General features: G+C 74.4%; 45 protein-coding genes (1 of these 45 cut by a window edge). 21 read left to right on the forward strand and 24 right to left on the reverse strand.

Features of this window, described 5'->3' with window-relative positions; all coding sequences use genetic code 11:
- The first annotated feature begins 12 nt into the window (after nt 1-12).
- Nucleotides 13-951 (forward strand): Rieske 2Fe-2S domain-containing protein, encoded by a 939-nt coding sequence (locus CXR44_RS06605; RefSeq protein ID WP_180903207.1) that lies wholly within the window; start codon nt 13-15, stop codon nt 949-951.
- 93 nt (nt 952-1,044) lie between these two features.
- On the forward strand, nt 1,045-3,222 hold the full coding sequence (locus CXR44_RS06610) for an MMPL family transporter (protein ID WP_101783972.1): 2,178 nt from the start codon (nt 1,045-1,047) through the stop codon (nt 3,220-3,222).
- Nucleotides 3,223-3,308: 86 nt separating this feature from the next.
- On the opposite strand, the gene CXR44_RS06615 is transcribed toward CXR44_RS06610, so the two are convergent.
- Nucleotides 3,309-3,923, reverse strand: a complete 615-nt coding sequence (locus tag CXR44_RS06615) for a TetR/AcrR family transcriptional regulator (protein ID WP_101783973.1) — start codon at nt 3,921-3,923, stop codon at nt 3,309-3,311.
- A 79-nt stretch (nt 3,924-4,002) separates the two neighbouring features.
- On the opposite strand from CXR44_RS06615, the gene CXR44_RS06620 reads away from it, so the two are divergent.
- From CXR44_RS06620 to paaE, 8 genes are all read left to right on the forward strand, one after another.
- Nucleotides 4,003-4,746 carry an enoyl-CoA hydratase/isomerase family protein gene (locus CXR44_RS06620; protein ID WP_101783974.1) on the forward strand — a complete coding sequence of 248 codons (744 nt, stop codon included), beginning with the start codon at nt 4,003-4,005 and terminating at the stop codon, nt 4,744-4,746.
- 49 nt (nt 4,747-4,795) lie between these two features.
- A complete protein-coding gene (locus CXR44_RS06625; protein ID WP_281260249.1) occupies nt 4,796-5,638 on the forward strand; it encodes a 3-hydroxyacyl-CoA dehydrogenase family protein in 843 nt (280 codons plus the stop codon).
- 31 nt (nt 5,639-5,669) lie between these two features.
- Nucleotides 5,670-7,703: a phenylacetic acid degradation bifunctional protein PaaZ gene (gene paaZ / locus CXR44_RS06630; protein WP_101783975.1), complete on the forward strand. Its 2,034-nt coding sequence runs from the start codon at nt 5,670-5,672 to the stop codon at nt 7,701-7,703.
- Between the two features lie 93 nt (nt 7,704-7,796).
- Nucleotides 7,797-8,759 carry a 1,2-phenylacetyl-CoA epoxidase subunit PaaA gene (gene paaA, locus CXR44_RS06635; protein ID WP_101783976.1) on the forward strand — a complete coding sequence of 321 codons (963 nt, stop codon included), beginning with the start codon at nt 7,797-7,799 and terminating at the stop codon, nt 8,757-8,759.
- Nucleotides 8,756-9,136: a 1,2-phenylacetyl-CoA epoxidase subunit PaaB gene (gene paaB, locus CXR44_RS06640; RefSeq protein WP_219601687.1), complete on the forward strand. Its 381-nt coding sequence runs from the start codon at nt 8,756-8,758 to the stop codon at nt 9,134-9,136. The genes paaA and paaB overlap by 4 nt, the downstream gene beginning before the upstream one ends.
- A 7-nt stretch (nt 9,137-9,143) precedes the next feature.
- Nucleotides 9,144-10,061, forward strand: a complete 918-nt coding sequence (gene paaC / locus CXR44_RS06645; RefSeq protein ID WP_101783977.1) for a 1,2-phenylacetyl-CoA epoxidase subunit PaaC — start codon at nt 9,144-9,146, stop codon at nt 10,059-10,061.
- Complete coding sequence (gene paaD, locus CXR44_RS06650; RefSeq protein ID WP_101783978.1) at nt 10,055-10,621, forward strand: 1,2-phenylacetyl-CoA epoxidase subunit PaaD; 567 nt, start codon at nt 10,055-10,057, stop codon at nt 10,619-10,621. The genes paaC and paaD overlap by 7 nt, the downstream gene beginning before the upstream one ends.
- On the forward strand, nt 10,618-11,700 hold the full coding sequence (gene paaE / locus CXR44_RS06655; RefSeq protein ID WP_101784220.1) for a 1,2-phenylacetyl-CoA epoxidase subunit PaaE: 1,083 nt from the start codon (nt 10,618-10,620) through the stop codon (nt 11,698-11,700). The genes paaD and paaE overlap by 4 nt, the downstream gene beginning before the upstream one ends.
- Nucleotides 11,701-11,779: 79 nt before the next feature.
- Here the strand turns inward: paaE and CXR44_RS06660 are convergent, their stop codons facing one another.
- Nucleotides 11,780-12,943: an MFS transporter gene (locus CXR44_RS06660; protein ID WP_180903208.1), complete on the reverse strand. Its 1,164-nt coding sequence runs from the start codon at nt 12,941-12,943 to the stop codon at nt 11,780-11,782.
- Nucleotides 12,944-13,034: 91 nt separating this feature from the next.
- On the opposite strand from CXR44_RS06660, the gene CXR44_RS06665 reads away from it, so the two are divergent.
- Nucleotides 13,035-14,282, forward strand: a complete 1,248-nt coding sequence (locus CXR44_RS06665; protein WP_101783979.1) for an FAD-dependent oxidoreductase — start codon at nt 13,035-13,037, stop codon at nt 14,280-14,282.
- 19 nt (nt 14,283-14,301) lie between these two features.
- Here the strand turns inward: CXR44_RS06665 and CXR44_RS06670 are convergent, their stop codons facing one another.
- From CXR44_RS06670 to CXR44_RS39300, 9 genes are all read right to left on the reverse strand, one after another.
- Nucleotides 14,302-15,645, reverse strand: coding sequence for a glutamine synthetase family protein (locus CXR44_RS06670; RefSeq protein WP_101783980.1), 1,344 nt, complete (start codon nt 15,643-15,645; stop codon nt 14,302-14,304).
- Nucleotides 15,642-17,468 (reverse strand): IucA/IucC family protein, encoded by a 1,827-nt coding sequence (locus CXR44_RS06675; protein ID WP_101783981.1) that lies wholly within the window; start codon nt 17,466-17,468, stop codon nt 15,642-15,644. The genes CXR44_RS06670 and CXR44_RS06675 overlap by 4 nt, the downstream gene beginning before the upstream one ends.
- The gene (locus CXR44_RS06680; RefSeq protein ID WP_101783982.1) at nt 17,468-18,718 is read right to left on the reverse strand and encodes a hypothetical protein; all 1,251 of its coding nucleotides are present in this window, start codon (nt 18,716-18,718) and stop codon (nt 17,468-17,470) included. Before CXR44_RS06680 ends, CXR44_RS06675 begins: the two co-directional genes overlap by 1 nt.
- On the reverse strand, nt 18,715-20,088 hold the full coding sequence (locus CXR44_RS06685; RefSeq protein WP_101783983.1) for a lysine N(6)-hydroxylase/L-ornithine N(5)-oxygenase family protein: 1,374 nt from the start codon (nt 20,086-20,088) through the stop codon (nt 18,715-18,717). Before CXR44_RS06685 ends, CXR44_RS06680 begins: the two co-directional genes overlap by 4 nt.
- A complete protein-coding gene (locus CXR44_RS06690; RefSeq protein ID WP_101783984.1) occupies nt 20,085-21,920 on the reverse strand; it encodes an IucA/IucC family protein in 1,836 nt (611 codons plus the stop codon). The genes CXR44_RS06685 and CXR44_RS06690 overlap by 4 nt, the downstream gene beginning before the upstream one ends.
- Nucleotides 21,917-23,506, reverse strand: a complete 1,590-nt coding sequence (locus CXR44_RS06695) for a pyridoxal phosphate-dependent decarboxylase family protein (protein WP_281260250.1) — start codon at nt 23,504-23,506, stop codon at nt 21,917-21,919. The genes CXR44_RS06690 and CXR44_RS06695 overlap by 4 nt, the downstream gene beginning before the upstream one ends.
- 38 nt (nt 23,507-23,544) lie before the next feature.
- The gene (locus CXR44_RS06700) at nt 23,545-24,927 is read right to left on the reverse strand and encodes a diaminobutyrate--2-oxoglutarate transaminase (RefSeq protein ID WP_101783986.1); all 1,383 of its coding nucleotides are present in this window, start codon (nt 24,925-24,927) and stop codon (nt 23,545-23,547) included.
- Nucleotides 24,928-25,015: 88 nt separating this feature from the next.
- Complete coding sequence (locus CXR44_RS06705) at nt 25,016-26,257, reverse strand: alanine racemase (RefSeq protein WP_101783987.1); 1,242 nt, start codon at nt 26,255-26,257, stop codon at nt 25,016-25,018.
- Nucleotides 26,258-26,502: 245 nt separating this feature from the next.
- Nucleotides 26,503-28,176, reverse strand: coding sequence for a hypothetical protein (locus tag CXR44_RS39300; protein ID WP_219601688.1), 1,674 nt, complete (start codon nt 28,174-28,176; stop codon nt 26,503-26,505).
- A gap of 139 nt (nt 28,177-28,315) precedes the next feature.
- Here CXR44_RS39300 and CXR44_RS06715 point away from each other — a divergent pair, with 139 nt between their 5' ends.
- The 3 genes from CXR44_RS06715 to CXR44_RS06720 all read left to right on the forward strand — a co-directional run bounded on the left by CXR44_RS06715 (nt 28,316) and on the right by CXR44_RS06720 (nt 33,283).
- Complete coding sequence (locus CXR44_RS06715) at nt 28,316-28,888, forward strand: NUDIX hydrolase (RefSeq protein ID WP_101783988.1); 573 nt, start codon at nt 28,316-28,318, stop codon at nt 28,886-28,888.
- Between the two features lie 472 nt (nt 28,889-29,360).
- Nucleotides 29,361-29,651 (forward strand): hypothetical protein, encoded by a 291-nt coding sequence (locus tag CXR44_RS38800; RefSeq protein WP_144069879.1) that lies wholly within the window; start codon nt 29,361-29,363, stop codon nt 29,649-29,651.
- Nucleotides 29,652-29,755: 104 nt separating this feature from the next.
- Entirely contained in the window at nt 29,756-33,283 is a 3,528-nt protein-coding gene (locus tag CXR44_RS06720; RefSeq protein WP_101783989.1) for a BTAD domain-containing putative transcriptional regulator, read from the forward strand.
- 293 nt (nt 33,284-33,576) lie between these two features.
- On the opposite strand, the gene CXR44_RS06725 is transcribed toward CXR44_RS06720, so the two are convergent.
- A complete protein-coding gene (locus CXR44_RS06725; RefSeq protein WP_101783990.1) occupies nt 33,577-34,488 on the reverse strand; it encodes a prenyltransferase/squalene oxidase repeat-containing protein in 912 nt (303 codons plus the stop codon).
- Nucleotides 34,489-34,594: 106 nt separating this feature from the next.
- Here CXR44_RS06725 and CXR44_RS06730 point away from each other — a divergent pair, with 106 nt between their 5' ends.
- A complete protein-coding gene (locus tag CXR44_RS06730; protein ID WP_101783991.1) occupies nt 34,595-35,509 on the forward strand; it encodes an SDR family oxidoreductase in 915 nt (304 codons plus the stop codon).
- Between the two features lie 7 nt (nt 35,510-35,516).
- Here CXR44_RS06730 and recD2 read toward each other — a convergent pair whose 3' ends face one another.
- Nucleotides 35,517-37,643 carry an SF1B family DNA helicase RecD2 gene (gene recD2, locus CXR44_RS06735; RefSeq protein WP_101783992.1) on the reverse strand — a complete coding sequence of 709 codons (2,127 nt, stop codon included), beginning with the start codon at nt 37,641-37,643 and terminating at the stop codon, nt 35,517-35,519.
- A gap of 119 nt (nt 37,644-37,762) precedes the next feature.
- Nucleotides 37,763-39,286, reverse strand: coding sequence for a golvesin C-terminal-like domain-containing protein (locus tag CXR44_RS41630; protein WP_101783993.1), 1,524 nt, complete (start codon nt 39,284-39,286; stop codon nt 37,763-37,765).
- Nucleotides 39,287-39,491: 205 nt separating this feature from the next.
- Between CXR44_RS41630 and CXR44_RS06745 the strand changes: the two genes are divergently transcribed.
- On the forward strand, nt 39,492-41,474 hold the full coding sequence (locus CXR44_RS06745) for a family 10 glycosylhydrolase (RefSeq protein WP_101783994.1): 1,983 nt from the start codon (nt 39,492-39,494) through the stop codon (nt 41,472-41,474).
- A gap of 23 nt (nt 41,475-41,497) precedes the next feature.
- Here CXR44_RS06745 and CXR44_RS06750 read toward each other — a convergent pair whose 3' ends face one another.
- Entirely contained in the window at nt 41,498-42,289 is a 792-nt protein-coding gene (locus tag CXR44_RS06750; protein WP_101783995.1) for an alpha/beta hydrolase, read from the reverse strand.
- A gap of 178 nt (nt 42,290-42,467) precedes the next feature.
- Here CXR44_RS06750 and CXR44_RS06755 point away from each other — a divergent pair, with 178 nt between their 5' ends.
- Nucleotides 42,468-44,156 (forward strand): alpha-amylase family protein, encoded by a 1,689-nt coding sequence (locus tag CXR44_RS06755; RefSeq protein WP_101783996.1) that lies wholly within the window; start codon nt 42,468-42,470, stop codon nt 44,154-44,156.
- A 59-nt stretch (nt 44,157-44,215) separates the two neighbouring features.
- Here CXR44_RS06755 and CXR44_RS06760 read toward each other — a convergent pair whose 3' ends face one another.
- From CXR44_RS06760 to xylA, 3 genes are read right to left on the reverse strand one after another with little or no spacing between them, the layout of a single operon-like run.
- Nucleotides 44,216-45,325: a Gfo/Idh/MocA family protein gene (locus tag CXR44_RS06760; RefSeq protein ID WP_101783997.1), complete on the reverse strand. Its 1,110-nt coding sequence runs from the start codon at nt 45,323-45,325 to the stop codon at nt 44,216-44,218.
- Nucleotides 45,322-46,065 carry a sugar phosphate isomerase/epimerase family protein gene (locus CXR44_RS06765; protein ID WP_101783998.1) on the reverse strand — a complete coding sequence of 248 codons (744 nt, stop codon included), beginning with the start codon at nt 46,063-46,065 and terminating at the stop codon, nt 45,322-45,324. Before CXR44_RS06765 ends, CXR44_RS06760 begins: the two co-directional genes overlap by 4 nt.
- On the reverse strand, nt 46,065-47,225 hold the full coding sequence (gene xylA / locus CXR44_RS06770; protein ID WP_101783999.1) for a xylose isomerase: 1,161 nt from the start codon (nt 47,223-47,225) through the stop codon (nt 46,065-46,067). The genes CXR44_RS06765 and xylA overlap by 1 nt, the downstream gene beginning before the upstream one ends.
- Before the next feature lie 92 nt (nt 47,226-47,317).
- On the opposite strand from xylA, the gene CXR44_RS06775 reads away from it, so the two are divergent.
- Nucleotides 47,318-48,502 (forward strand): ROK family transcriptional regulator, encoded by a 1,185-nt coding sequence (locus tag CXR44_RS06775; protein WP_101784000.1) that lies wholly within the window; start codon nt 47,318-47,320, stop codon nt 48,500-48,502.
- Between the two features lie 81 nt (nt 48,503-48,583).
- Here CXR44_RS06775 and CXR44_RS06780 read toward each other — a convergent pair whose 3' ends face one another.
- Nucleotides 48,584-49,489 (reverse strand): arginase family protein, encoded by a 906-nt coding sequence (locus CXR44_RS06780; RefSeq protein WP_101784001.1) that lies wholly within the window; start codon nt 49,487-49,489, stop codon nt 48,584-48,586.
- Between the two features lie 29 nt (nt 49,490-49,518).
- Here CXR44_RS06780 and CXR44_RS06785 point away from each other — a divergent pair, with 29 nt between their 5' ends.
- Nucleotides 49,519-50,049: a CGNR zinc finger domain-containing protein gene (locus tag CXR44_RS06785; RefSeq protein WP_101784002.1), complete on the forward strand. Its 531-nt coding sequence runs from the start codon at nt 49,519-49,521 to the stop codon at nt 50,047-50,049.
- A 113-nt stretch (nt 50,050-50,162) separates the two neighbouring features.
- On the opposite strand, the gene CXR44_RS39305 is transcribed toward CXR44_RS06785, so the two are convergent.
- The 5 genes from CXR44_RS39305 to efeU form a co-directional block, all read right to left on the reverse strand.
- Entirely contained in the window at nt 50,163-50,978 is an 816-nt protein-coding gene (locus tag CXR44_RS39305) for a hypothetical protein (RefSeq protein ID WP_180903210.1), read from the reverse strand.
- Nucleotides 50,975-51,298, reverse strand: coding sequence for a hypothetical protein (locus tag CXR44_RS39310; protein ID WP_180903211.1), 324 nt, complete (start codon nt 51,296-51,298; stop codon nt 50,975-50,977). The genes CXR44_RS39305 and CXR44_RS39310 overlap by 4 nt, the downstream gene beginning before the upstream one ends.
- Before the next feature lie 171 nt (nt 51,299-51,469).
- Complete coding sequence (efeB, locus tag CXR44_RS06795; RefSeq protein WP_101784222.1) at nt 51,470-52,705, reverse strand: iron uptake transporter deferrochelatase/peroxidase subunit; 1,236 nt, start codon at nt 52,703-52,705, stop codon at nt 51,470-51,472.
- 66 nt (nt 52,706-52,771) lie between these two features.
- Entirely contained in the window at nt 52,772-53,920 is a 1,149-nt protein-coding gene (efeO, locus tag CXR44_RS06800; protein ID WP_101784003.1) for an iron uptake system protein EfeO, read from the reverse strand.
- Between the two features lie 53 nt (nt 53,921-53,973).
- Nucleotides 53,974-54,831 (reverse strand): iron uptake transporter permease EfeU, encoded by an 858-nt coding sequence (efeU, locus tag CXR44_RS06805; RefSeq protein WP_219601689.1) that lies wholly within the window; start codon nt 54,829-54,831, stop codon nt 53,974-53,976.
- Nucleotides 54,832-55,115: 284 nt separating this feature from the next.
- Between efeU and CXR44_RS06810 the strand changes: the two genes are divergently transcribed.
- Together CXR44_RS06810 and CXR44_RS40675 are read left to right on the forward strand one after the other, a co-directional pair.
- Nucleotides 55,116-57,578 (forward strand): lantibiotic dehydratase, encoded by a 2,463-nt coding sequence (locus CXR44_RS06810; protein ID WP_180903212.1) that lies wholly within the window; start codon nt 55,116-55,118, stop codon nt 57,576-57,578.
- 89 nt (nt 57,579-57,667) lie between these two features.
- Nucleotides 57,668-57,671, forward strand: partial view of an ATP-binding protein gene (locus tag CXR44_RS40675; RefSeq protein ID WP_245898898.1) — the start only. It continues 1,478 nt past the right edge of the window; the window shows 4 of its 1,482 coding nt (coding positions 1-4); its start codon is at nt 57,668-57,670; its stop codon lies off the right edge, out of view.

Raw genomic sequence — 57,671 nt, forward strand, 5'->3', positions numbered from 1 at the left:
GGGGATTCCCCCATGCGGTCGCCGCTCCGGGCACTGCTGCCGCTGCGCGCGTTCCTCGGCGGCACCTTCGTGTACGCCGGCGTCTCCAAGCTCTTCGACCCGCACTACCTGGACGACTCCTCGCCGCTCGGCGTCAGGGCCCAGATGGCGCAGGCCGCCGAGACCTCCCCGATCGGCCCGCTGGTGTCGCTGGTGGCCGACCACTCGGCCGTCGCGGGCCTGGCGATCGCCTTCGGGGAGGTCGCGGTCGGCCTCGGCGTCCTCCTCGGGCTGTTCACCAGGCTCGCCGCCCTCGGCGGCGTCCTCCTGTCGGTCAGCTTCTTCCTGACGGTGAGCTGGACGACCCGGCCGTACTACTACGGGGCCGACCTCGTCTTCGCCTTCGCGTGGACGCCGCTGCTGACGATGGGCGACGGCGGGGTGCTGTCCCTGACCGCCTGGCTGCGTGCGAGGGTGCGTCACCGGCTCGGTCTGCCGGTGCGCGGCACGCCGGACGAGGGCGTGGCCGTACAGGAGCAGGTCGAGCGGCGCACCGTGCTGCGGGGCGGCGTGATCGCGGCGGCGACGACCGCCGTCGGGGTGGCCGCGGGGAGCGCGCTGGCACTCGCGCGGCGCCCCACGGTCGCGCCGGGGGACCCGGCGGGCTCAGGGGCGGCGAGGGGGCCGGTGATCGCCGCAGCCGCCGACGTCGCCGTCGGGTCGTCGAAGAGCTTCACCGCGCCGAATGGGGCACCTGCCTGTCTGCTGCGCCCGGCCCCGGACCGGTTCGTGGCGTTCAACGCCACCTGCACCCATCAGGGTTGCCCGGTCTCCTACGTCGGGTCCGGGTTCCGTTGCCCCTGCCACGGCTCCACCTTCGACGAGCACGGACAGGTGACCAAGGGGCCGGCGCGCGCGCCGCTGATCGAGATCCCGGTCAGGGTCGTCGACGGCCAGGTCACGATCGCCTGACCCGGGCGCGCCACGAGATCAGACGCGGGGAGCGGGCCGGCCGCCGGCGAGTCGCCCGCGCCCCTGCGATGTTCAACGTCTTGAGGAGAAGAATTGAGAACCGACACCTCCCCTACCGATGGAGCGCTGGCCAGGCTGGCCCGGTTCTGTTACCGGCGCCGTCGTCTGGTGCTGCTGATCTGGGTCGTCGGCGTGGTCGCCGTGGCGCTGGCCGGCTTCGGGTACGGCGCCGCCCCCGACAACGACTTCACCGGCGGAGGCTCCGAATCCGCCAGGGCGCAGCAGTTGATCGAGCGGCATTTCCCCGAGCAGCAAGGGGACACGCTGACCCTCGCGATCAAGGCGGAGAAGGGGATCGATGACCCTGCCGCCCGGCGCAAGATCGAGAAGGTCCTCGCCGAGATCGACGGCTCACCGGTCACCGGACCGGTGATCTCGCCGTACCAGGACAGGAACCTGGTGACGGAGAATCGTCGCATCGCCCGGACGACCATCCCGCTGAGCGCCAAGGAGGTGGACAAGACCGAGGTCAAGCCGCTGGTGGACCTGGTCAAGGAGGCCTCCGACGGCACCGTCACGCTGGGACTGGGCGGGTACATGGCGGAGAAGGCCGAGACGCCCCCGCAGGGTGCCGCCGAGGGCGTGGGCATCCTGGCGGCGGCGGTGATCCTGTTCATCGCCTTCGGGTCGCTGGCGGCGATGGGGCTGCCGATCGTGACCGCCCTCCTGGCGATCGTGGGCGGCCTCGCGCTGATGAAGCTGGTCGGGTACGTGGTTCCCGCGCCGGAATTCACGCTGGTCTTCGGCGCGATGATCGGGCTCGGCGTCGGCATCGACTACGCGCTGTTCATCGTGACCCGTTACAAGGACAGCCTGCAGGACGGCGACGATCCCGAGAGCGCCACGGTCAAGGCCATCACCACCGCCGGTCACGCGGTGCTGTTCGCCGGCGTCACCGTCGTGATCGCGATGCTGGGCCTGATGGTCATGGGACAGCGGCTGATGACCGGGGTGGCCGTCGCCACGTCGGTGATCGTGCTGGTGACCATGATCGCCGCGGTGACCCTGCTGCCGGCGTTCCTGGGCTTCACCGGCTACAAGATCAACTCGCTGCGCCTGCCGCGTCGCACGTCCCGCCGGGAGCGGCCCGGCGGCGCCCCCTCCCCGCAGCGCCCCGTCCTCGCCGAGCGCTGGGCGGGCGTGGTCCAGCGCAGGCCGGTGATCGCCGCGACGCTGGCCGGCGTGGCTCTGCTGGTGCTGGCCATCCCCACGCTGTCCATGCGGCTGAGCCAGCCCGACGCCAGCATCCAGCCCCACGACAGGAGCAGCTACACCTCGTACGCCATCCTCTCCGAAGGCTTCGGCCCCGGTTACGGCGCGCCTCTGATCTTCACCACCCGCCTGGACTCCGCCGGCGTCGACCTGGGTCCCGTCGTCCAGGCGGTCCGCGACACCGACGGCATCGCCCAGGCCACCCCGCCCCGGGTCAGCGCGGACGGGCAGGCCGCGACCTTCATCGCCTTCCCCACGACCGGGTACCAGGACGAGGCGACCGCGAAACTGGTGCACAGGCTGCGCGACAGCGTGCTGCCTGACGCGCCCGGCGGCCGTTCGGTCCTCGTCGGCGGCCCGAACGCCGCCACCATCGACCTCGCCGAGGAATCCGGCTCACGCCTGCCCCTGATGATCGCGGTCGTCATCGCGATCTCCATGGTGCTGCTGATCGCGCTGGTCCGGTCGGTGACGATCGCCCTGCAGGCCGCCGTGATGAACCTGCTGTCCATCGGCGCCGCCTACGGCGTGATCGTCGCGGTGGTCCAGTGGGGATGGTTCGGCCCCGCCCTCGGCTTCCCCGCCGCCATGCCGGTCACGACCTGGGTCCCGATGATGATGTTCCCGGTCCTGTTCGGCCTGTCGATGGACTACCAGGTCTTCCTGATCTCACGGGTCCGCGAGGAGTACGAGCGGACCGGCGACACCCGCGCGGCCGTCGCCAGGGGGCTGGCGCGGACGGCCAAGGTCATCACGGCCGCGGCCGCCATCATGATCGCCGTCTTCACCACCTCGCTGCTCGGCCCCGACATCGCGGTCAAACAGGGAGGCCTGGGCATGGCCGTCGCCGTGCTCATCGACGCCACCATCGTCCGGATGGTCCTCCTCCCCGCGGTGATGGAACTGTGCGGCAAGGCCAACTGGTGGATGCCCACCCGCCGGGGCTCCAAGCGGACCCCGGCCGCACCGGCCGAGCTCGGAGAACAGGTGGGGGTCTGACCCCTCACTGAGCCGGAGTGCGGGAAACCCTCGGACGGGTCCCGCACTCTTCGGCTCGGCTCCGCAAGACGTGTCGCCGCCTCCGCTCAGTCGCCGGCGGGCTGGCGCAGGCCGTCGAACGCGATCTTGCAGACGGCGTCGGCGAGGGCGTCGGCGCCCATGCCGCCGCGCGGCCTGTACCACTCCGTCAGGGAGTTGACCAGGCCGAACAGCAGTCGGGCGGTCACCGCCGGGTCCACGTCGGGGCGGATGTCGCCCTCCGCCTCCGCCTGCAGCACCAGCTCCGTCACCAGCCGGTCGAACTCGCGCCGCCGGGCCAGGGCCGCCCGCTCGGCCTTGGTGTTGCCACGCACGCGCAGCAGCAGGGTGACGAACGGGAGCCGGTCGACCAGCACGTGCACGCTCCGCCGTACCAGGAGCTCCAGGCGGTCCACGGCCCGGCCGCTCATGGCGGTGGTCTCGGCGGCCACCTCGAACAGCCCGTCGAGCGCCCGGTCCACCGCGATGCGCAGCAACTCGTCCTTGCTCGCCACGTGGTGGTAGATCGCCGACTTGGTGATGCCGAGCTTGCGTGACAGGTCCTCCATGCTGGTGGCCTCGTAGCCACGCTCGTTGAACACCTTGACCGCGACGGACAGCAGCGACTCCAGGTCGTAGCCGGGGCGTCCGCGCCGGGCGGGAGTGGTTCGGGTGGGTGGCACGGTACGAGTATCCCAGCCGGCCTCACAGGCCGGCGCCGGCCTTGAAAACTGACCGAATGGACGGTTAATAATAGGGGTGATGAGCGAGTTCGAGACGCTGCTCGTGGACGAGCGGCCGGACCGGTTGGCCGTGACGCTCAACCGTCCCCAGGCGCGCAACGCGATCAATCTGGCGATGGTCCGCGAGCTGCACGAGGTGTGCGCGGAGCTCGAACGCCGGCCCCGGCCGCTGCTGCTCACCGGGGCCGGAGACGTCTTCGCCGCCGGAGCCGACATCGCCGAGCTGCTCGAGCGCGGTCGCGACGAGGCGCTGCAGGGCATCAACAGCCGGCTGTTCGACCGGATCGCCCGGCTGCCGCTGCCGACCGTGGCGGCCGTGGCCGGCTACGCGCTCGGCGGCGGCGCGGAGCTGGCCTACGCCTGCGACATCCGGCTGGCGACGCCCGAGGCCGTCTTCGGCAACCCCGAGCCCGCGCTCGGCATCATGGCGGCGGCCGGCGCCTGCTGGCGGCTCGCCGAGCTGGTGGGCCGGTCGGTGGCCAAGCAGGTGCTGCTCGGCGGCAGGCGGCTGACGGCCGCCGAGGCCGAGCGGTTCGGGCTGGTCGCCGAGGTGGTCCCCGGGCCGGAGCTGGCCGCCCGCGCCCACGCCCTGCTCGATCGGATGGCGAAGTCGTCGCCGGCGGCGCTGCGGCTGACCAAGCTCGTGCTGGACGCCCCGGGAGCGCATCCGGTGGCCGACGACCTGGCGCAGGCCGTGCTGCTGGAGAGCGCGGACAAGCGCGAGCGGATGACCGCGTTCCTGGAGCGGAGGCGATCCTCGTGAACGGCGGAGCGGAGGGGGTCCTCGTGACGGCTGGGCAGGGGAGGTCCTCGTGACTGTGGCAGGCGTCATCGGCGGCGGCCGGATGGGGGCCGGCATCGCCCAGGTGCTCGCCGCGGCCGGGGCGGTCGTGACGGTGGTGGAGAGCGACGCCGGCGCCGCCGGGCGGGCCCGCGAGCGGGTGGCCGCCGGGCTGCGCAAGGCCGCCGAACGCGGCGCGCTCGCCGACGACCCGGCCAAGGTGCTCGACCGGGTCGCCTTCGTCGCCCGCGTGTCCGCGCTGCCCGCCGACGCCGAGCTGGTCGTGGAGGCGGTGCCCGAGGCGGCCGAGCTGAAGGCACGGGTGCTCGCCGAGGCGGAGGACGTCGTGGCCGACACGGCCGTGCTGGCCAGCAACACCAGCTCCCTGCCGATCGGTGAGCTGGGCGCGGCGCTGCGCGTGCCCGCCCGGTTCGTCGGCATGCACTTCTTCAACCCCGTTCCCGCCTCGCTGCTGGTCGAGATCGTCGTCGGGCCGCAGACCTCCGGGGCGACGCGTGACAGCGCGCTCGGCTGGGTCGCCCGGCTGGGCAAGACCCCGGTGGTGGTCAAGGACTCGCCCGGGTTCGCCACCAGCCGCCTCGGCGTGCTGCTCGGGCTGGAGGCGATCCGCATGCTGGAGGAGGGGGTGGCCGACGCCGAGTCGATCGACCGGGCGATGGAGCTCGGCTACCGGCACCCGATGGGGCCGCTGCGCTCCACCGACCTGGTCGGCCTCGACGTGCGGCTGGCCATCGCCGAGCACCTGCACCGCACGCTCGGCGAGCGCTTCGCCCCGCCGCGGCTGCTGCGCGACAAGGTGGCCCGCGGGGAGCTGGGCCGCAAGAGCGGCCAGGGCTTCTACGCCTGGCCCTGACCGAACACACCTGGCGACATGGAGGTCTGTCATGGCACCGCTGCGGAGTTATGTGGCCGGCTCGTGGCACGTCCCGCGGGACGAGGGCGCGCTGCTGCTGGACGCGGTCACGGGGCAGGAGGTCGCCCGGATCTCCACGGCCGGCCTCGACTTCGGGGCCGCGCTGGCGTACGGGCGCCGGGTCGGCGGGCCCGCCCTGCGCGAGCTGACGTTCCACCAGCGCGCCGCCCTGCTCAAGGCGCTCGCCTCGCACCTGCGTGAGCATCGCGAGGAGCTGTACGAGCTGTCGGCGCGGACGGGGGCGACGCTCGGCGACGCCAGGTTCGACGTGGACGGCGGCATCGGCGTGCTGTTCTCCTACTCCGGCAAGGGCCGGCGTGAGCTGCCGAACTCCACGGTCCACGTCGACGGCGCCGTCGAGCCGCTCGGCAAGGGCGGTTCGTTCGCCGGCCTGCACCTCTACACGCCGATGCGCGGCGTGGCCGTGCAGATCAACGCGTTCAACTTCCCGGTCTGGGGGCCGCTGGAGAAGTTCGCGCCGGCGTTCGTGGCCGGGGTGCCGTCACTGGTCAAGCCGGCGAGCCAGACCGCCTACCTGACCGAACGGCTGGTCGAGCTGATCGTCGCGTCGGGCATCCTCCCGGAGGGGTCGCTGCAGCTCGCCTGCGCCGGGCCGGGCGACCTGCTCGACCACCTCACCGAGCAGGACCTGGTGTTCTTCACCGGTTCGGCGGCCACGGCGCAGAAGCTGCGCGTCCACCCGTCGATCACCGGCCGCTCGGTCCGCTTCAACGCCGAGGCCGACTCGCTCAACTGCTCCGTCCTCGGGCCGGACGCCACGCCGGGCGGCGAGGTGTTCGAGCTGTTCGTCAAGCAGCTCGTGACCGAGATGACGGTCAAGGCGGGGCAGAAGTGCACCGCGATCCGCCGCGCGTTCGTGCCCGCCCACCTCATGGACGCCGTCGCCGAGGCGGCCGCCGCCCGCCTGGCCCGGGTGACGGTGGGCAACCCCGCCAACCCCGACGTGCGCATGGGCGCGCTGGCCAGCCTCGGGCAGCGCGAGGAGGTCCGTCGCTCGCTCAAGGCGCTCATGCAGGCGGGCACGACCGTGTACGGCGACGCCGAGCGGGTCGAGGTGGTGGACGCCGACCCCGAGCGGGGCGCGTTCGTCTCGCCGGTCCTGCTGCGGGTGGACGACGCCGGGCTGGCCGAGCCGCACGAGGTGGAGGCGTTCGGGCCGGTCAGCTCGCTGCTGCCGTACACCTCCGCCGCCGAGGTGGTCGAGCTGGCCGCCCGTGGCCAGGGCAGCCTGGTCGGCTCGGTGGTGACCGGCGACCCCGACTTCGCCCGCGAGGTGGTGCTCGGCGCCGCCCCCTGGCACGGCCGCCTGCTCGTGCTCGACCCGGAGGCCGCCAAGGAGTCGACCGGGCACGGCTCGCCGCTGCCGATGCTGGTGCACGGCGGCCCCGGCCGCGCCGGCGGGGGCGAGGAGCTCGGCGGGGTCCGGGGCGTGCTGCACCACATGCGGCGCACCGCCGTCCAGGGCAGCCCCGACATGCTGGCGAAGGTCGCCGGGCGGTGGGTGCCGGGGGCGGGCAGGTCCGTCACGGACGTGCACCCGTTCCGAAAGCACCTGGAGGACCTGCGGCCGGGCGACACGGTGGTCGCCGGGCCGCGGCCGGTCAGCCTGGCCGACGTGGAGCACTTCGCGGAGTTCACCGGCGACACCTTCTACGCCCACATGGACGAGGAGGCGGCTCGGGCCAACCCGTTCTTCGACGGCCGGGTGGCCCACGGCTACCTCGTCGTGTCGCTGGCGGCCGGCCTGTTCGTGCAGCCCGATCCCGGTCCGGTGCTCGCCAACTACGGCCTGGAGAACCTCCGTTTCCTCACCCCGGTCTACCCCGGCGACGAGCTGACCGTCACGCTCACCGCCAAGCAGATCGACCCGCGCGAGGGGGCCGAGTACGGCGAGGTTCGCTGGGACGCCGACGTGACCAAGCAGGACGGCTCCTCGGTGGCCCGCTACGACGTGCTGACGCTCGTCGCCAAGCGGGCCACCTGACGGCCGCCGGCGTCCACCCGGACTTGCCTGGGCGGGCGCTCGCGGCGCACACTAATACTGAACGAATGGTCGGTAGGGAAACGGTGATGCCACGTGAGCGCGGCCGACGAGACCAGCCGGCTCGAAGAGCACTTCGACCGGACCATCGCCCGGGAGCAGCGGATCGAGCCGCGTGACTGGATGCCCGACGGCTACCGCCGGACGCTGGTCCGCCAGATCTCCCAGCACGCCCACTCCGAGATCATCGGGATGCAGCCCGAGGGCGAGTGGATCACCCGTGCGCCGTCCCTGCGGCGCAAGGCCATCCTGCTGGCCAAGGTGCAGGACGAGGCGGGGCACGGCCTGTACCTGTACTCCGCGGCGGAGACCCTCGGCGCCGACCGCGACGAGCTGACGGCGATGCTCATCGACGGCAGGCAGAAATACTCCTCGATCTTCAACTATCCGACGCTGAGCTTCGCCGACGTGGGCGTGATCGGCTGGCTCGTGGACGGCGCGGCCATCTGCAACCAGGTGCCGCTGTGCCGCAGCTCGTACGGCCCGTACGCGCGGGCGATGATCCGCATCTGCAAGGAGGAGTCGTTCCACCAGCGGCAGGGCTACGAGCTGCTGATGACGATGATGCGGGGCACGCCCGAGCAGCGGGCCATGGTGCAGGACGCGGTGGACCGCTGGTGGTGGCCGTCGCTGATGATGTTCGGGCCGCCCGACCACGACTCGCCCAACACCGCCCGGTCCATGGCGTGGAAGGTCAAACGGCACACCAACGACGAGCTGCGGCAGCGGTTCGTGGACATGACGGTGCCGCAGGCCGAGGCCCTCGGCGTCCGGCTGCCCGACCCCGACCTGCGCTGGAACGCCGAGCGCGGCCACTACGACTTCGGTGAGGTGGACTGGGCGGAGTTCAGGCGGGTGATCGGCGGAGACGGCCCGTGCAACGCCCGGCGGATCGCGGTCCGGCGGGCGGCGCACGACGACGGCGCCTGGGTGCGCGAGGCCGCCGCGGCGCACGCCGCGAGGCAGGCGGACCGGGCGGGCAGAGGAGCGGCGGCATGAGCGGCGAGTTGACCGGCGGGACGAGCGGCGGGACGAGCGGCGAGTTGAGCGGCGGGACGAGCGGCGGGGCGACCGGCGCGTTGAGCGGCGGGGTGCGGGCGTCGTGGCCGCTGTACGAGGTGTTCGTCCGCGGCAAGCGCGGGCTCAACCACGTGCACGTCGGCTCGCTGCGGGCGCCCGACGACGAGACGGCGCTGCGCCACGCCCGCGACCTCTACACCCGCCGCAACGAGGGCGTGAGCATCTGGGTGACGCGCTCCGACCACATCACCGCCTCCAGCCCCGACGAGAAGGACCCGTTCTTCGCGCCGAGCGGCGACAAGGTCTACCGCCACCCCACCTTCTACGAGATTCCCGACGACGTCCCGCACATGTGAGGCCGCGATGTCCCACGACAACCCCTACGAGGCGCTCGGCGGCGACGGCGACGCCCGCTGGGCGTTCGGCACCGGGTTCACCGACCCGCTGGCCGGCGTCGACACCACCGCGCCCGCCGGGGTGGACGGCGGCGACCTGGCCGCGTACTGCCTCATGCTCGGCGACGACGCCCTCGTGATGTCGCACCGGCTGCAGGAGTGGTGCACCCGCGCGCCCGAGCTGGAGGAGGAGGTGGCGCTCGCGAACATCGCCCTCGACCTGCTCGGCCAGGCGCGGCTGCTGCTCGCCAGGGCGGGGCAGGCGGACGGCGGCGGGCGGAGCGAGGACGATCTCGCCTTCCTGCGCGACGCGCCGGACTTCCGCAACGTCCGGCTCGTGGAGGCGGCGAACGGCGACTTCGCCCGGTCCATGGCCAGGCTGCTCGTCTTCGCCGTGTGGCGGCTCGCCCTGCTCGACCGGCTGGCCGGCTCGCGCGACCCGGTGCTGGCGGCGGTGGCGGCCAAGGGCGTCAAGGAGGTCGCCTACCATCGCGACTACGCGGCCGGCTGGGTGGTGCGGCTCGGCGACGGCACCGCCTACTCGCGCGAACGGATGAAGGAGGGGCTGGCGGCGGTCTGGCCGCTGGTGGCCGAGCTGTTCGTGCCGCACGAGGTGGAGCTGCGGCTGGCGCGGGCCGGGGTGGCGGTGGACCCGTCGCAGCTGCGCGCCGAGTTCGACGCCGTCCTCGACCAGGTGCTCGACGCGGCCCGCCTCACCCGCCCGGACGCCGCGCGTCCCGGCGAGGCGGACGCCGCGCAGGAGGGCCCGGCGGACGCCGCGCCCGCCGGAGCGGGCGGGCGGGACGGGCGCCACGGCACGGAGCTGGACGAGGTGCTGTCCGTGATGCAGAGCGTGGCACGGGCGCTCCCGGGGGCGACATGGTGACGAGGCCCGAGGCCGGGCGTGCGGTGGCGCGTGAGGCCGGGCGTGCGGTGGCGCGTGAGGCCGGGCGTGCGGTGGCGCGTGAGGTCGCCGAGCGGGTGACCGACCCCGAGCTGCCACTGCTGACCCTGGCCGACCTCGGCATCCTGCGCGAGGTCGACACGGACGGCGACGGGCGGGTGGTCGTCACCGTCACGCCCACCTACAGCGGGTGCCCGGCGATGGCCGCCATCCGCGCCGACCTCACGGCGAGCCTGCGCGCGGCCGGGTTCGCCGACGTGGAGGTCCGTACGCGCCTGTCGCCGCCGTGGACGACCGACTGGATCACCGAGGCCGGGCGCCGGAAGCTCGCCGAGGCCGGCATCGCGCCGCCCGGCCCCGCGCCGGCCCGCGCGGCCGGACCCGTGCCGCTGACGCTGGACCCGCCGCGCCGCCGGGTGCGCTGCCCGCGCTGCGGCTCGGCCGAGACCGAGGAGCTGTCCCGGTTCGGCGCGACCGCGTGCAAGGCGCTGTGGCGCTGCCGGGCCTGCGCGGAGCCGTTCGAGCACGTCAAGGAGATCTGACCGTGACCATCGCCCAGCAGGAGGATCAGGTCCGCGTGGGCTTCGCGCCGCTGCGGGTGGCCCGGGTGGACCGGCTCTGCGACGACGCCGCGGCCGTCACCTTCGACGTGCCCGCCGAGCTGGCGGACCGCTACGCCTTCCGGCCCGGCCAGTGGCTCACGGTGCGGCGGACGGTGGACGGGCGGGAGGAGCGCAGGTCGTACTCGATCTGCGCCCGCGCCGGGGCGCGCCCGCGGATCGGCGTGCGGGAGATCCCGGACGGGCTGTTCTCCACGTGGCTGGTGCGCGAGCTGGCGGCGGGCGACGAGGTGGAGGTGCTGCCGCCCGCCGGCGCGTTCACCCCCGACCTGAGCCGGCCGGGCCATCACGTGCTGGTCGCCGCCGGGTCCGGCATCACGCCGGTCATGTCCATCGCGGCCTCCGTGCTGGACGACCCCGCGAGCCGGGTGACGCTCCTGTACGGCAACCGGACGGCCGGCAGCGTGATGTTCGCCGACGAGCTGGCCGACCTGAAGGACGCGCATCCCGCCCGGTTCGAGCTGTACCACGTGCTGTCGCGGGAGCCGCGCGAGGCCGAGCTGTTCACCGGCCGGCTGGACGAGGAGCGGCTGCGCCTGCTGCTTCCCGCGCTCACGCCCGTCGCGGAGGTGGACCACTGGTGGCTGTGCGGCCCGTTCGGCATGGTCACCGCGGCCCGGCAGGTGCTGGCCGGCCTCGGCGTGCCGGCGGACCGGGTGCACCACGAGCTGTTCTACGTCGACGAGCCGCCGCCCGCCCTGGTCCGCCGCACCGGCCCGGCCACCGGCAGCGAGGTGACCGTGATGCTGGACGGCCGGGTGACGACGGCGAAGGTGCCCGAGGGCGTCTCCGTCCTGGAGGGCGCCCAGCGGGTGCGGCCGGACCTGCCGTTCGCGTGCAAGGGCGGCGTGTGCGGGACGTGCCGCGCCCACGTCGTGGACGGCGAGGTGGACATGCGGCGCAACTTCGCCCTCGAACCGGCCGAGGTGGCCGCGGGCTTCGTCCTCACCTGCCAGTCCTATCCCGTCTCGGAGACCGTCACGATCGACTACGACGTCTGACCCGGGCGGGGACGGCCGCGCCGGGCGGATCATGCCCGGGTCGGCAGGGGCGAGGAGGTCGTCGAGCACCCAGGACGCGCTAGGAATCCCGGCGCCGGCGTGCCGCCGCCAGGACGAGCAGCGGGCCCGCGGCGAGCGGGACGGCCAGGGCGGCGAAGCCCAGCCCGAGGGTGGACAGGGTCGCGACGCCGCCGACCAGGAGCGGGCCGCCGGCGTCACCCAGCTCGCGGCCCAGTTCGGCCGAGCCCATGGTCTGGCCCAGGCGGGCCGGTGGGGTGGTGGCGGCGAGGGCGGCGAAGCCGAGCGGGGTGACCAGGCCGGTGCCGGCGCCGATCAGCACCGCGGCCGTCAGGACGCCGGGCAGCCCCGGCAGCGCCGCGCAGGCCAGTCCGGCGGCGGTGGTCAGCAGTCCCGCGACCAACCCGGTCCGTACGGTCAGCCGTCCGCGGTCCAGGGCCCGGCCCGCGAGCGGCTGCGCCACGGCTGCGCAGGCGGCGAGGACGGAGACGGCGGCACCGGTGGCGACGGGGCCGAGTCCGGCGGCGGCCCCCGACACGGGCAGGAATCCGACCCCGACCGACAGCGCCGCGGTGGCCCCCGCCAGCGTCGCGGTCGGGCCGAGGAACGAGGCCGCGGACAGCCGCCGGGCCAGGTCCACGACGGTCTGCCGGTCGCGGGGCAGCGGCGGCACGCGCGGGACGGCCAGCGCGGCCCAGGCCGCGACGGCGGCGCCGAGGACCGCCATGACCGCGAAGAGCAGGCGCAGCCCGCCGGCCCAGGCCACGACGCCGCCGAGCAGCGGGCCGAGGGTGTAGCCGAGTGACTTCCAGAATCCGTAGCGGCCGAACGCGCGCCCGTGCCCGTCGGCCGGGCTGAGCCGGGCGACCAGGGCGGCGGCGGAGGGGGAGAAGGCGGAGGCCGCGGCGCCCTGGCCGAGCCGGGCCGCCCACAGCCACGCCGGTTCGCCGCCCACGGCGTACAGGGCCGAGGCTGCGGCGAAGGCGACCAGCCCGCCGAGCAGCACCGGACGCGCTCCGATCCGGTCGGCCAGGCCGCCGAACAGCGGCTTGAGCACGATCTCCGCGCCGTCGTACAGCGCCAGCAGGCCGCCCAGCACCAGCATCGACGTCACCGCGTCGGGGCTGTGACCGCCCAGGTTGGCCGCGATGCCGTGCGCGCCGAACGCCGTCGTGAACCCGGCCGCGTACAGCGGCCACCTGGCTCGGGGGGAGGCGATCGTCACAGTCACGCAATCTAGCGGAGGGGCGCTTGACGGGAGGTCGCGGGCGAGGGATGCTGAGATTATTCAACAGGTGATGAAAAAGGTGAGGCCGATGACCGAACACACGACGTGCGCCGTCGTGGGCGGCGGGCCGGCGGGGATGGTGCTGGGCCTGCTGCTGGCCCGGGCCGGCGTCGAGGTGACCGTGCTGGAGAAGCACGGCGACTTCCTGCGCGACTTCCGCGGTGACACCGTGCATCCGTCCACGCTGCAGCTGCTCGACGAGCTCGGCCTCGGGGAGCGGTTCGCCGCGTTGCCGCAGAGCCGGCTCCACGAGGCGGCCTTCCCCACCGAGGGCGGCGGGCGGGTCGTGGTGGCCGACTTCCGCAGGCTGCGCACCGCGCACCCGTACATCGCGATGGTGCCGCAGTGGGACCTGCTCAACCTGCTCGCCGACGCCGGGCGGGCCGAGCCGCGCTTCCACCTGCGGATGGACACCGAGGTCACCCACCTCGTGGGCGAGGGCGGGCGGGTGACGGGAGTCCGCTACCGCCACCCCGACGGCACGACCGGCGAGCTGCGGGCGGACCTCGTCGTCGGCTGCGACGGCCGCTGGTCGGTCGTCCGACGGCGGGCGGGCCTGCGCCCCAAGGAGTACCCGGTGCCCATGGACGCCTGGTGGCTGCGGCTGCCGCGCGAACCCGAGGAGCAGGCCGGAGCGCTCATGCCCGGCATGAGCCGCGGGCACTTCGCGGCCGTCATCCCGCGGGAGGGCTACTTCCAGATCGCCTACCTGGCGGCAAAGGGCCTCGACGACCGGCTGCGGGCCGAGGGGGTGGAGGCGTTCCGCGAGCGGATCGCGGCGGTGCTGCCGCAGTTCGCCGGCCGGCTCGGCGCGATCCGGTCGATGGACGACGTCAAGCACCTCGACGTCCGGCTCAACCTGCTGCCGCGCTGGCACGTCAACGGAGCGCTGTGCATCGGCGACGCCGCGCACGCCATGTCGCCGATCGGCGGTGTCGGGATCAACCTCGCCGTGCAGGACGCCGTCGCCACCGCGCGGCTGCTCGCCGGGCCGCTGCTGCGCGGGCACGTCACGTCCGCGGATCTGGCCCGGGTGCGCCGCAGGCGGCTGCTGCCGACCGTGCTCGTCCAGGCCATCCAGCGGGTGATGCACCGGGCGCTGGTACGGCCGACGATCGAGGGCCGGCGCGAGGGGCCGCCCAGGGCGGCCGCGGTCGTGACCCGGCGGGTGCCGGGCGTCCGGTCGGTCACGGCGTACCTGATCGGGATCGGGCTCCGGCCCGAGCGGGCGCCCGCCTTCGCCCGCCGGTCCGGCAGGACACCCGTCCCCAGCTGACGCGCCCGCACGGGTTCGGTCACAGGCGTTCGAAGCCGCGGACCCGCTCCCAGTCGGTGACCGCCGTCTCGAACGCCTCCAGCTCCGCCCGCGCCGCCTGCGCGTAGTGGCGCACCACCGCGTCGCCGAACACCTTGGCCGCCAGCTCGCCGCCCTCCCACAGCCGCAGCGCCTCGGACAGCGTCGCCGGCAGCCGGGGCACCGACGGGTCGGCCAGGGCGTTGGCCTCGTGGGGGGCGGGCAGCGGCAGCCGGTTCTCGATCCCGTGCAGGCCGGCGGCGACCATGGCCGCCACGGCAAGGTAGGGGTTGGCGTCGCCGCCCGGCACCCGGTGCTCGATGCGCAGCGACGCGCCCGAGCCGACCACCCGGATCGGGCAGGTGCGGTTGTCCCTGCCCCAGGTGATGCCGGTGGGGGCGAACGCGCCGGGCCGCAGGCGCTTGTAGGAGTTGACGTTCGGGGCCATCAGCAGCGTCAGCTCGGGCAGGCAGGCGAGCTGGCCGGCCACGAAGTGGCGCATCAGCTCCGACATGCCGTCGCCGGTCGTCTCGTCGGCGAACACCGCCGTGCCGTCGGTGCCGCGCAGCGACAGATGGACGTGACACGAGTTGCCCTCACCCTCGTCGAACTTGGGCATGAAGGTGAGCGCCACCCCTTCCTGGGCGGCGATCTGCTTGGCGCCGTTCTTGAACAGGACGTGTTTGTCGCAGGTGGCCATCGCCTCGTCGTAGCGGAAGACGATCTCGTACTGGCCGGCGTGGCACTCACCGCGGGCCGTCTCCATCGGCAGCCCGGCCCGCACCATCTCGCGGCGGATCCGGCGCACGACGGGCTCGATGTCGGCCAGCCCCTGCAGCGAGTAGTCCACGTTGTAGCGGGTGGCGGTCTCCAGCCCGTGGTAGCGGCGCTCCCAGGCGTCGCGGTAGCTGTCGCGGAAGACCAGGAACTCCAGCTCGGTGCCGGCGAACGCGGCCAGCCCGCGTTCGGCGAGCCGGTCGAGCTGGGTGCGCAGGATGTGGCGCGGGGCCACCTCCACGGGTTCGCCGCCGGGCCAGACGGCGTCGGCGAGGACGAGCGCGGTGCCCGGGTCCCAGGGCAGCGGGCGCAGCGTCGCCGGGTCGGGCCGCAGCACGAAGTCGCCGAAGCCGGAGTTCCAGGCGTCGATGGCGTACCCGGGGCCGGTGCCCATCTCCACGTCGGACGCCAGCAGGTAGACGCACGCGCCGAAGCCCTGCCGCGCCACCTCCTCCAGGAAGTACGGCACCGACAGGCGGCTGCCCTGCAGGCGGCCCTGCACGTCGGGGACGCTGACGATGACCTCCTCCGCCCGGTGGCGCAGCTCCTCGTAGCCGAGCGGCGTCATCGGCCCTCCTCCTTCGGCGCGGCGGCGACCAGGGCGGACGCGGAGGCCAGCGGGTTGGGGACGGTGCCGTGGACGACGTCGAAGCCCTCGTCCCGTTCGCTCCGGTCGTGGAACCCGCCGCCGAGAAGCTGCTCCCGGTTCAGCGCCACCCGGTCGAAGGCGGGCGCGAACAGGCCGAACGCCTCCGCCCGGCCGGCCAGGCCGGGGAAGCGGGCGTGGTAGCGGTCGATCTCGGCGCGTACCAGCCCCCAGAACTCCGCCTCCGGCACGCCGAGGTGCCGCTCGGCCAGCGGCGCGAAGAACCGGAAGTGACCGGCGAAGACGGCGCTGAGCAGCGAGTGCGCCAGGTCGCGCGCGGGCCAGCGCAGCAGCACCCCGCGGGCCCGCTCCGACAGGCTCGCGTACTCGGGCAGGTCCTCCGGCAGCAGGTTGACGTCCTCGGCGAAGTCCTTGACCGCGACGCCGACGGGCGCCTCGGCGGCGTCGAAGAGGATCACGGTGTTCTCGCCGTGCGGGCAGTACGCCACGCCGTACCGGTAGAGGTAGTGCAGCAGCCCCGGCAGCAACGCCGACAGGAAGCGGGCCAGCCAGGCGCGCGGCGCGAGCCCGGACCGCTCGACCAGCTCGGCCACGAGAGCCCGGCCGTCGGCCCCGACCTTCAGCAGGGCCGCCATGGTGCGCGCCCGCTCACCCTCCCCGAGCAGCGCGGCCACCGGTTCGCGCCACACCGCGCCGAGCAGCTCGTGGTAGCGGTACGGCGCGTCGCGCACGCCGTCGTAGAGCGGGTGGCGCACGGCGACGGCGGCCACCTCGCCGAGCGGGTGGAAGCGCAGCTCGTCGCGCAGGTACGGGTCGGCGGCGCGGACGGCGTGCAGCCAGGCGGTCACGTCGGGCGCGGCCCTGGTCGGCTCGGTGGACAGCCCCCGCCACACCAGCGTGTTGCGGATGAGCAGCGGCACCTTGACGTTGCGCCGCTCCGGACGGTCGAGGTTGGCCAGCGTGCGGATCGACTGCAGCGGCCGGTAACGGTCGGGGCCCTCGCCGAGCAGCACGATCCGGCCGTCGGCCAGGTAGGGCGCGAACAGCGTCTCGACGGCCTCGTCCCAGTGGAAGGGGTGCACGGGCAGCCAGGCGAACCCGTCCGGGTCCAGGCCGGTGGCGGCGCAGGCGTCCTCCAGAGCGACGGCGAACTGCTTGCGCGTCCCGTCGTCCAGCTCCTCGGCCAGCAGCGTCGCCGCGTCCAGCCCGGGGACGCCGGAATGGTCGGCGAGCGAGCCGTGCACCGCCGCCCACAGCAGCCGCACCTCGCCGCGCGCCTCCGGCGCGTAGCGGGCGGAGTCGGAGCCGGAGAAGCCGAGCCGGCCCTTGTTCAGCAGCATGCACGGGTGGCCGTCCTGGTACGCCTCCAGGTCGAGGTGGTCCAGGTCGGCGAGCCGGGCGGCGGGCAGGGCGCGGGAGATCAGCTCGGCCTCGGCCCGGCGGGTGGCGGTCAGCTCGCGCAGCACCTCGGCCGTGGTGGGGCCGTCCCAGCCGAGCACCCCGCGGGCGTCCAGCAGCAGCCGCTCGGGCCCCGCCTCCTCGCCGCCGGCCGGCTCGGGCAGCCTGCGCAGCGTGCCGTCCACCAGGCGCCAGGTGCCGAACGTGCCGCGGGCGGCCCGGAACGTCCAGCACGCCTCGCCCAGCTCCAGCCGGTAGGCGTCGGGACGGCCGGAGCCGGGGTCGGGCTCGGGCACGAGGAGCTCCTCGTAGGCGAACTCCTCGACGGCCTTGACGAGCAGCCGACGGCCCGCCTGCTGCCAGGCGTCACGGTCAGGGGGGTTCATCAGATCTCCTTGGAGTACGTCAGTGCGGGCTGGACGGGAACGGCGCCGGCGCGGCGCGCCGACAGGGCCACGGCGAACACCTGGACGGCCGCCGCGACGGCGATCGGCAGGGCCAGGTCGTGGGAGGCGGCCGTCGCGGCGACCAGCGGCGCGGCGAGCAGCCCGGCCGAGCGGACCGTCTCGACGGCGGTGAACGCCGGCCCGGCCGTGCCGGTGGCGCGGAACGCCCACAGCTCCACCGCGACCTGGGCCAGCCCCAGCCCCACGCCGAACAGCAGCCGCCCGCCGGCCAGCCCCGCCACGGACGACGACAGCGCCTGCCAGGCGAGCCCCGCCGCCCCGGCCGCCAGGGCCGCCGGCAGCAGCCGGTCGCCCAGCAGCCCGTGGCAGCGGCGCACCACGGGCAGCACGGCCAGCGCGGCCACGCTCGGCAGGAAGAACAGCACCGCCGACCCGGCGGGCCCGACGCCCAGCCCGTCGGCGAACCCGGTGAAGAACGGCCGCGCCACGTTCACCGAGAAGTCGAACGCCACCCCGATCAGCGCGGCCTGGGCGAGCACCGCGAACCTGACACCCCTGCGGGGCGCCTCCACGGCGGCCGGCGCCGGGCGGGGCGCCGCGCGCCGCCCGAGGACGCGGAAGGTCAGCACGGCCAGCGCCACGTCCAGGACGGCGAACGCCGAGATCCCCACGCGCGGCTCGGGCAGCGCCAGCACCCCGGCGCCCACGGCCGTCGCCACCACCGTCGACAGGTGGAACACCACGACGATCGAGCAGATCCCGGCCAGCCTGGCCCGCTCCCCGTCCCGCTCCCCGCCCGGGCGGCCGTCGCCGTCGTGCTCGGCGACGAACGCCGGGTAGGCCAGCAGCAGCGCGCTGTTGGTCGCCACCACGGCCCCCGACAGCGCGGTGTAGGCGGCATGGCTTGGGGCCAGGCCGAGCAGCAGGTCGAACACGGCCGAGCCGCACAGCCCGGCCAGCACCAGTCGGTGCAGCGGCCACCGCCGCGCCGCCAGGCCCCACAGCGGCAGCGCGGCCAGGCCGACGATCCGGCAGATCCACAGGTAGCCGCCGGTCGCACCCGGGTCGGTGATGCCGTACAGCCGCTCGAAGAGCTGCGGCAGGAACGGCGTCAGCGCCGTCTCGGCCACCAGGTGCAGCCCGATCACCGAGATCAGCACCACCTTGGCGTGCCGGGCCGGCCGCCCGGCCTCCGCCGTGACCTCGCCGGTGGTGACGTCCGTGGTCACCGCAGCGAGCCCTCGGCGGCCTCCGCAGGGACGGCCCGCTGCTGCTTCCCGGGCACGCGCGGCGCGCCGAACGTCGTCCACGCCGCCCGCTCCGGCACCGGCAGCACCGGGCGGCCCGCCACCGTGTTGAGGATGGTCGCCGCCCGCCACGCGCCCAGCGTCAGGTCGGGCGCGCCGACGCCGTGCGTGTGCAGCTCGGCGTTCTGGACGTACAGCGACCCGGACACGCGCGGGTCCAGCGCCACCCGGTAGGAGCCGTCCACCTGGTAGCGGCCCCGCCCGTCCCAGTCGACCAGGTCGGCCAGCGGCTCCAGGAACGCGGGCCGGGCGGCGGCGTAGCCGGTGGCCAGCACCACGGCCGAGGTGCGCACCTGGAAGAACGCCTCCTGCTCCCGATGCCGGCAGGTCAGCGCGTAGCCGGCGCTGCCCGCGCTGGCCGAGACCACCTCCACGCCGGGGTGCAGCGCGGCGCGTGGCTCGGCGCCGCCGATGGTCCGCTCGTACAGCTCGTCGTGGATGTCGCCGAGCGTCTCGGCGCTGACGCCCTTGTAGAGCTGCCACTGCTCGCGGACCAGCCGCTCGCGCCGGTCCGCGGGCAGGCCGCGGAAGTAGCCGATGTAGTCGGGGGTGAAGTGCTCCAGGCCGAGCTTGGAGTACTCCATCGGGGCGAAGGCGGGGGTGCGGGCCAGCCAGCGCACGTACGGTCCGCCCCGCCCGTCGCCGTCCTGGCGGCGCAGCAGGTCGAGCACCACCTCGGCGCCCGACTGGCCGGCCCCGACCACGGTCACGTCGTCGGCGGCGGCCAGCCGGTCGCGGGGGGGGCGGTAGTCGGCGCTGTGCAGCACCCGGCCTGCGTTCTCCTCGGTGAGGAGGGGCAGCAGCGGCTCCGGCACGACGGGCGCCGTGCCGACCCCCAGCACCACCTGCCCGGCCAGCACCCGGGTGACCGCCCCGGCGGCCGAGCGGTACGTGACCGCGAACGCCTGCGCCGTCTCGTCCCACTCCAGCGCCGTCACCTCGGCGTCGAACCGGCACGACGGCAGCCGCTCGGCGACCCACCGGCAGTAGTGGTCGTACTCGCGGCGGGGGATGTGGAACCGCTCGGAGAAGAAGAACGGGAACATCCGGTCGTGGCTGCGGATGTAGTTGAGGTACGACCAGGGGCTCGTCGGGTCGGCCATCGTCACCAGGTCGGCCAGGAACGGCACCTGGAGCACCGTCCCCTCCAGCAGCAGCCCCGGATGCCAGGAGAAGGCCGGTCTCGCGTCCAGGAAGAGGGAGCGCAGCCCCGGGACGCCGTCCGACAGCGCGGCCAGGGACAGGTTGAAGGGACCTATGCCGACGCCGACCAGGTCATAGCGGGCGGTCACCGCTCCACCTCCGTGAGTGGGTTGGGAAGCTCGATGTAGACGGACTGGGTGTGGACGTCGCCGACGAGCTCGTCGCGGCCGTCCACGCAGGTCAGGTAGTTGCCCTTGCAGGGCAGGGCGGGGGCGTCCAGGAGCAGGCCGAGCAGCCCCTTGGCGCCGGGTTCGGCGGCGCGCAGCCGCTCCAGCGCGGCCCGCAGCACGCGCAGCAGGTGGCCCTCGTCGGCCAGGCCCAGCGCGCCGAACGCGCCGACCAGGCCGAGCAGGTTGTTGACGCCGAGGTAGTAGGCGACCCGCTCGTCCACGAACGCGTCGTCGAAGACGAGGTCCAGGCCGCCGGTCAGGCCGGGCAGCAGCCGCTCCAGCTCGGCGGCGCGGGAGGCGGCCACGTAGTAGCCCTGGCTGTCGCGGTACCACCCGGCGCTCGGCAGGCCGTCGCCGTCCAGCGCGACCAGGGTGTTCTGGTGGTGGGGCTCCAGCGCGACGCCGTACCTGGCGTGCAGCCGGATCAGGGGGACGGCGAGGACGTCGAGGTAGCGGGTCAGCCAGAGGGCCGCGGCCTCGGCGGGCGGCAGCCCGCGCGCCCGGACCGTCCGGTCCAGCGCGGCGGACAGCAGCGCCCGGTGCGGGGGAGCCGAGCCGTCGCCGGGGCCGGTGCGTTCGGCCAGCAGCCCGGCCACGCACAGGCCCTCGCGCCCGCCGCCACGGAACGGGTTGTCGCGGACGGCCGTCTCCAGCCCGGTCTCGCCCTCGGCGCCCACCGAGATCCACCCGAAGTCGCGCAGGATCGCGAACTCCGGGTGCTCGGCGCGCAGCCACCGCGCCGGCCCGGCCGCCAGCAGCCGCGCCGCCTGCACGCCGAGGCGCATCTCGGAACGCAGGTTGTTGCGCCGCGAGTTGGTGATCCGCATGCCGAGCGAGAGCTTGAGCATCACGTCGGCGCCGGGCCGGTGCACGGTGCGCACCGACGACGTGGGGTGCCAGGCGGGGCCGGCCGGGCCGAGCGGCCGCAGCAGCCCGGCCTCCACCAGGGCGGCCACCTCGGGGCGGCGCAGCACCTCGCGCGCCTGCCACGGGTGGGCGGGGACCGGCACCGTGCCGTCCGGCAGGTCCAGCTCCGGCGCGAGGGCGCGGCCCAGCTCGGCCGGGGTCCGCCCGTCGGCGCTCTCGCCCGCCACGACGGCCGGGTCCGCGGCGAACCAGTGCAGCGCGAACGAGCCGCGCAGCTCGGGCGAGTAGTCGGCCAGCTCGCCGTCGGACGCCTCCTCCCGGCTCTTCGGCGCGGGATGGAACGGGTGCCCCAGCAGGAGGGCCTGCTCGGCGTCCAGGAACGGGGTCGGCCCCCGCCCGCCGGGCCCCTCCGCGCGCCGCGCGGCCAGGTGCGCGGCGGTGCGGCGGGCGGAGTTCAGCACCCGGGCGGCGGCGTCGGACCCGAGGTGGGCGGGCAGGCCCCGGCGCACCACGGTCTCCCGGATCGCCGCGGCGGCCACCAGCGCCGCGTCCGCCGTCCGCGCGTCCGTCCGCGCGTCCGTTGGCGCGTCCGTCCGTGCCTTTGTTCGTGCCTCCGTCCGCGCGTCCGTTCGTGTGTCCGAGGGGTCGGTCACGAGGGGCTCGCCGAAGCGGTGCCAGCCGGTCGCCGACCGGTAGCGCACCGGGACCCGCAGCCGGACCCCGCTGGCGGGGAAGTCCAGCACCAGGTCGGTGCCCGCGCGAGGCACCGGCGTCGCGGTCTCGCGCACGTAGGCGCGCAGCAGCGTCTCCATGGCGGCCGCCTCGCCGGCCCGGCCCGGATCGGGCAGGTCCAGCGGGTCCGCCGTGCCGTCGAGGGGGTTCACAGCGCCTCCTCCTCGGCCCGGCCGGCCGCCGCGACCTCGCCCAGCAGCCGTTCGACCTGGTCCGCGGTCGTGTTCGGGTTGAGCAGGGTGAGCTTGAGCCGGACCCGGCCGGGTCCGTCGCCGGGCAGTTCGGTGCGGCCCACGACCGCCCGCCCCTCCCGCAGCAGGCGGCGCCGCAGCCGGGCGTTCACCAGGTCGGCAGCCGCCGGGTCGGCGGGCACGTAGCGGAACAGGAACGCCGTCAGGATCGGGTCGGCGTGCAGGTCGAGCCTCGGATGGGCGCGCACCGCCGCCGCCCCGGCCCGGGCCAGGTCGTGGCAGGCGTCCACCATGCGGCCCAGCCCGTCGCGGCCCAGCGCGCGCAGCGTGACGGCGATCTTGAACGCGTCGGCGCGGCGGGTCGTCCGCAGCGAGCGGCCCAGCAGGCTCGGGTAGCCGGCCTCCTCGTCGTCCGCCGGGTTCAGGTAGGCGGCGCGGCGGGCCAGCGACTCGTACGTCTCCTCCCGGCGTACCAGGAACACCCCGGCGGCGACCGGCTGCCAGCCGAGCTTGTGCCAGTCCAGGGAGACGGAGTCGGCCAGCTCGACGCCCGCCACGAGCGGCGCGAGCCGGTCCGACAGCAGCGCGCCGCCCCCGTAGGCGGCGTCCACGTGCAGCCAGGCGCCGTGCTCGGCGGCCAGCGCCGCGCACGTGTGCAGCGGGTCGATCGCCCCCGTGTCCGTGGTGCCGGCCGTGGCCACCACGGCGACCGGCAGCTCACCGCGCCCCGTGCTCGCGCGCAGCGCCGCGGCCAGCGCGTCCCCGTCCATCCGAAGGTCGCGGTCCACCGGGACGGGCACGACGGCGTCCTCGCCCAGGCCGAGCAGGGCCGCCGAGCGGCGTACCGAGAAGTGCGCGGCGGCCGAGGCGAAGATCCGCGGGCGCGGCCCGGCGCCCGGCACGCCGCCGAGCTGGACGGGGCGCCCGCAGACCCGGCCCAGGACCTGGTCGCGGGCCAGCATCAGGCCCATGAGGTTGGACTCGGTGCCGCCCGAGGTGACGACCCCGGCGGCCTCGCCGGAGTAGCCGACGAGGGCGGCCAGCTCCCGCAGCAGCGACGTCTCCAGCTCGGTGGCGGCGGGCGCCTGGTCCCAGGAGTCCAGCGACGGGTTGAGCGCCGAGACGGCGAGGTCGGCGGCGACCGCGACGGCGAGCGGCGGGCAGTGCAGGTGCGCGGCGCACGCCGGGTCGGCCGGGTCGGCGCTGCCGTACGCCAGCAGCTCGGTCAGCCGCCGCAGCGCGTCGTCGCCACCGGGACCGGACAGCGCCCGGGCGACCTCGGCCGCCAGCTCCTCGGGCGTGCCGGGCGGCACCGGACCGCCGCGCCGCTGCACTCCCGCGGCGAGGGCGTCGAGGACGGTACGAACGGCGGTCGCCAGCGGGGTCTCAGGGCCGGTCACCACCCCGGTCGCCAGTGCGCCCGCAGGGCTGCTCGGCACGCCGGTCGCCGGTCCGCCCGCAGAGGTGGTCGGGACGGCGGTCGCCGGTGCGTCCGCAGCGGTGCTGGGCAGGCCCGTCGCCGGTGCGTCGGCAGGGGTGGTCAGCACGCCGGTCCTGCGCGATGGGGTCCCGTTCGGGGCGGCCCTCATGAGCGCCGCCCCGCCGGGCGCGGCGAGGTGACCTCGGCGACGGCGTCGGCCAGCCGGTCGAGGACCGCCTCCGCCTGCTCGTCGGTGATCACCAGGGGCGGCAGCAGGCGTACGGTCGCGTCGTAGCGGCCGCCCAGCTCCACGATGAGGCCGCGCTGCAGGCAGGCCGCCCGCACGTCGGCGGCGATGCGCGGCGCGGCCGGGTACGCCCCGCACGCGTCGGGCGTGCCCTCCGGGTCCACCAGCTCCACGCCGATCATGAGCCCGCGCCCCCGGACGTCGCCGATCACGGGCAGCTCCGCGCGCAGCGCGTCGAGCCGCGCCGTCATGCGGGCGCCCACCGTGGCGGCCCGCCCGGCGAGGCCCTCGCTCGCGACGTGACGCAGCGTGGCGGCCCCGGCCGCCATGGCCAGCGTGTTGCCGCGGAACGTTCCCGTGTGCGCGCCGGGCAGCCAGCCGTCGTAGTCCTCGTGGTAGACGACCACGGCCAGGGGCAGGCTGCCGCCGATGGCCTTGGACAGCACCATCGCGTCGGGCACGATCCCGCTGTGCTCGACCGCCCAGAACGCCCCGGTCCGACCCACGCCGGTCTGCACCTCGTCGACGATCAGCGGGATCTCGCGTTCGGCGGTGATGCGGCGCATCTCCCGCAGCCACCCGTCCGGAGCCGGCACCGCGCCGCCCTCGCCCTGCACCGCTTCGAGGATCATCGCGGCCGGCGGGACCACGCCGCCCGACGGGTCGTCGAGCAGCCGCTCGGTGTAGACGGCCGACAGCTCGGCGCCCCGCTCGCCGCCGACGCCGAACGGGCAGCGGTACGGGTACGGGTACGGCAGGCGGGTCACGTCCGCGGCGATCCCGGCGACCGGCTCCTTGACCGCGACGTTGGCGGTGGCGGCCAGCGCCCCCGTGGTCATGCCGTGGTAGGCGCCGGTGAAGGCCAGCAGCCCGTGGCGGCCGGTCGCGGTCTGCATGAGCTTCAGGGCCGCCTCCACCGCGTCGGTCCCGGCGGGACCGCAGAAGTGGATGCGCGCGCGGTCGGCGAAACCGGCGGGCAGCGTGGCGAACAGCGCGTCGGTGAACTCGTCCTTCTCCGGCGTCGCCAGGTCGAGGACGTGCAGCGGAGCCCCGCTGTCCACGGTGCGCCGGATCGCCTCCAGCACGACCGGATGGTTGTGGCCGAGGGCCAGCGTGCCCGCGCCCGACAGGCAGTCGAGGTAGCGGCGGCCGTCGGCTCCCTCGATCACCATGCCTTCCCCGCGTACCGGGACGATCGGGAAGCTCCGGGCGTAGGTGCGCGCCGAGGACTCCCGGTCGCGCTGCCGGCACAGGACGGCGTCGGGTTCGAGGGTGACCAGGTCGGTCGGGTATGTGGTCATGGATGAGCTCCGTATGGCGTCAGGAGGCACGCGGCCCGGTGAGGTGCGGTGCGGGACGCCCGCGACGGGTGACGTCGGGGCGGGTGGGTCAGAGCAGGTGGCGCTCGGCCACGGGGTGGCCGAGGAAGCGGTGCATGGCGAACTCCCAGCCGTAGGAGCCCGCGTACGGGAAGACGACGAGGTCGCCGGCGCGGACGCGGTCCACCCGCACGTCGCGCAGCAGCGTGTCCTCCGGCGTGCACAGCTCGCCGACGACGGTGACCTCGGCGTTCTCGACGGCCGGGCGCGGGCAGCCGGTGGGCCAGCGCTCGATCGGCAGCACCGCCATGTTGTGCACGATGTCCCACGACGTGGGGAGCTGGAAGTGGTTGATGCCGCCGCGCAGCACCACGAAGTGCTTGCCGTACGAGGTCTTCACGTCGGTCACCTCGGCGGCGTACCAGCCGCAGTCGGCGACCAGGAACCTGCCCGGCTCCAGCACGACCTTCGTGCCGGCCGGTGGCTCGACCTGGGCGGCCAGCTCGCCGAAACGGGCCACGTCGAACGGCTTCTCGCCCTCGAAGGCGACGCCGATGCCGCCGCCGATGTCGATGTGGCGCAGGTCGACGCCGTGCTCGCGGGCCGTGCGGGCGCTCCACTCGACGCACCAGCGCAGGTAGTCGGCGTGGGCGTCGGCGTCGAGGTTGCCCGAGGCGGCGTGCACGTGGAACCCGACGAGGTCGAGGCCGGGCAGCCGCCGGGCCGCCCGCAGCACGCCGGGCACGTCCGGCTCCGCGACGCCGAACTGCGACGGGACCCCGCCCATGTGCAGGGAGCCGGTCACGGGGATCGCGACGGGGTTGACCCGCAGGGCCACGCGGGCGGTCACGCCCTCGGTGACCGCGATCCGGCTGATCCGGTGGAGTTCGAGCAGGCTCTCGGCGTTGATGGCCTCGACCCGCTCGCGGACCAGCGCGGTCAGCACGGGCACGGACTTGGCCGGGCCGGCGGCGACGACGGCGGGCGGGTCGCCGCCTGTGGGGCGGGCGCGCAGGGCGAGCTCCAGCTCGGCCTTGGACGCCACCTCGAACCCGTCGACGTGCGGGGCCAGCGCGGCGACGACGCCGGGGAAGGAGTTGGCCTTGACGGCGTAGTAGACGGCCGCCCAGTCCGGCAGGGCGGCGCGCAGCTCGCGGGCCCGTTCGGCGGCGACGGCTCCGTCGTAGACGTAGGCCGAGACGGGTGGGCCGGCCTTGGCGAGGTAGCGGAGCAGCCTGCGCAGCTCGGCGGGCAGCGCGGTCACCGGGTAGGCGGAGCGAGGGGCGGCGGAGGGCGGGAGCTGGATCGTCATGAGGTTCTGCCTCTGAGGTGACGCGACGGCGACAGGCGTCGATGTCAGGATCTCGGGTAAGGGGGGAGCGGGCGATGGTCCGGTGGGCGGAGGAGGCACGTTTCCCCTTGCGGTGTGCGACAGCGGCGGTCCAGACGCGGGCATGGCTTGAGCTTAGGTAAGGCTAACCTAATATTTTTGCCAAGAGTTGGCAAGACGCCACGGCCGTGACACGGACAGCCGGCTACGAAGAGGTAGGAAACGACCTACCAGGCGAGCGACGCCACAGGGCTGGCGCCCTGCCAGACGCGCCGCGGTCGCGGCTCCGGCGACCCGAGGTCCACCCGGACGAGCTCGTACGCACCCCGGGGGCGCTCGGTGACCAGCGAGACCAGCAGGTGACGGCCCGTCCGGTCGAGCGTGAAGGCATGGAGCGTCGCCTGTCCGGAGGCGAACACCAGGCGCTCCTTCCCTGACAGCCCCGACGGCCCTGACGGCCCTGACGGCTCGACGACCGTGATCCGGTGGTCGTGCCACGCGTGGGCGGCGGCCCACGAGACGGCCAGCGCGCCGCCCGGGGCGCTGCCATCCGAGGCGCCGCCCGGGGCGCCGTCGGAGGTGCTGCCGGGGGTGTCGCCCGGGGCGCCGCCGGGAGTGCCGCCCGGGATGCTGAGGGCGAGACCGTCACCGCCGTCCGCCAGGGTGTGCAACTCGCGGGCGGCGAGCAGGTCGGAGCCGGGCCGCGTCACGTCGAGCGCCACCACCCGCCCGGTCCTCCCCGCCGCCGCCACCCGCCCGGCCCTTTCCGCCGCCGTGTGGAACGCCAGCGTCCCGGCGTCCCGCCAGTGCAGCCCCAGCGGCCCGGCGTTCCCGCCTGCCGCCCCGTGCGACCCCGCCGCCGACCATTCGCGGCGCGGCGCGACCAGCCCGACGAACGTGGTGGCCACTCTCAGGGTGTCGGCGGGTACGGCCACGACACGGCTGTAGGCGATCTGCCCCCTCGCGGAGACGGCCAGGTCGAGCACCGTCCCGGCCAGGTCGCCGCCGACCTGGTCACCGACGGCCGCGCCGCCGTCCCCGTCCATGACGATCCGGTAGACGCGCGACGAGCGGCCGCCGAACGCCCCGTCGCCCGCCGTGCTGACCGCGGCGAGGTAGCCGCCGGGCCGGGTGTCCCGCGTGATGGCGGTGTACTGGAAGAACGCCGGGTCCGGAGCGGGCAGCGGCCTCGGTTCGCCGCCCGCGACCAGGTCCAGCACGCCCAGCCGGTCCCCGGTGATCACCAGCGCGTACCTGGGGGTGCCGTCGGGCGCGAGCGGCTGCTCCGGGTCGCCCGCCGGCAACCGCAGGGTTCCGCTCGCCGCCAGCACCGTGCCGGCCGCGAGGGCCGCGGCCGCCCAGACGGGCCACCACGACTGCCGGTGCGAGCGCTCCAGCGGGGTGCGCCCCGCCGCCCACGCCCCCGCCATGGCCAGCACGGCGGGCGCGAACGTCCAGACGAGCTGCCCCGCCGACACGGCGTGGGCCGCCTCGGGGGCCACCGTGCAGTCCGCGCCCTCGGGCGTCCAGCCCAGCCAGAGGCGGACCGTCAGCAGCACGTGGTCGGCCGCGACCACCCCGGCCACGGCGAGCGCGGCCCAGATCCGGGCCCCCGCCCGCTCTCCCCGGCACGCCACCAGCCACGCGCCGAGCCCCACCACGACCGGCAGCCCCAGGGCCACCCGAGCCTGCGCCTCGGCGACGAGGTCGGCCAGCTCCCACTTCCACGGCTCGGCGGTGTCGCCCGCGAACCACGCGCACCCGCCGCCCGCCCGCCCGCCGGGCAGGACGGCCACGAGAGACGGCCACCCCAGCCGGGCCGTGGCCACCGCCAGGGCCGGCCACCACCACACCAGAGCGCGCGAGCGCCACGCCGGCACCGCAGAAGGGACTACTGACACGGCGTTCCCCCGAACCTGTTCCGAATATCCCCGATGGGAGATCTTGCCACCCTTGGGGCTCGGTCGGATCACCGTTTCCGGCTTAACCGGATCATGCGCCGCACGATCGTCGCCAGGGCGCGCCCCTATGATCCGTGGCATGGCCGCAACGACGACCCCTCGGCCGGGTGCGACCCTCCGGCCGACCGCCCGCATCCTGCTCGCCGACGCCGACGACCGCGTCCTGCTGTTCCGCGGCCTCAACCAGACGGACGACCCCGCCCACGAGTGGTTCACGCCGGGAGGCGGGGTGCACCCCGGCGAGTCACTGCCCGTCGCCGCTTCGCGGGAACTACGGGAGGAGACCGGGATCACGCTGCCGCCGGAGGCGTTCGGCGCGGTGGTCGCGGTCAGCTCGGGCCACTGGACCAGTGGCGGGGGCAGGCTCTACTTCGCGCGCGACTCCTACTTCTTCGTCCGCGTCCCCGAGGCGACCGTCGACGTCTCGGGCATGGAGCAGCTCGAACGGGACCTGCTCGACACCTTCCGCTGGTGGCCGCTCGCCGACCTGCGCCGGACGGCCGACCGCCTCGTCCCGCCCGCCCTCCCCGACATCCTGGAGCCCCTGCTCGCCGGGACCCTCCCCGCCACCCCCGTCACCGTCCCGTGGCACCACCCCGAGCCCCCGGATGTGCTCTGTGGCCGAGGTCACCGTCGCGGCGCTCGACCGTGATGCACGCCGACGAAACCCATGCCCGAAGGTGTGCAAGATGACCTCGGTGATCGTCAGGAGCAGTTCACTGGGCTTGATGTCGTCTACCTCGGGGGTCTGAGCAGGACTCCCTCCCGCTGCGTCATACGTCTCCATGACGGTGCGCATCTCCCGCGAGTCATCACGCAGCGAGATCTATCTGAACCCCGAACAGGTCCCAGTGCGGTCTGCCGCACGTGGAAGAGGCCCGGGCGATCATTGGGCCACCGGGCCCGGATCTGCCGCCCGTCCCGCCGGTTTCTGCCGGTTCAAGTACGCCGCCCATGACGTGGACGGTGAGCTCATGGCTTCGCCCCAGGTCACCGGGGGGATAATCGCACAGGTATCGCGACCGCCCGCGATGTGGGAATGTGCGCAGCGGCCACCACGCCTGTGATGCGCCCGCCTTTACCGTCTCTTCTGTGTGCATCCACCGAAGGAACGGAGAAAAGGAATGATGAAAAACATCGCCCGAGCAGCGGCGGTCGCGACCGTGGCCGGGGTCGCGCTCGTCGGCGCAGTTACGCCTGCGTCCGCTGGAACCAAGCCTGCCTGTGTGTCAGTCGACGTGCGTAGTTTCAACCACGTCGTGATGTACAACAACTGCTCGACGAGTCAGCGCTTGCGGGTTGTCTGGAACAACGCCCGAGACTCCGGGTGTTTCACGGTCGCCTCCGGTGCGTCGAAAGACGTGAACGCATACAATCAGCCGTTCGCCTCGTACGACAAGGTTGTTACTTGCTAGCACGGACCAGATGATGATGGCCTCTTCCGGTCACAGGGAAGAGGCCATCATCTGAAATCCGGACGTCGGCCTCTTGTTGATCATCGTGGTAGCTTTGGTCTCCTATGGAGACGGAGCGGCACACGCTGGGCTCGTTCATCCGCGACCGTCGCCTGCGAGCGGGCCTCAACCAGAACGAACTGGCAGCTCATGCCGCCTTGAGCGAGCGTTCGCTGCGTGACCTGGAGGCCGATCGGGTGAGTCGCCCGCGGGCCGCGTCGCTGCGGCGGCTTGCTGAGGCACTGGACATCACCAGTGCGGAGCTGGACACGCTGCTGGCCACCGTCCGCACGGCCCCTGTGGAGCCACTCCGGATCGGCGTGCTGGGATCGCTGTCCGTCCGCGCCGGCGACGCAGCCGTCGATGTGCGGTCGGGCATGCAGCGCCGGTTACTTGGCCTGCTGGCACTGCGGCCAGGACAGCCGGTGCACCGCCAGGAGATCATCGACACGCTCTGGGGCGAGCAGCCTCCGAAGTCCTGCCTGCGCCTCGTCCAACGCTACGTCGGCTCCTTGCGTAAGCTGCTCGCGCGCACGCGGGCGCAGGGTTCCGCCATCTCGCTGGGTTCCGGCGGCTACGTTCTGTCCCCGGCGGCTGGCGACCATGACGTGTTGCGGTTCGGTGATCTTGTCGCCCGCGCGCGGCTGACCCGCGACGAAGGCCGGTTAGCGGCGGCCGCGGAGCTCTTCGACGCCGCGCTGCGGTGCTGGCGAGGCCCGGTGCTGGCCGGCGAAGACCCCCTCCTCGCTCAGCACCCCGCCGCCGTGGCGCTCAACCATGAGCGCATCGCCGCTGCGCTGGCCTTCGCCGACCTCGCTTCGGACAGCGGCGACCATGAGGGGGCCGCCGCCCGATTACGCGAGCTCGTCGCGGACGAACCCCTGCACGAAGCCCTGCACGCCCGCCTCGTCCTGGCAATGGCCGCCAGCGGGGATCAGGCCTCCGCGCTGCGACTGTTCGCGGCGGTCCGCAATCGACTCCGCGACGAGCTGGGCGTCGAGCCGGGGCCCGAGCTGGCAGCGGCGCACCTGCGGGTGCTGCGTCAGGAGTCACCCTCTCGCACGGCCAGCGATACCGGCGAGCCCGGAGCACCCGGCCAGGCGGGCGGTTCCCATGCGGAGCCTTCGGCCGGGGAAGCCGGGCGCGTGATCCCGGCGCAGCTCCCGATGGACGTCCGCGGCTTCGCCGGTCGCGCCGCCGAGCTCGCCCGGCTGGACGGCCTGGTGACCGCGAGCGCCGAACAGCCCACCGCTGTGACGATCATGGCGATCTCCGGCACCGCGGGAGTCGGCAAGACCACGCTGGCGGTGCACTGGGCGCACCGGGTCCGCAGCCGGTTCCCCGACGGGCAGCTCTACCTCGACCTGCGGGGCCATTCCAGGCAGCCGCCGCTGCGCGCCGCCGAGGCGCTGGCGGCGCTGCTGCGCGCGCTGGACACGCCCCCGGAGCGGATCCCGGCCGACACCTCGCAGGCCGCCGCCCGCTACCGATCGCTGCTCGACGACCGGCGGATGCTCCTGCTGCTGGACGACGCGGCCTCGGCCGAGCAGGTGCGCCCCCTCCTGCCGGCTGCTCCCGGCTGTCTCGTGCTCGTCACCAGCCGTGACCGCCTCAGCGGGCTGGTCGCGAGGGAGGGCGCCCGGCGGATCACGCTCGACGTCCTGCCTCCGCGGGAGGCACGCGACCTGCTGGCCTCGGTGCTCGGACGGGATCGGATCGACGCCGAGCCCGAGGACGCCGCGCGGCTGGCCGACCTGTGCGGCCGGCTGCCCTTGGCGCTGCGCGTCTCGGCCGCCCACCTGGCGGACCGGCCCGCGCGGGGAATCGCCGGCTACGCCGACGATCTGGCGCGGGGCAGCAGACTCGCCGCCCTGGAGATCGAGGACGACCCGGAGACCGCCGTGCGCACCGCGCTCGACCGGTCGTACGCGGCGCTGCGGCCTGACGCGCGGCGGGCGTACCGGCTCCTCGGCCTCGTGCCCGGCGCGGACTTCTCCCCGCAGGCCGCCGTGGCGGCGATGGGGGTGGCCGGAGGCGAGGCGGAACGGCTGCTGGAGCGTCTGGCGGGCCGGCATCTGCTGAAGGAGCGGGCACCGGGCCGGTTCGCCTTCCACGACCTGGTCCGGCTGCACGCCCGGGCCCGGGCCGGCGCCGAGGACGGCCCCGCCGAGCAGGCGGCCGTCGTCCGGCGGGTCTGCCGGTGGCACCTGTCCATGGTGGAGGCGGCGGCGGGCCTCCTGTACTCCCACATGCTGCGGCTGTCGCCGCTCGGCGAGGCCACCACCGCGTTCCGCGACGCCCGCGACGCCCGGAGGTGGCTCGACGCCGAGTCGGCGAACCTGGTGGCCGCCACGGCGGAGGCCGCCGCGGGCGCGGCACGGGAGGAGTCCTGGCACCTGGCGCTGGCACTGCGCGGGTACTTCTGGATGTCCGGTGACCTGCCGGCTGCCGAGGCGACGGCCACGGCGGCGCTCACCGCGGCGCGGGCGGCCGGCGACGCCCGTGGCCAGGCGGCGGCGAGGCTGGCCCTCGGTCAGACCCTGATGAGGCTGGGCCGGCTCGGCGAGGCACGGATGCACCTTGACGAGGCCGTCCGCGTGGGCTCCCTGCTGGACTGGCCGGAGCACTGGACGGCGACGTGCACCACGCTGGGCACACTGCATTCCTGGCACGGCCGGCTTGATGACGCGGCCGCCCACTACCGCCGGGGTCTGGAGCTGAGCATGGCACGCGGCCATGCGGACGGTGCGGCGGTCAACCTGGTCAACCTCGCCTTCACGGCCCTGCACGCCGGAGACCTGGAGCAGGCCGTGTCGTACGGGGAGCAGGTACTGACATGCTACGGCGTCGCCGGCTCAGGAGACGGCCACCCGGTGACCCTCGCCGTGACGGGCGACGCCTACCACCTGCTCGGCCGGTTCGACGAGGCGCTCGCCTACTTCGACCGCGCGCTGGAGGCCTACCGTGGGATCGGCAGCTCCGTGGAGGAGTCGGTCGTGCGGGCCACCCGTGTCGCGCTGCACTGCGACGCCGGGCGGTACGATCACGCGCTGCGGGAGGCCGAGGCCGTCGCGCACGCCACGCGCGAATCGGACGGACGGGTGCGCGCCTCCGCCCTGGCCGCACTCGGCACGGTGCACCGGCACCTGGGGAACCCGTCGGCGATCCGGCACCTGCAGAACGCCCTGACGGCGCTGGAGTCCGGTGGCGACCGTGTGCTGGAGACGCAGATCCGGCTCGAACAGGCTGCGACCCACCTGTCAGCCGGTCGGCTCGCAGCCGCCGAGGCCGGCGCCGAACAGGCCATGGCCGTCGCGCGACACGCGGGGTACCGCGTGTGGGAAGGGCAGGGACTGCTCGTCCTCGCCGCCGTCGACCTCGCCCGCGGCCGGCCGGACCGGGCCGCGGAACGCGCGACGTGTGCCCTTGCCCTGCATCGGCGGTCCGGGTACCGGCTCGGCCAGGCTCGGGCCCTGCTCCTCATCGCCGACACCGACGCCCGCTCCGCCGGCTCGGACGCCTCCCGTGCCGAGGCCGAACGCATCCTGGCCGAGATAGGCGCCGTCAGCACTCGGGTCGACCGGCGCGGGTAGGCCCGGCAGGCCGGTCCCGAGCAGCACTCCGGCTCCGCCGCCCGCAGGCCAGCGCCGGCACCGCTCACGTGCGGCCTGCGGAGTGCTGGATCGAGCCCGGCGAAGTGTCCACCGGCGGATGAACCTGCCGCTACGGTTCCCGTTCCGCCCCACAGCGATGTGCGCGCAGCGCTGGAGACGTTCGACCTGTCCGGCGGTCTCTGAGTCGCCAAGCCCCTGGTACGGCGCCGCCGAGGCCTACGCCTGTAAGCCGACAGTGACGCCCGTCTCCGGAGCATCCGGCGACGGGTGTCTCAGAGGCGGCCGTGGCGGTGGAGGGTCTGCAGGGCGCGGACGGTGGTGTGGCCGCGCCAGTCCAGAACTCCGGCCGGTGAGATGGGGGCGTAGTCGACGGTCCAGCCGCCGTCGGGCTCCTGCATGCCGGCCAGCCGGTCCAGGTCGGCCGCGATGCCCTGCGGCGACAGCAGGGAGGCGGCCGGACCGTCCGGAAGGGGCGCGAAGTCCAGCGGGCGCAGCGTCTCCTCCTCGGTGCCGCCCTCGACGTGCATCCGGCCGTCGGGCGGCACGTGCCTGCTCAGGTGGGCGACGAGGCCGGCGGCCTCGGGCCGGGTGCCGTGCACGGCGTCCAGGAAGCGCAGCGCGAAGGCCAGCACGTACGCGTGCGGCGTCTCGTCGATGGCCTCGATGGCCGTCAGGCAGTAGCGGGTGGCCCGGTCGAGCCAGGGGTGGGCGGCCACGGCCGGGTCGTGCGCGGCGACACGGTGCGCGACGGCGGCCGTGACGGCGGTGATCTGCAGCGACGACGTGGAGGTGTCGGCGCCGAGCCACCACGGGGCGCAGCCGGCGGGGGCGGTGACGGGCAGGGCGAACGGCAGGCCGCCGTCGGGCAGGGTGACCGAGTCGAGCCAGTCGCACAGCTCCACCGCCCGCGACGTGGTGGCGGGCGCGATGTCCTCGAACACCTCGAAGGCGTGCGCCGCCGCCCCCGGCTGGCTCTCGGGGGAGCGCAGGTCGGGTTCGAGCCCCCAGCCGTAGCCGCCGTCGGCGTTGCGGTAGCCGTCGAGCGCCGCCAGCGCCCCCTGCACGGCTCCTGCGTCGGTGGTCGCGCCGGCCAGGGCGTGGGTCAGAAGGTCGAAGCGGCGGCGGTCCAGCACCCGCGCGTGGGTGGCCATGAAGGCGGCCGCCGCGGAAAGGTCGATGCTCATGCCCTCATCCTTCCTTCGCCGCCGCCCCGGGTCTTGCAGAAATCGGCCACCACGCCGTCCGGAAAAGATGACACTCCTTGTCGGCTTTTCCTGCCAGCCTCGCACCATGAGTGAATCGCTGAAGGGCAAGGTCGCGCTGGTCGCTGGAGGCACGCGCGGCGCGGGACGGGGAATCGCGGTCGAACTGGGGGCCGCCGGGGCCACCGTCTACGTCACCGGCCGCACCACCCGGCTGGAGCGCTCCGAGTACGGCCGGCCGGAGACCATCGAGGAGACCGCGGAGCTGGTGGACCAGGCCGGCGGGCACGGCATCCCCGTCCAGGTCGACCACCTGGACAGCGACCGGGTGCGCGCCCTCGTCGAGCGGATCGACCGCGACCACGGCCGGCTCGACCTGCTCGTCAACGACGTGTGGGGCGGCGACCCGCTCGCCGAGTGGGACCGGCCGCTGTGGGAGCAGAACCTCGACAAGGGCATGCGGCTGCTCCGCCTGGCCATCGACACGCACATCATCACCAGCCACCACGCGCTGCCGCTGCTGATGCGGAACCCCGGCGGCCTGGTGGTCGAGATGACCGACGGGACCAAGGAGTACAACGACGCCCACTACCGGGTCTCCTTCTTCTACGACCTGGCCAAGACGGCCGTGATCCGGCTCGCGTTCGCGCAGGCGCACGAGCTGAGGGAGCGCGGCTGCGCGGCGGTGGCGCTGACGCCCGGGTGGCTGCGCTCGGAGATGATGCTGGACATCTACAAGGTGCGGGAGGACAACTGGCGCGACGCCACCGCGGCCGAGCCGCACTTCGCGATCTCCGAGTCGCCCCGGTTCACCGGGCGGGCGGTGGCGGCCCTGGCGGCCGACCCCGACGTCATGCGGTGGAGCGGGCAGTCGCTGTCGTCGGGGCAGCTCGCGCAGGTGTACGGGTTCGCCGACGTGGACGGCTCGCGGCCCGACGCCTGGAGATACCTGGTCGAGGTCCAGGACGCGGGCAGACCGGCCGACGTCACCGGTTACCGCTGAGCCCCGCTCAGTTGTCGAGGGTGAGGGCCAGCCGGCGGGTGAGGCCGGTGTTGCGGCGCCGGCCGAGGCGGTGGACGGCGAGTTCGAGGGCGTCGCGCGCGCCGACCAGCACCACCCAGGAGCGCGCCCGGGTGAGCAGGGTGTAGAGCAGCCGGCGGCGCAGCATGACGCCGCCGGCCTCGGCCACGATGGGCGCCACCACGAACGGGTATTCGCTGCCCTGCGAGCGATGCACGCTGATGGCGTAGGCGTGGGTGAGGTCGTCGAGCTCGTCGAAGCCGTAGGTGACCGTGTCGCCGTCGTCGATGCGGACCTCCAGCAGGCGGTCCTCCGGCAGGAGGCGGGTGACGGTTCCGGTCTCGCCGTTGAAGACGCCCTTGTCGTAGTTGTTGCGGATCGGCATGACCCGGTCGCCGGCGCGGAAGACCGACGAGCCCGACCAGTGCTCGGCAACGCCGTCGCGGGCCGGGTTGAGCCGCTCCTGGATCATGCGGCCGACCTCGGCGGTGCCGGCGGCGCCCTTGCGCATCGGGCAGAGCACCTGCACCTGGCCCGGGTCCACGCCCTGCTTGCGGGGGATGGCCTCGGTGGCCAGGTGGACGACGCGCTCGGCCACGGCGGCCGGGTCGTCCAGCTCCTCGAACCAGAAGCCGCCGCCGCCGGGCAGCCGCGGCAGCTCGCCGGCGCGGACGAGGTGCGCCGCCGAGACGATGCCGCTGCCCTCGGCCTGCCGGAAGACGTGGGTGAGCCGGACGCGCGGGATGTCCTCGACGCGCAGCAGGTCGGCCAGCACGCTGCCGGGACCGATGCTGGGGAGCTGGTCGCTGTCGCCGACGAGCAGCAGGTGGCTGCCGGACGGGATCGCCGAGCACAGCCGGGTGGCCAGGTGGAGGTCGAGCATGGACACCTCGTCCACGACGATCAGGTCGGCCTGGGCCGGCGCCTGGTCGAACAGGGCGTCGGGGTCGGGCTGGTGGGCCAGCATCCGGTGGACGGTCATCGCGGGCAGTCCGGTCAGCTCCGACAGGCGCTTGGCGGCCTTGCCGGTGGGCGCGGCCAGGGTGACGGTGCCGCCCATCGCCCGCACCGTCGCCGCGATCACCCGCACGGTGTGGCTCTTGCCGCAGCCCGGACCGCCGGTGAGGACCGAGACGGTGCTGGTCAGCGCCATGGTCACCGCGGCCCGCTGGTCATCGTGCAGCTCCGGGTCCTCCCGGAACGGGCGCAGCGGCAGCGTCGAGCGGGCCCGCCACAGCCGGGACAGCTCGTCGGCCAGCTTGACCTCGCGGGCGTGCAGCTCCTTGGCGTAGACGACGACCTGCTCGGGGCCGGCCTCCACGACCACGCGACGCTCGGCCGTGAGCGCGTCGATCATCGGCCGCACCAGGTCCTGGTCGAGCTCGACCAACTCGGCGGTCTGCGTGAGCAGCGCGGTCATCGACAGATGGCAGTGGCCGCCGCGCACGGCGGCGCTCTCCAGCCGGTCGAGGACCGCGGCCTTGATCCGCTGCGGGCTCTGCTCGGACACCCCCGACCGCAGGGCGATCCGGTCGGCCGTGTGGAAGGCGATGCCGCGCACCCGCCCGATGAGCTGGTAGGGGTCGCGGGCCAGGATGCCGGCCGAGTCGGGGCCGTGGACCTGGTAGATCTTGGCGGCGAGCAGCGGGCTGACGCCGTAGCCCTGCAGGACCACCATCAGCGCGGCGATCTCCTTCTGCTCCTTCCACGCCTCGACGATCTGCGCCTGCCGCGCCGGGCCGATGTTGACGACCTCGGTGAGCCGCTCGGGCCGGGTGTCGATGACGGTCAGCGTCCGCTCGCCGAAGTGGCTGACGATGGCGTGGGCCAGCCGCGGCCCGATGCCGCGGATGAGACCGGAGCCGAGGTAGAGCTGGATCGCGCGCACGGTGGAGGGGACGATCCGCTCGCACGCCGTGACCTGGAACCTGCTGCCGTGGCGGTGGTGCTCGCCCCACTCGCCGGTCAGCCGCAGCGTCTCGCCGGGCTGGATCCCGGCCAGCGCCCGCCCGGAGGCGACGAATCCCGGCCCGCTGTCGGCGCTCATCCGCGCGACGGTGTAGCCGTCGTCGCGGACGTAGACCAGCTGCTCGACCGAGGCGTCCACCGCAGACATCCCATCATCCGGGTACGTCACCGCAGCTTAGGAGACGGGACCGACAGACCGCGCCCGGACGGACCGTACGGCCCGCGCCCGTCCAGGAGGTAGGCAAACGGGCGCGGACCGTACGAGACTCACACGCGGCTGATGCGCACCGCGTCCGCGATGACGTAGCCGGTGCCCGAGGTCCACCGGCTGACGCCCACCACGTTCTTCGTTCCCGCGCTGAGCGAGAACGTCCCGATCGTGCGCCAGGCGCCGCCGCCCGAACGCTGGTCGACGTAGACGGTCTGGTTGCCGCTCGACGTCGCCACGACGAACGGCGCCGAGCTGTTGTAGCCGGGGTCGGCCGGGTACCAGACGTCCACCCGGTAGTTGCCCGCGCTGGGGATGGTGGCCGAGAACCAGGCCGGGTCGCTGGCCTCGACCGGGCTGGCGAACCGGTAGTCGGCGCCGTGCCGGTCGGCGGAGTAGGCCGAGGTGCCCCATGCGCTGCTCGCCGTGAACTGGCCGGCGGTGGCGTTGTCCACGGTGGTGGTCCACGTCGGGGTGCCCGTGCTGCCGGTCACGTAGTTCATGTACGTGGTCCAGTTCCAGTGCGGGCCGGGGTCGGTGTGCGTGGCGCCGGGGACCTGGTTGTGGCCGATGATGTGGGTACGGTCCTTGGGGATGCCGTACTTGTTGCAGATGGCGCGGGTCAGGGCGGCCGAGGCGCGGTACATGGCGTCGGTGAACCACGAGGCGTCGCTCACCCAGCCCTCGTGCTCGATGCCGATGGAGCGCGTGTTGTAGGTCCAGTTGCCCGCGTGCCAGGCGATGTCCTTGTCCCGCACCATCTGGGTGATCGCGCCGTTGGACGACTTGACCACGTAGTGCGCGGAGACGTTGGCGCTGGGGTTCTGGAACCACGAGATGGTGCCCGCGTACGAGCCCTGGGTCACGTGGATGATCACCCGGTCGATGGCGTAGCTGGACTCGCGGCTGGAGACGGTGTAGTTGCCGGAGTTGGCGGCCACCCAGGCGGCGTCGGGGTAGTCCGGGCTGGCCACGGTGGCCTGCGCGGACAGGTCACGGGCCGTGGCCAGGTCGCCGCGGTCGGCGGTGACCTCCTGCGGCTTGACCGTCACGCCGCGGGCGCTCACGCCGAGGCTGAGCAGCTCGTAGACGGCGTCGGCGTACAGGCGGGCCAGTTCGGGGGAGGAGGCGTTGCCGTACCTGGCCACGGCCTGGTACCAGCGGCCGAGGTCCTTGCGCGCGGCCTCGTCGAGGCCGAGATCGTCGGCCTGGGCGCGCAGGACGGCCGCGCCGCCGAGGACGTTGGCCGCGTCGTCGGTCTTGAGCTTCCCGGCGGGCAGCCCGGTGAGCTCGGCGGCCTTCTCCAGGGCCTTGGTGGTGGGGTTGCTGACCAGGTGCATGACGCCGTAGCCGCCGCTGGCGCTGGGCTCGCCGCCGTGGCCGTCGAGGTGGGTCTCGGCGTAGGCGAGGGCGACGAGCAGGTCGCGCGGCACGCCGTGCTCGGCCGCCGCGCGGTCGAAGGCGGCCGGCAGGTCGGCGGCCCGCTGGACGGGCTGGGCGGTGACGGGCTGGGCGGCGATGAGGAGGAGGGCGGTGAGGGCGGAGGTGACGAGTGCGACTAATCGCGTACGGGCGAACCTCATGGGGGGCTCCTCGTTGGGGGGCAACGGGTGCACAGTAAGGGACATTCATGACATATGTCGATAATTGACATTACCGGGGAGTTAGAAGAAACTTTTCGCCCGCGCCGGAGGCCAGTCAGGCGTGCATCGGGGAACGGCCTGGGGCTCCAGCCTCTGGGTGTGAAGACTATTGACGTTCTCTTGACAGCGACTGAAACTTCTCTTCGTGACCCCCCTGCGGACCCTCCTGGTGGTCCTCACCCTCGCGCTGCTCGGCGCCGTCGCCCCCGTCGCACCACTCCCCCCCGCCTCCGCCGCCGCCTCCGCCGCCGTCTGTGCCACCGATCCCGCCACTCCCAAGCGGCAGCTCCGCGCGATGTGGATCTCCTCCGTGGCCAACATCGACTGGCCGAGCCGCACCGGGCTCACCGTCGCCGCCCAGCAGGCGGAGTTCCGCGCCTGGCTCGACCTCGCCGTCGCCAGGCGCATGAACGCCGTCGTCGTGCAGGTCAGGCCGACGGCCGACGCGTTCTGGCCGTCGCCGCACGAGCCCTGGTCGCAGTGGCTCACCGGAACGCAGGGCCGCGACCCCGGCTACGACCCGCTCGGCTTCATGGTCGCCGAGGCCCACGCCCGCAACCTGGAGCTGCACGCCTGGTTCAACCCGTACCGGGTCGCCAACCACGACGACGTCAGCGCGCTCGTCACGAGCCACCCGGCGCGCCGGAACCCCTCCTGGCGCTTCGCCTACGGCGGCAAGCTCTACTACAACCCCGGCCTGCCCGCCGTCCGCGCCTTCATCCAGGACGCCGTCATGGACGCCGTCACCCGCTACGACCTCGACGGCGTGCACCTCGACGACTACTTCTACCCCTATCCGGTCAGCGGCCAGACCATCCCCGACAGCGCCGCCTACGACCAGTACGGCGGCGGCTTCGCCAACGTCCACGACTGGCGGCGCGAGAACGTCAACCTCCTCATCCGCGAGCTCGACCAGCGCATCCACCAGGCCAAGCCGCACGTCTCCTTCGGCGTCAGCCCGTTCGGCATCTGGCGCAACGCCGCCACCGACCCGCTCGGCTCGGCCACCTCGGGGCTGCAGTCCTACGACGCGATCTACGCCGACACCAGGCGGTGGGTGAAGGAGGGCTGGATCGACTACGTGGCGCCGCAGATCTACTGGCACATCGGGCACACCGCGGCCGACTACGCCGTGCTGACCGCCTGGTGGGCGCAGACCGTGCGCGGCACCGGCGTGCAGCTCGTCATCGGCCAGGCCGCCTACCGGGCGGGCGCCTCCGGGCAGGACGCGGCCTGGCAGGACCCGGCCGAGCTGAGCGACCACCTGCACGTCAACCGGCGCCATCCCGAGGTGTCCGGCGACATCTTCTTCAGCGCCAAGGACGTCAAGGCCAACCGGATCAACGCCTTCGCCACGCTCGCCGCCGCCCACTACACCAGGCCGGCGCTCCTGCCGGCCCGGGGCGGCGCCGCAGCCCCGGCTGCCCCCGCCCTCGGCTCGGCCACCCGCGGGTCCGGCGGCGTGACCGTGACCTGGACGCCGGGGCAGGGGCAGCCGACGGCGTACGCGGTCTACCGGGTGGACGGCACGCCCACCACCGCCGACCCGTGCGCCTTCGCCGACGCCCGCAACCTCCTCGCCACCACCCGGAAGACCACGTTCACCGACGCCACGGCCTCCGCCACGGCCGCCTACACCTACTACGTGACGGCGCTCGGCCGCACCCACCAGGAGAGCGGTCCGAGCGCGGGCAGGTCCGTCCCGGGCTCCGGCGGCGGCGCGTTCAGCGTCGTCCTCGACAACGCCGGCGCCGGGTTCACCGCCGGGTCGGCCTGGGGCACCTCCACCTACTCCAGCCAGCTCCACGGCACCGACTACCGCTTCGCCGAGCCCGTCGCGGCCAGCGACCCGGCCTGGTTCCGGGCCGCGATCCCGAGCGCGGGCAGCTACCGGGTCGAGGTCTGGTACCCGGCCAACGCCGGTTACAACAGCGCCACGCCGTACGTGGTCGCGGCGAGCGGCGGGAGCCGGACGGTCACCGTGGACCAGCGGACGGGCGGCGGCGCCTGGCGGTCCCTGGGAACGTTCACCCTCGACGCGGGGACGTACAACGTGGTCGGCGTGAGCCGCTGGACGTCGGCGGCCGGCTACGTCATCGCCGACGCGGTCCGCATCACCAAGCTCTGACCCGCCGCCGGGCAGTGCGGACGTCAGCTCCAGCCGCGCGCCCGGAGGAAGGCGGCGCACCGCCGGGTCCAGTCACCGGCCTCGGGCTCGGCCTCGGCCAGCCCGAGACCGTGGACGCCGCTGGGGTACACGTGCGCCTCCACGGGCACGCGGTGCCGGGCCAGCGCGCCGGCCAGCATGAGCGTGTTGTCCACCGGCACGGAGGCGTCGTCGGCCGTGTGCCACAGGAACGTCGGCGGGGTGTCCGGGCCCACCCTCCGCTCGATCGACAGGGCCGCGGCGTCCCCGCCCGGACCGTCCCCGCCCGGACCGTCCCCGCCTGGACCGAGGAGGTTGGCGACCGAGCCCCGGTGCGCGGCCGGGCCGGTCAGCGTGACGACCGGGTAGCACAGCACCGCCAGCCCCGGCCGGGGGTCGGCCGCGTCGACGTCGTCGTGCGGCCCCGGCGGCAGCATGGGCCCCGTCTCGGTGGCGAGCAGCCCCGCCAGGTGCCCGCCCGCGGAGAACCCGAGCACGCCGACCCGCAGCGGGTCCACGCCGTGCCGGGGCGCGTGGTGCCTGACCCAGCGCACGGCCCTGGCGGCGTCCAGCAGGGGCAGCGGGTAACGGTGCGGCGCGACCCGATAGGACACCACGAAGGCGGCGACGCCGAGCGAGTTCAGCCACCGCGCCACCGGCGCCCCCTCGTGGGCGGCCTGGCGGGCGTAGCCGCCGCCGGGCAGCACCAGCACGGCCGGGCTCGGCCGGGGCGACGCCACGGGAAACACGGTGACCCGCGCCTCGTCCTGACCGGGCCACAGGGGGTGCTCGCTCATCCGCCGCCTTTCTCGCCCGGCCACCGTACCGAGGGACGGTGGCGGCGTGCACGACGCGAGGCAAGCTGACCCGGAGTTCGTCTGTCACGTGAAGAACTCCGGCATCCTCGCTCTCCGTCTCGCAAGTGATCGCGGAGAGTCTTAGAGTGGTCGGTGTGGTGGACGGGGCCGGGCGCAGGTGACGTTCCGGGCCGGGGTCGTCCCGCGCGTGCTGCTCGCCCTCGCCGCGCTCCTGCTGGCCGCCGCGCCCGAGGCGGTGCGGGTCGTCGACGCCTCCGGCTGCCCGCCGCGTGACCCCCGCGCGACAGCGGTCTACCCGATCACCGGCTACTGGATCAACCCGCGGCCCGACCGGTGCGAGACGCGCGAGGTGGTCTCGGCGATCCGGCGGCTGGGCGGCGACACCGTCATCACGTTCGGCTCGCGGCTCACCGCCGTCCGGGCCGACGGGGCCGGACGGCTGTTCGACGCCCGCAGCGGTCAGGCCGACCCCGCCTTCGCGGGCTGCCTCGACGGGGGCAGGCCGTGCTACCTGGCCGCCCGTGACGCCGTGCCGGGCAAGGAGATCCGCCGCGTCTTCACCTACGTCGCCCCGGAGCACTTCGGACCGGATGTGCTGCGCTGTCCCGGTCTCGACCGGCGCGTCCGGAGCGGCGGGCGCACCTACTACCGGATCCTGCTCGGCGCCTCCTGCTCCGCCGGCCCGTTCGACCTGGTCCTCGCCGTCACGGACGGCGACGGCATCGGCAACCTGCTGGCCGAGGCGGCCGGCCACGGCATGAAGGTCTACCCGGGGCTGCCGGCCGCGCCGCAGGACCCGGTCAAGCCGTGGCTGCCCCACCTGCCGCACCTCGACGCGCTGACCGCCTTCACCCGCCGCGTGCTGGACGACTACCGCCGCCGGCACGGGGCGTCACCGGCGCTCGCCGGGGTGTACCAGTCGTTCGAGCTGGCGATGCGCGACCGGCCCGACGACGACGAGGTCCTCGCCCTGTACCGCGCGCAGCACGCGGTCGCCGCCGCCGCGCTGCCCGGCCGGACGATCGTGGTCAGCCCTTATTGGGACGCCCGGCGTGAGCGCGGCTTCCCGCCCGCCGAGGCGGGCGAGGGGTTCGCCGAGATCGCCGCCACCCGGGCGGGCGCGCCCATGGCCATCGCCGTCCAGGACGGGCGGGGCACCGGCAAGGTGCCCGTGTACGGTCCCGGCCAGGCCGACGAGCGGGTGGACCCCCGGCTGGAGCCGGTCGTGGGCGCGGTGACCTACCGGCAGGCCTACCACGGCTCGACCCGCGACTACGTGGAGGCGGTGGCGAGCCGTCCGGTGCCCGGCGTGGAGCTGTGGGTGAACGTCGAGCTCTTCGAGCCCACCCCCGTGGCCGGCGAGTGCTCCAGGACCGATCCGCTGCCGTTGCGCGGCCGTGCCTCCAAGGCTCGCGTCGACAGCCAGATCATGGCCGTGGGCGGGTACGCCGCCAAGATCATCGCCTATCGCTGGGAGCCGTTCGTCGTCTGCCGCGACGACGCGGACAGCCCGTCGCTGGGCGAGAGCGTCGCGGCGGCGTGGAACGATCCGCTCATCGTGCGCGCCGCACGCAGCCGCGTGGACGGGCGCGAGGGCATCCAGGTCCAGGGCCACCACCTGCGCGGCGGCACGCTGCGGATCTCCTACCGGCAGCCGGGCGGCGCGACCACGGTCGTCACCGCGGCGCAGGAGCGGCACACCCCCGCCGCCCGGCCGGGCGGGCCGGAGACGGCGTGGGCGCCGTTCACCCCCGCCGGCCTCGACCCGGACCATCCGTGGATCACCGTGACGGCCGTCAACGGCGCCGGACGCTCCAGCACGGCCGCCCACGCCTTCCGTGGCTGAGACCTGCCGGCCGCCGTGGGCATGGGCCGCCCGGTGCCCGCCCCATGCCCACGGCGTGCTCAGCCGAGCGTGGCGGCGTACGGGTCCCAGTCCGCCGGCAGCGGATCGGGCACCGGCGACCCGGAGCCGAGCCCGCGGAACTCGCCCCGCTCGCCCGACTCCGTCACCGCCGTCATGATCTCCAGGACGTGCAGCGCCAGCGCGCCCGACGCCCGGTGCGGGACCCCGGCCCGGATCGCGCGGGCCATGTCCAGCACGCCGATGCCGCGCCCCGCCGTCGTGCCCTCCAGCGGCAGCTCCCGCCAGTCGAGGTCATGCAGGCCCCGGGCCAGCAGCGGGCCGTCGAAGGTGTTGGGGTCGGGCAGCGACAGCGCCCCTTCGGTGCCGATGACCTCGATCAGCGTCTTGCTCACCGGCGAGTCGAAGCTGAAGGTGGCCCCGGCAGTCGGGCCGCCCGCGAAGTCGATCAGCGCGTTGACGTGCGTGGGCACGTCCACCGGGAAGACCGTGCCCGCCTTCGGCCCCGAGCCGACCACCCGGTGCTCGCGTGCGCGCCGGTTGCTCGCCGACACCCGGGAGGCCGGGCCGAGCAGCGCGACGAGCGTGGTCAGGTAGTACGGGCCGAGGTCGAACAGCGGCCCGGCCCCCCGCTGGTAGAAGAACTCGGGGGCGGGATGCCACGACTCCGGGCCCATGCCCTGGGTGGCGGCCGTGACCGCGACCGGGGCGCCGATCAGGCCCGACCGCACGGCCCGGATCGTGGACTGGATGCCGGCGCCGAGGAAGGTGTCGGGGGCGTTGCCGACGCGCAACCCCCGGTTGTCCGCCTCGGCCAGCACCTTGGCCGCCTCGTCCATGTCCAGGGCCAGCGGCTTCTCCCCGTACACGTGCTTGCCCGCCCGTAAGGCGGCCAGCGCCACCGTGCCGTGCGCCGACGGGACGGTGAGGTTGACGACGATCTCCACCTCGGGGATGCCCAGCACGGTGTCCAGGCCTCCGGAGACGGGGACGCCGTACTCCTCGGCCACCGCGGCGGCGCGTGCCTCGTCCAGGTCGGCGACGGCGAGCACCCGCACGTCCGGGAACGCCGTGAGGTGCCGCAGGTACTGGCCGCTGATCACCCCGGCGCCGACGAGCGCCACGCCCACCGGGCCCGTCCCGGACGTCATGAGACCCCCAGCGACGACAGGTAGGAGCGGCTGCCCGCGAGCGCCTCGAAGACGTCGCCCGCGCAGGCGTCGAGCTCGACGATCCGCCACGCGCCGGGCGCGGCGTCGAGGATGGCGGGCACCGGCATGACGCCGTCGCCCACGGCCGTGTGCGGCTCTCCCTTGACGCCGGGGCCGTCCTTGACGTGCAGGGCGAGCACCCGGTCGGCGAGCCCGCGCAGCAGGGCGGGCACGTCGGCCCCGCCCACCGCCGCCCAGTAGGTGTCCACCTCCAGGAACACCTCCGGCTCCAGCAGGCCGGCCAGCACCTCCAGGGCGTGCCGGCCGTCGATCCGCGGCTCGATCTCCCACCAGTGGTTGTGGTAGCCCAGCCGCATGCCGTGGGCGGCGGCCTGGGCGGCCAGCCCGTTCAGCCGGTCGGCGACCCGGGCCAGGCCGTCGCGGGTGGTGAACTCCTCCTCCGCGATGCCGCCAGGGATGATCACCAGGTCGGTCCCGACCGTGGCGATCGCCTCGAACACCTCCGCCGGTTCCTGGCTCAGCAGCGCGTAGGCGTGCGTGCTGGAGACGGTCAGTCCCAGGTCGTCGGCCACCCGGCGGAAGCCCTCGGGATCGGTCATCGGGTCGTACGGTTCGACGGCCCCGTAGCCGAGCTCGGCGATGCGGCGCAGCACCCCGTCCCGGTCAGCGGCTAACGCGTCCCTGACGGTGTAGAGCTGGACGCCGAGTGGTTGCACCATCAGCCCTCCTGGTTCCGGACGCCGAGCAGGTGCTCGATCGCGAGTTGGTTGAGCCGGGTGAAGTGGAAGCCGCGCTCGGCGGCCACGTCGGGGTCGAAGTCGTCGGCGGCGAGGTCGGCCAGGGTCTCGCCCGGCGCGAGCGTCGGCACGGCCAGCTCGTCCACCCGCGAGGCCCGCAGCGCGTCCTGCACCTCCGGGTCGGCCCGGAAGGCGCGCGCCTTGTCCTTCAGGATCAGGTAGGTGCGCATGTTGGCCGCCGCCGACACCCACACGTCCCCGGGGTCCTCGGTGCGCAGCGGCTTGTAGTCGAAGTGCCTCGGCCCGTCGTAGCCGCCGTGCTCCAGCAGGTCCACCAGGAAGAACGCGCTCTTCACGTCGCCGTGCCCGAACACCAGGTCCTGGTCGTACTTCGGGCCGTGCTGGCCGTTGAGGTCGATGTGGAAGAGCTTGCCGTGCCAGAGCGCCTGCGCGATGCCGTGCACGAAGTTCAGCCCGGCCATCTGCTCGTGCCCCACCTCGGGGTTGAGCCCTACCATGTCCGGGTGCTCCAGCTCGTCGATGAACGCCAGGGCGTGCCCGATCGTCGGCAGCAGGATGTCACCGCGCGGCTCGTTCGGCTTCGGCTCCAGGGCGAACCTGATGTCGTACCCCTGGTCCAGGACGTACTGGCTGAGCAGGTCGAGCGCCTCCTTGTAGCGGTCGAGCGCGGCGCGCACGTCCTTGGCCGCGTCCGACTCGGCGCCCTCGCGCCCGCCCCAGCACACGTACGTCCGCGCGCCCAGCGACACCGCCAGGTCCAGGTTGCGCATGACCTTGCGGATCGCGTACCGCCGCACGGCGCGGTCGTTGCTGGTGAACGCGCCGTCCTTGAACACCGGGTGGGTGAACAGGTTGGTGGTGGCCATCGGGACCTTCATCCCGGTCTCGTCCAGCGCCTTGCGGAACGCCGAGACGGCCCGGTCGCGATCCGGCTCCACGGCGAGCAGGTCGTCGTCGTGGAAGGTCACCCCGTACGCGCCCAGCTCGGCCAGGCGGTGCACGGTCTCCACCGGGTCGAGCGGCGGACGGGTGGCGTCGCCGAAGGGGTCTCGTGCCGGCCAGCCCACCGTCCACAGGCCGAACGTGAAGCGGTCGTCGGGGGTCGGAGTGAATGCGGCCATCGGCCCTCCTGCGGCTCTACTATTAGTCCACAATCTGTACATAATCCTCGGAGGCGGGTGTGAACACGTCAAGAGGTGTGCGGCACGATTCCATGCGTGCCCGTAACCTCGCCGTCGTGCTCGGGGAGATCCGCAGGTCCGGACCGCTCACCCGGGCGGCGCTGGCGGACCTGACCGGGCTGACCAAGACGACCGTGTCCAAGCTGGTGTCCGACCTGCTGGAGGCGGGCGCCGTCGTCGAGACGGGCGTGGTGCGCGACGGCGAGCGCGGCAGGCCCGGCGTCGCGGTGGCGCTCAGCGGGCACCGCGTGGCCACGCTCGGGCTGGAGATCAACGTCGACTACCTGGCCGCCTGCGTCGTGGACCTCACCCGGGCCGTACGGGTACGCCGCACCCGGCCGGCCGACAACCGCAACTCCCGCCCTCCGACGATCCTGCGCGAGCTGCGCGACCTGGCCCACCGGGCCGTGGCGGAGGCCGAGGCGCTGGGGCTGCGCGTCACCGGCGCGGCGCTGGCCGTGCCCGGACCGGTCGAGGGCGGGCTGCTGCGCAACGCCCCGCACCTCGGCTGGCGCGACGTGCGGGTCACGGGCCTGGTGGACCTGCTCGACCTGCCGTTCGAGGTGGACAACGAGGCCAACCTGGCGGCGCTCGGCGAGCTGTGGTTCGGATCGGGGGCGACCGACTTCCTCTACGTCTCGGGGGAGATCGGCATCGGCGCCGGCCTGGTCGTGGACGGCGCGCTGTTCCGCGGCACGAACGGACAGGCGGGCGAGCTCGGGCACGTCGTGGTCATGCCCGACGGGCCCGGGTGCCGGTGCGGCGGGCGCGGCTGCCTGGAGGTGTACGCGGGGCAGGACGCGCTGCTCGGCGCGGTCGCGCCGCTGAGCGGCCGGGTCGCGGCGCTGCCCGGCGCGGCGGCCGGGATGCCGGCCCAGGCGGCCTCCCTCGAAGGGCTGGCCGGGCTGCTGGAGGCGGGCGACCCCGCGGCGCGGGCGGCCTGCGAGGAAGCCGGGCGGGCGCTCGGCACCGCCCTCACCTCGGCCGTCCACCTTCTCGACCCGGGCATGATCGTGCTGGGCGGCTCGTTCGGGCTGCTGTTCCCCTGGCTCGAACGGCCGGTCGGCGACGTGCTGTCGGCGCGGCTGCGGCAGATGCGGCGGACGCCGCCCCGCCTGGTGGCCTCGGAGTCCGGCGCGGACGCCGCCGTCCTGGGCGCGGCCGGCCTCGTCATCCAGCGGGTCATCGCCGACCCGGCCGGCGTCCTCGGCCTCTGAGCGCCCCCGCCCTGGGCGCCTGCTGGACGCGCCCGCTCGGCGGGCGGCCGTCCTGGGCGCCTGTCGGAGGCGCGTGCCCGCTCAGGGGGTCAGGGCGGCGGCCAGGACGTCCACGAGCGTGGCCGCCTGTGAGCCGTCCTCGTCGAGGTCCGGATCGAAGATGGTGATCTGCAGGCCGGCGGCCCCCGGCAACCGCAACAGGCCGCGCAGCAGCCGTACCAGCCGGTCGGCGTCGAGCCCGCCCGGCGTGGGCGAGTCGACCGCCCGCAGCACCGACGGGTCGAGCACGTCCGCGTCGACGTGGATCCAGAACCCGTCCAGCTCCTCGCGCACCAGCACCTTCCGGGCCGCGTCCACCACGTCGTCCACCGCCTCGTCGCCGATCTCCTCGGCGCGCACGGACGTGATGCCCGTGCCGGTGAAGTCGCCGAGGTCCTCCTCGTCGCGGAGGCCGAGCACGATGACGTCCTCCTCGCGCACGTACGGGCGCAGGCCGCCGATGTCGGTCAGGTAGTCGTCACCGCGCCCCGTGGCCAGCGCGAGGTCCTCGCCGGCCGCCGAGCCGACGTGCGGCGAGTTGCCCAGGTGGCGGAAGTCGGAGTGGGCGTCGAGGTAGGCCAGGCCGTAGCGCCCGGCCTCGCGCAGGGCCACGGCCGCGCCCAGCAGGATCGAGCAGTCGCCGCCCAGCACGACCGGGAAGCGGCCGGAGTCGCGCAGCGCGGTGATCCGCGTGGCCAGCTTGCGGGTGTACGCGGCGATGGCCTGGCCGTTGCGGACCCCGTCGCCCGGCTCCCAGGTGGCCACGTAGCGCGGCGGCACCACCGCGCCCGCGTCCTCGGCGCCGATCCGGTCGAGCAGCTCGGCGTCACGCAGCGCCCAGGGCGCCTTGTAGCAGCCGGGCACGGTGCCGGGAGCGGGCGGCCGCAGCCCCAGGTTCGACGGGGGGTCGAGGACGGCAAGCTTTGCGTCAGTGGTTATAGTGTTCATAGTCCTGACGATAGCAGGAGGGGGAGAGCATGGGGCGCTTCGCGCAGTTCGGTCTCGTGGCGCTGGACCTGGCCAACACCTGGGACGAGTACCTCGACGAGCCCGAACGCCTGCCGGACGTGGCGGCGCTCCGGCGCTTCTGCGACGAGCTGGGGGAGGCCGGGGCCGTGGCGGACGACGACCTCGTCGCCGTCCGGGCCGTCCGGTCGCGGCTGCGGGCGGTGCTCGCCGCCGAACCCCCCGAACGGGCACGGGCCCTCGCCGAGTGGGCGGCGGAGCTGCCGGCACGGGCGGCCGTCGTGACGGTGGGGGGCCTGCCCGAGCTGCGGCTCGCCGCCGCCGAGAACGCGCCGCCGGCCGGCCGGCTGGCGGTGCGGGCCGTCCGCGAACTGCTGGACATCGCCGGCGCGGGCGACTGGGAACGGCTGCGGCTGTGCGCCGCCGGACCGTGCCGGGACGCCTTCGTCGACCGCAGCAGGCCGGGGCGGCGGCTGTTCTGCTCGACCCGCTGCGCCAACCGCGCGCACGCCGCCGCCTCCCGCGCCCGCCACCGGGCCTGACGGGCGCCGCGAAGGGAGCGGCGCCCGCGTGTCAGCCCGGAGCGGAGAGTGGGAGGACGAGGTCAGCCGCCGGGTCACCCGAGGACGGGGACCCGGGGGCAGCCGAGGACGGATCAGCCGAGAACGCAGCTCTCCAGGAGGCCGAGGCTGAGTCCGCAGTGGCGGGTCACGACCGCGGCGGGGGTGGGGCCGGGTACGGGCGTGCGGACGACCGTGACCGTGACCGTGGGCGCGGGGGTACGGGTGCGCGGCGGAGCGGTGGCCGCCGGGCCGGAGCCGGTGCGACGAGCGGACGTGGGGTCGGTGGTGGGGACGGCCGTGGGCGTCAGCACGGGCGCGGCGGTGCGGGTCGCGGCGGGTGCCCCGGTCGGGGCGGTGGTGGGAGCGCCGGTCGGGGCCGCGGTGGGGGTCGCGGTCGGGACCGCGGTGGGAGGTGTCGGGGTGCAGCGCCAGACGGGGCCCCGGCCGGACGGCACGCAGAACAGCGGCGGCCCGGCCGTTCCGGGAGGTCCCGGCGGGCCGGGAGGACCGGACGGGCCCGGTGACCCGGGGGCGCCCGAAGGGCCCGGCGACCCCGGGGCGCCCGACGGCCCCGGTGACCCGGCAGGGCCAGGGGAGCCTGACGGACCCGGCGAACCGGAGGGACCGGGCGAGCCCGGGGGGCCGGGGGAGCCCGGGGCGCCGGACGGGCCGGGGATGCCGCGCAGCCCGGGATCGCCGCGTTCGCCGCGCGGACCCACCTGGGGGACGCCGCCCAGCTGGCGTACCTGCTGGACCAGCACCTCCCGGTCGCGCTGCGCCGCCTGGAGCTCGTCCACCAGGTCGCGGATGGCCGCCGACACCCAGACGGCGAGCACGGCGAGGACCACGACGGCCACGACGGGGAGGATGTCGCGCCGGGTGAGGCGCAGTCGGGATCCGGCCATCATGAGGCTCCGTTCGTGGCGAGCCAGATCTGGACCAGGATGGACACCAGCAGGAGAGCCGCCGGGATGATGCCCGCGAAGACGCTCTGCCGCCAGTTGGCGCCCCGGTCGCGATCACGGGTGTCGAGGCGGGCGCCGAGCTCCTTGATCTCGCTGTCCAACCGGTCGGTGAGCAGCTGCACATCCCGTTCGAGCGTGATGAACCGCCGCTCCACGGCCCGCTGTTCGGCGACGAACACCTCCTGGGACATCAGCCGTTGGGCGGCGTGCTGCAGGTCCATGAGACGTCGTGCGAGCTCGCCCGTAGAGGGCTCGTCGGGCATGGCGGCTCCTGGGCGATGGACGACACAAGAGTTGCCCATGGTAGTGGAACGAATACGCAATGCGACGTTCGCCGGCCCAACTGTCAGGTGCTCTGTCAGGTGAACGGCCCGCCGCCACGGCCGAGGGGCGGACGTGACGGCGCGGGCCCGGATCGCCGGGGGAGCGGCGGCTCAGGCGAACAGGGCGCGGCCCCAGTGATCGCCCGCGTCGCGCACCCCGGGCGGGCAGGCGAACAGGCCGCTGGAGACGTGCTTGATGTACTCGTTCAGCGGATCCCGCTTCGCCAGCGCCATCTGGACCGGCACGAACTGGGTGCGGGGATCGCGCTGGTAGGCCATGAAGAACAGCCCGGCGTCCAGCCGCCCGAGCCCGTCGGAGCCGTCCACGTAGTTGTAGCCGCGGCGCAGCAGGTGGGCGTCGCCGTTGCTGGACGGGTGGGCCAGGCGGATGTGGGCGTCCGGCGCGATGTACGGCTTCCCGTCCGGTCCCTTGGCGGCGAAGTCGGGCGGGTCGAACTCCGCCTTCCGGCCCAGCGGCGCACCGGCGCGCTTGTCGCGGCCGAAGATGGCCTCCTGCTCGGCCAGTGACGTGCGGTCCCAGGTCTCGATCGTCATGCGGATCTTCCTGGTCACCAGGTACGTGCCGCCGGCCATCCAGTCGCCGCCCCGTGCCCACAGGTGCTCGCGGAGCAGCCGGTCGTCCTCCAGCTTGAGGTTGTTCGTGCCGTCCTTGAAGCCCATCAGGTTGCGCGGGGTGGCCTGCGCGCGCGAGGTGGACGACGTGCGCCCGAAGCCCAGCTGCGACCAGCGCACCGACACCCTGCCGAAGCCGATCCTGGCCAGGTTCCGCACGGCGTGCACCGCCACCTGCGGGTCGTGCGCGCACGCCTGCACGCAGATGTCCCCGCCCGAGATCTCCGGCACCAGGTGCTCGCCGGGGAACTTCGGCAGGTCCGCCAGGGCCGCCGGCCGCCGGTCGGCCAGCCCGAACCGGTCGTCGAAGAGCGACGGCCCGAACCCCACCGTCAGTGTCAGGGCCGAGGCGGGCAGGTCGAGCGCCTCGCCGGTGTCGTCCGGCGCGGCCTCCGGCGGGCCGCCGGCCGCGCCGGACGCGCCCGCCTCCCTGCCCTGGGTGAGCCTCGCCGCGGCGGCCGTCCACTCCCGCAGCAGCTCCACCAGCTCCGCGCGCTTGTCGGTGACCACGTCGAAGGCGACGAAGTGCAGCCGGTCCTGGGCCGGCGTGACGATGCCCGCCTGGTGCTCGCCGTAGAAGGGGACGGGCGTGGAGACGTGGTCCACCGCCAGGGCGGCGGGCGGCTCCTCGACGAGCGAGCGCGTGGCCAGCGCCCCGGCGCCCGCCGCGGCCACCCCGGCCGCGCCGAACCCGAACAGCTTCCGGCGGCTCATGCGTCCTTCGGACGGGCCGCGTGTGCCGGCCGGCGGCCGGTTCCCGTTCCCCACCTGTTCCCTCCTCTACTTCGCCACGATCGGGGCGATCCCGCTGATCGGCTCCCCCAGCGCGTTGATCGCGTCGGAGAGCTTCTTCAGCTCGGCCTTGGACAGCTCGTCGTGCGGCCTCCAGCCGTCGCCCCTCTGGTGCGCGGCCAGCGCCGCCTCGGCCGCGGCGAACCTCTCGTCCAGGGTCTTCACCAGGTCGGGAGCGCGCTCCTCCAGCACCGGACGCAGCGCCTGCACGGCCGCCTTCGACCCCTCCAGGTTGGCGTCGAAGTCCCACAGGTCGGTGTGCGACCAGATGTCCTCCTCGCCGGTGATCTTGCCGGTGGCGACCTCGTCGAGCAGTTCCTTGGCGCCGTTGGCCAGGTTCAGGGGGGTGAGCTCGGTGGCGTTCGCCTTGGCCACGATGGTCTTGACGTCGGCGAGCAGCTTGTCGGCGATCGGGCCGTCCCCGCGGACGTCCTTGGTGATCCACAGGTCCTTCTCGATCCGGTGGAACCCGGTCCACTCCTCGCCCTCGGCGAGGTCGGCCTCGCGCGCGTCGATGGCCGGGTCGAGGTCGCCGAAGATCTCCGCCACCGGCTCGATGCGCTCCCAGTACGTGCGCGACACCGGGTAGAGCGCCTTGGCCTGCTCGATGTCGCCTGCCTTCACCGCGTCGACGAACTCCTCCGTCTTGACCAGCAGCGTGCCGGTCTGCGATTTGACGTACCGCTTGTAGTCGGCCGTGGCCCGCGCCAGCTTGGCGTCCGCGGTGAGGGGCTTGTGCTCGCCGGTCACCTTCAGCGGGTTGCGAATGCCCTTGCCCACCATGCCGGGCTTGCAGGCCGTCTCGTACGTGCCCGCGGGCAGCTCGGCGATGAGGTCGCGGGTCAGGCCGGGGACGATGTTCTCCACCTCCGCCATGACCCGGTCGCCGGGGGCGTACACGTAGAACTCGGTGACCTTGCTGCCGCCGTTCGTGATGGCGAACGTGGTGGTGCCGGCGGGCACCTCGGTGACGGCCGGCCTGCACTCCGTGTCGGACGCGGCCACGGTGATCTTGCCTGGCTCGGCCGGGGCGGACGCGCCGACGGCGGCCGGCTCTCCTGATCCGCAGGCGGCCAGGCCGGTCAGGGCGAGGGCGGCGATCGCCAGGCCGGGGCCGCGAGAGGCGGGACGGGACATGATGCTCCTGTTCGTGGCGCGGATGCGGCGCCGATGGCGGGTGGAGGGAGTGGTCACGCGGCGGGGCCGGCCGCGGACCCGGCGGGGGTGGGCGCGGGCTCGGCCTTCCGGCGCCACGGCCGGAGGAAGAGGAGCAGGGTGGGCCCGAGGTAAAGCAGCCAGGCGGTGATCTCCAGCACGCTCGGCTGCGGTGTGAAGTTGATCGTCCCGGCGAGTAGCGCCCCGTACCAGGAGTCGGCCGGCAGGACCGCGCTGACGTCGAAGGCGTGCGTGTTCAGTCCGGGCAGGGCGCCCGCCTCCTGCAGGTCGTGCACGCCGTACTTGAAGATGCCGGCGGCCACCAGGATCAGCAGCAGGCCGGTCCAGGTGAAGAACGTGGTCAGGTTGATCCGCAGGGCGCTGCGGTACAGGCCCCAGCCGATGGCGACGGAGGTGAGCAGGCCGAGCACGATGCCGGCCAGCGGCGCGGGCGAGGAGGCCGCCCCCTGCACGGAGGCGAAGAACAGCAGCGCCGTCTCCAGGCCCTCGCGGACCACGGCGAGGAAGGCCATCCCGACGACCGCGAACGCTCCCATCCGCAGCGCGTCGCCGAGTCTGCCGCGCAGTTCGCCGGAGAGCGACCGGGCGGCGCCGCGCATCCAGAAGATCATCCAGGTCACGAACGCCACCGCCAGCAGCGAGACGACCGCCTCGAACAGCTCCTGGCCGGTGTAGTCCAGCCGCGCGGCGGTGAAGGTGAGCAGCGCGCCGAAACCGACGGACAGCGCGGCGGCGGCGGCGACACCGCCCCACACGTGCGGCAGCCGGTCGCGCCGCTCGCTCTTGACGAGGAACGCGATGAGGACCGAGACGACGAGGGTCGCCTCCAGGCCCTCGCGCAGGCCGATGAGGTAGCTGGCGAACACGGCCACTCCGGATGCGGTAAGCGGAATTAGGTAAGGCTCGCCTAATTAAGGCCCTGGGAGAGGGTCCGCGCAAGCATGGAGATGGATCTCACAGCAGGTCACATCACCACACCCGTGGCGCGGGACCTGCCGGGCGCACGTCTATGGCGGCCTATTTCACCGCGCATAACAGGTAAAGGTGTGGTGTCCGGCGTTCCCTGAGGAGGGTGAGGCGAAGGAAGGTGTCGCCAGGAGTTCCGTACAGGGGGAGCGCGATGGACTGTCGGCGGGATGGGACATTCGGCGTCCGAGTGGCGGGACTGCCCGCCGGCGGGCTGGAGGAGCTGCGCTTCTCGCGCACCTGGGAGCTGGTGGACGAGCTCCTCGAACAGGAGGCCGAGCCGGAGGACGGCCTGGCCGACCTGCTGGCCGCCGAGCTGGCCGGCAAGATCGAGACGCTGCGCCGGCTGGCCGGCGACGACGCCTTCCTGCGCGGGCTGGCCTGCTGCGGCCCGGCGCTCTCGGCGCGGCTGGAGAGCTGGCTCGCCGCCCCCGACGCGGTGCCCAAACTGCCGGCGCTCGCCCGCCTGGCCAGGCAGGTGGCCCGCGCCGCCGCCACCACCAGCCCGCACGCCGCGTTCGTGATCAGCGGTCTGGGCCGCTGGAGCGACGACGGCCCGGCGGAGGCGCCCGCCGGGCGGCTGCGCTGGAAGACGGTGGCCGAGATCGAGCTGGGCACCGTGTGGCGGGTCTGGGAGGCGCTGTCCAGACGGCCCGGGCTGCGCGAGGCGGTCGAGGTCCGCGTCAACCCGAGCCTGTGGCAGGAGGACGGGTGGCTGTGGTTCCTCGGGGCGGGGGAGCGGGAGCCGCTCACCCGGCTGCCCGCCGAGCCCACGCTGGCGGGGGTGTTCGCCTGGCTGCGCGGTACGACCGCTCCGACCGTCGGCGCGCTCGAACAGGCCGTCGCCGTCCCCGGCCTGGTGGAGCGGCTGCTGGAGATCGGCGTGCTGGAGCGGCGCCGGCCGTTCGCGGACCAGTCGCTGGATCCGCTGGCCGATCTGGCCGCCTGGGTCGAGGAGGTGCTGCCGGGCGACTCGCCCGACCGGCCGTGGCTGCCCACCGCGCTGCGCGAGGCCGTCCAGGCCACGTACGGTGAACGCATCCGGCACGTGGCGGGCTGGCTGCTGGCCCGCCTCGGCGACAAGGCGGGCCTGGGGGACAGGACGAGCGGCGCGCTGCCGGGCGCGGGCGGCCCGGCGGGCGTGGGTGCGAGGCCGGGCCTCGGCGGCCCGGCGGGTGTGGGCGGCAGGGCGCGGCCGGGCGACCCGGTGGGTGTGGGCGGCAGGGCGCGGTTGGCGGACGCGAGCGTGCGTCTGGAGACCGCGGTGTCGCCGGAGCCGCCCGTCGTCTGCGGGGGCGCGGCGTGGCGCCCGGTGCTGCGCGACCTCGACACCGTGCGCCGCCTGGTGGCCGTGTTCGACCCCGACCTGCTGGGCAAGCTGGCCGCCGCGGAGCACTTCCTCGAACGGTACGGGGCCGGCGCGTCCGTGCCGTTCCTGCGCTTCTACCGCGACGCGCCCGTCCCCTCGCCGGAGCCGCGGACGCCGCTCCACCGCGGCCCCGGTCCGGGCGGCACGCCGGACAGCCCGGCGGCGCGCCGGCTCGCCGGGCTGCGGCGCGAGACCTGGGACGCCCTCTACGGCGGGCCGGTGGACGGCCGCGGCGTGGTCACCGCCGACCCCGACGTGGTGGACAAGCTCGCCGCCTCCTGGCCGGCGTTCGTCCGCCCGGCAGGTTCCATCACCTGTTACGGGCACCTGACGCCGGGGCCGGAGTTCGTGCTGAACGCCGTGACCACCGGCTACGGCCGGGGCACCGGCCGCACCCGCTACCTGCTCGCCCGCGCCGGCCTCACCGGCGGCGAGGCGGGGACCGTGGCCGGGACCGTGGCCGTGGCCGGGACCGTGGCTGGGGCCGCGATCGGGGCGGGGGTCGAGGCCGGGATCGGGGCCGGAGGCGAGGCGGGGATCGGAACCGGGGGCGGGGCCGAAGGGGGCGGGCGGTGGCCGGTGGCCGAGTGCCTGGGCAGCTTCGGCGACCATCTCAACCTGCGCCCGGCCGCCGCCACCCCCGTCGACTACCCGTTCACCGTCACCGACCGGCCGGGGCCGGCGCTGACCGAGCTGCGGGTCTCCTACGATCCGGACACCCAGCGCCTGGCGCTCCGCGACGCCGACGGTGCGCCCGTGCTCCCCGTCCACCTCGGCATGACCGGCGAGCGGGCGCTCCCGCCCGCCTGGTCGTTCCTGGTGCGGGTGTTCGGCGAGCCGCCCGTCGCCATGCCGTCGCCGTGGGGGCTCGGCGGCACCTCCGCCGACGTGGTGCTGGCCCGGCCGAGGCTGCGGGTCGGCTCGGTGGTGCTCGCCCGCGCCGGCTGGCGGACGGTCGCGGCCGAGCTGCCCATCCCGGCCGACGGGGAGAGCGACGCCGGATTCGTGCTGCGCACGGCCCGGTGGCTGCGGCGGCACGGCGTCCCGCGGCGCTTCTTCGCCCGCTTCGGCACCGCCGGGCCGGGCGGCGAGCGCCGGCCGATGTACGTGGACGTGGAGAACCACTTCCTCCTGCTGTCCCTGGCCCGCGCCGCCGCCCGCCGGGAGGGGCACGTGGTGCTGAAGGAGGCGCTGCCCGACCCGACGGACTCCCCGGCCTACGGCTCGCACGGCCGGCGCGTCACCGAGTACGTCCTGGAGGTCCCGCACCCGGCTCACGCCTGACGGGGACTTCCCGGACATCGCCTGGCCTGCCCCGGCCCTTCGATAGCCTTACCTGATTTGTAGGACTATTGCGACAGAAGGGACGGATCGTGC

Origin of the sequence: Nonomuraea indica (assembly GCF_002850745.1) — a bacterium.
GTDB classification, from domain to species: domain Bacteria; phylum Actinomycetota; class Actinomycetes; order Streptosporangiales; family Streptosporangiaceae; genus Nonomuraea; species Nonomuraea indica.

Coding starts and splice junctions, on each gene's coding strand:
- CXR44_RS06730 (WP_101783991.1), top strand. CDS start 34,595: ATGAGTGAATCGCTGAAGGGCAAGGTCGCGCTGGTCGCTGGAGGCACG.
- xylA (WP_101783999.1), bottom strand. CDS start 47,225: ATGGCCGCATTCACTCCGACCCCCGACGACCGCTTCACGTTCGGCCTG.
- CXR44_RS06725 (WP_101783990.1), bottom strand. CDS start 34,488: ATGAGCATCGACCTTTCCGCGGCGGCCGCCTTCATGGCCACCCACGCG.
- paaD (WP_101783978.1), top strand. CDS start 10,055: ATGGTGACGAGGCCCGAGGCCGGGCGTGCGGTGGCGCGTGAGGCCGGG.
- CXR44_RS06670 (WP_101783980.1), bottom strand. CDS start 15,645: ATGACGCCGCTCGGCTACGAGGAGCTGCGCCACCGGGCGGAGGAGGTC.
- CXR44_RS06780 (WP_101784001.1), bottom strand. CDS start 49,489: ATGAACACTATAACCACTGACGCAAAGCTTGCCGTCCTCGACCCCCCG.
- CXR44_RS06750 (WP_101783995.1), bottom strand. CDS start 42,289: ATGAGCGAGCACCCCCTGTGGCCCGGTCAGGACGAGGCGCGGGTCACC.
- CXR44_RS41630 (WP_101783993.1), bottom strand. CDS start 39,286: ATGAGGTTCGCCCGTACGCGATTAGTCGCACTCGTCACCTCCGCCCTC.
- recD2 (WP_101783992.1), bottom strand. CDS start 37,643: ATGTCTGCGGTGGACGCCTCGGTCGAGCAGCTGGTCTACGTCCGCGAC.
- CXR44_RS06765 (WP_101783998.1), bottom strand. CDS start 46,065: ATGGTGCAACCACTCGGCGTCCAGCTCTACACCGTCAGGGACGCGTTA.
- CXR44_RS06620 (WP_101783974.1), top strand. CDS start 4,003: ATGAGCGAGTTCGAGACGCTGCTCGTGGACGAGCGGCCGGACCGGTTG.
- efeB (WP_101784222.1), bottom strand. CDS start 52,705: ATGAGCCGCCGGAAGCTGTTCGGGTTCGGCGCGGCCGGGGTGGCCGCG.
- CXR44_RS06705 (WP_101783987.1), bottom strand. CDS start 26,257: ATGACGATCCAGCTCCCGCCCTCCGCCGCCCCTCGCTCCGCCTACCCG.
- CXR44_RS06715 (WP_101783988.1), top strand. CDS start 28,316: ATGGCCGCAACGACGACCCCTCGGCCGGGTGCGACCCTCCGGCCGACC.
- CXR44_RS06760 (WP_101783997.1), bottom strand. CDS start 45,325: ATGACGTCCGGGACGGGCCCGGTGGGCGTGGCGCTCGTCGGCGCCGGG.
- efeO (WP_101784003.1), bottom strand. CDS start 53,920: ATGTCCCGTCCCGCCTCTCGCGGCCCCGGCCTGGCGATCGCCGCCCTC.
- CXR44_RS39305 (WP_180903210.1), bottom strand. CDS start 50,978: ATGATGGCCGGATCCCGACTGCGCCTCACCCGGCGCGACATCCTCCCC.
- paaZ (WP_101783975.1), top strand. CDS start 5,670: ATGGCACCGCTGCGGAGTTATGTGGCCGGCTCGTGGCACGTCCCGCGG.
- CXR44_RS06775 (WP_101784000.1), top strand. CDS start 47,318: ATGCGTGCCCGTAACCTCGCCGTCGTGCTCGGGGAGATCCGCAGGTCC.
- CXR44_RS06675 (WP_101783981.1), bottom strand. CDS start 17,468: ATGAACCCCCCTGACCGTGACGCCTGGCAGCAGGCGGGCCGTCGGCTG.
- CXR44_RS06785 (WP_101784002.1), top strand. CDS start 49,519: ATGGGGCGCTTCGCGCAGTTCGGTCTCGTGGCGCTGGACCTGGCCAAC.
- CXR44_RS06605 (WP_180903207.1), top strand. CDS start 13: ATGCGGTCGCCGCTCCGGGCACTGCTGCCGCTGCGCGCGTTCCTCGGC.
- paaC (WP_101783977.1), top strand. CDS start 9,144: ATGTCCCACGACAACCCCTACGAGGCGCTCGGCGGCGACGGCGACGCC.
- CXR44_RS06720 (WP_101783989.1), top strand. CDS start 29,756: ATGGAGACGGAGCGGCACACGCTGGGCTCGTTCATCCGCGACCGTCGC.
- paaB (WP_219601687.1), top strand. CDS start 8,756: ATGAGCGGCGAGTTGACCGGCGGGACGAGCGGCGGGACGAGCGGCGAG.
- CXR44_RS38800 (WP_144069879.1), top strand. CDS start 29,361: ATGATGAAAAACATCGCCCGAGCAGCGGCGGTCGCGACCGTGGCCGGG.
- CXR44_RS06700 (WP_101783986.1), bottom strand. CDS start 24,927: ATGACCACATACCCGACCGACCTGGTCACCCTCGAACCCGACGCCGTC.
- CXR44_RS39310 (WP_180903211.1), bottom strand. CDS start 51,298: ATGCCCGACGAGCCCTCTACGGGCGAGCTCGCACGACGTCTCATGGAC.
- CXR44_RS06665 (WP_101783979.1), top strand. CDS start 13,035: ATGACCGAACACACGACGTGCGCCGTCGTGGGCGGCGGGCCGGCGGGG.